The 57671-nt window shown below is 74.8% G+C and carries 33 protein-coding genes and 1 tRNA gene (2 of these 34 only partly in view); 15 read left to right on the top strand and 19 right to left on the bottom strand.

Annotated elements, in window-relative coordinates:
- Together ABGB06_RS00670 and ABGB06_RS00665 are read right to left on the bottom strand one after the other, a co-directional pair.
- Positions 1–1358, bottom strand: partial view of an amidohydrolase gene (locus ABGB06_RS00670; RefSeq protein WP_347584566.1) — the 5' portion only. 214 nt of this gene lie to the left of the window's left edge; 1358 of the gene's 1572 nt are visible here — the first part of the coding sequence; the start codon lies at positions 1356–1358; its stop codon lies off the left edge, out of view.
- Positions 1359–1475: 117 nt separating this feature from the next.
- On the bottom strand, positions 1476–2843 hold the full coding sequence (locus tag ABGB06_RS00665) for a SidA/IucD/PvdA family monooxygenase (protein WP_347584565.1): 1368 nt from the start codon (positions 2841–2843) through the stop codon (positions 1476–1478).
- A 135-nt stretch (positions 2844–2978) separates the two neighbouring features.
- Here ABGB06_RS00665 and ABGB06_RS00660 point away from each other — a divergent pair, with 135 nt between their 5' ends.
- Positions 2979–3941: a methionyl-tRNA formyltransferase gene (locus ABGB06_RS00660; protein ID WP_347584564.1), complete on the top strand. Its 963-nt coding sequence runs from the start codon at positions 2979–2981 to the stop codon at positions 3939–3941.
- Between the two features lie 113 nt (positions 3942–4054).
- A complete protein-coding gene (locus tag ABGB06_RS00655; protein WP_347584562.1) occupies positions 4055–4282 on the top strand; it encodes an MbtH family protein in 228 nt (75 codons plus the stop codon).
- Between the two features lie 62 nt (positions 4283–4344).
- Here the strand turns inward: ABGB06_RS00655 and ABGB06_RS00650 are convergent, their stop codons facing one another.
- The 3 genes from ABGB06_RS00650 to ABGB06_RS00640 are packed head-to-tail and all read right to left on the bottom strand — an operon-like array spanning position 4345 to position 7391.
- A complete protein-coding gene (locus ABGB06_RS00650) occupies positions 4345–5286 on the bottom strand; it encodes an ABC transporter ATP-binding protein (RefSeq protein ID WP_347584561.1) in 942 nt (313 codons plus the stop codon).
- Between the two features lie 7 nt (positions 5287–5293).
- Complete coding sequence (locus tag ABGB06_RS00645; protein ID WP_347584560.1) at positions 5294–6370, bottom strand: iron chelate uptake ABC transporter family permease subunit; 1077 nt, start codon at positions 6368–6370, stop codon at positions 5294–5296.
- A 1-nt stretch (position 6371) separates the two neighbouring features.
- Positions 6372–7391 (bottom strand): iron chelate uptake ABC transporter family permease subunit, encoded by a 1020-nt coding sequence (locus ABGB06_RS00640; protein WP_347584559.1) that lies wholly within the window; start codon positions 7389–7391, stop codon positions 6372–6374.
- A gap of 269 nt (positions 7392–7660) precedes the next feature.
- Between ABGB06_RS00640 and ABGB06_RS00635 the strand changes: the two genes are divergently transcribed.
- Positions 7661–28108, top strand: coding sequence for an amino acid adenylation domain-containing protein (locus ABGB06_RS00635; RefSeq protein WP_347584558.1), 20448 nt, complete (start codon positions 7661–7663; stop codon positions 28106–28108).
- 7 nt (positions 28109–28115) lie between these two features.
- Here the strand turns inward: ABGB06_RS00635 and ABGB06_RS00630 are convergent, their stop codons facing one another.
- Positions 28116–28733: a dihydrofolate reductase family protein gene (locus ABGB06_RS00630; RefSeq protein ID WP_347584557.1), complete on the bottom strand. Its 618-nt coding sequence runs from the start codon at positions 28731–28733 to the stop codon at positions 28116–28118.
- 128 nt (positions 28734–28861) lie between these two features.
- Between ABGB06_RS00630 and ABGB06_RS00625 the strand changes: the two genes are divergently transcribed.
- Positions 28862–29761, top strand: coding sequence for a LysR family transcriptional regulator (locus ABGB06_RS00625; protein WP_347584556.1), 900 nt, complete (start codon positions 28862–28864; stop codon positions 29759–29761).
- Positions 29762–30006: 245 nt separating this feature from the next.
- A complete protein-coding gene (locus ABGB06_RS00620) occupies positions 30007–32004 on the top strand; it encodes a DUF4157 domain-containing protein (protein WP_347585390.1) in 1998 nt (665 codons plus the stop codon).
- A 75-nt stretch (positions 32005–32079) separates the two neighbouring features.
- Here ABGB06_RS00620 and ABGB06_RS00615 read toward each other — a convergent pair whose 3' ends face one another.
- From ABGB06_RS00615 to ABGB06_RS00600, 4 genes are all read right to left on the bottom strand, one after another.
- On the bottom strand, positions 32080–33162 hold the full coding sequence (locus tag ABGB06_RS00615) for an ABC transporter substrate-binding protein (RefSeq protein WP_347584555.1): 1083 nt from the start codon (positions 33160–33162) through the stop codon (positions 32080–32082).
- Positions 33163–33233: 71 nt separating this feature from the next.
- The gene (locus tag ABGB06_RS00610; protein ID WP_347584554.1) at positions 33234–35042 is read right to left on the bottom strand and encodes an ABC transporter ATP-binding protein; all 1809 of its coding nucleotides are present in this window, start codon (positions 35040–35042) and stop codon (positions 33234–33236) included.
- On the bottom strand, positions 35039–37138 hold the full coding sequence (locus tag ABGB06_RS00605; RefSeq protein WP_347584553.1) for an ABC transporter ATP-binding protein: 2100 nt from the start codon (positions 37136–37138) through the stop codon (positions 35039–35041). Before ABGB06_RS00605 ends, ABGB06_RS00610 begins: the two co-directional genes overlap by 4 nt.
- A 72-nt stretch (positions 37139–37210) precedes the next feature.
- Positions 37211–38437, bottom strand: a complete 1227-nt coding sequence (locus ABGB06_RS00600; RefSeq protein WP_347584552.1) for a M6 family metalloprotease domain-containing protein — start codon at positions 38435–38437, stop codon at positions 37211–37213.
- 563 nt (positions 38438–39000) lie between these two features.
- Between ABGB06_RS00600 and ABGB06_RS00595 the strand changes: the two genes are divergently transcribed.
- Complete coding sequence (locus ABGB06_RS00595; RefSeq protein ID WP_347585388.1) at positions 39001–40680, top strand: EAL domain-containing protein; 1680 nt, start codon at positions 39001–39003, stop codon at positions 40678–40680.
- A gap of 81 nt (positions 40681–40761) precedes the next feature.
- Here the strand turns inward: ABGB06_RS00595 and ABGB06_RS00590 are convergent, their stop codons facing one another.
- Both ABGB06_RS00590 and ABGB06_RS00585 read right to left on the bottom strand, forming a co-directional pair.
- Positions 40762–41493 carry a decarboxylase gene (locus ABGB06_RS00590; protein WP_347584550.1) on the bottom strand — a complete coding sequence of 244 codons (732 nt, stop codon included), beginning with the start codon at positions 41491–41493 and terminating at the stop codon, positions 40762–40764.
- 75 nt (positions 41494–41568) lie between these two features.
- The gene (locus tag ABGB06_RS00585; protein ID WP_347584549.1) at positions 41569–42486 is read right to left on the bottom strand and encodes a decarboxylase; all 918 of its coding nucleotides are present in this window, start codon (positions 42484–42486) and stop codon (positions 41569–41571) included.
- Between the two features lie 195 nt (positions 42487–42681).
- Between ABGB06_RS00585 and ABGB06_RS00580 the strand changes: the two genes are divergently transcribed.
- On the top strand, positions 42682–43731 hold the full coding sequence (locus ABGB06_RS00580) for a D-2-hydroxyacid dehydrogenase (protein WP_347585386.1): 1050 nt from the start codon (positions 42682–42684) through the stop codon (positions 43729–43731).
- Positions 43728–45215, top strand: a complete 1488-nt coding sequence (locus tag ABGB06_RS00575) for an amidase (RefSeq protein ID WP_347584548.1) — start codon at positions 43728–43730, stop codon at positions 45213–45215. The genes ABGB06_RS00580 and ABGB06_RS00575 overlap by 4 nt, the downstream gene beginning before the upstream one ends.
- Here the strand turns inward: ABGB06_RS00575 and ABGB06_RS00570 are convergent.
- Positions 45196–45717 carry a DUF3830 family protein gene (locus ABGB06_RS00570; protein ID WP_347584547.1) on the bottom strand — a complete coding sequence of 174 codons (522 nt, stop codon included), beginning with the start codon at positions 45715–45717 and terminating at the stop codon, positions 45196–45198. The two genes, ABGB06_RS00575 and ABGB06_RS00570, sit on opposite strands and share 20 nt — an antisense overlap.
- Positions 45718–45840: 123 nt before the next feature.
- Here ABGB06_RS00570 and ehuB point away from each other — a divergent pair, with 123 nt between their 5' ends.
- The 5 genes from ehuB (at position 45841) to ABGB06_RS00545 (ending at position 49981) form a co-directional block, all read left to right on the top strand.
- Entirely contained in the window at positions 45841–46755 is a 915-nt protein-coding gene (gene ehuB / locus ABGB06_RS00565) for an ectoine/hydroxyectoine ABC transporter substrate-binding protein EhuB (protein WP_347584546.1), read from the top strand.
- Positions 46755–47519, top strand: coding sequence for an ectoine/hydroxyectoine ABC transporter permease subunit EhuC (gene ehuC / locus ABGB06_RS00560; RefSeq protein ID WP_347585384.1), 765 nt, complete (start codon positions 46755–46757; stop codon positions 47517–47519). Before ehuB ends, ehuC begins: the two co-directional genes overlap by 1 nt.
- A complete protein-coding gene (gene ehuD / locus ABGB06_RS00555; RefSeq protein WP_347584545.1) occupies positions 47519–48175 on the top strand; it encodes an ectoine/hydroxyectoine ABC transporter permease subunit EhuD in 657 nt (218 codons plus the stop codon). The genes ehuC and ehuD overlap by 1 nt, the downstream gene beginning before the upstream one ends.
- A 55-nt stretch (positions 48176–48230) precedes the next feature.
- Positions 48231–49049, top strand: coding sequence for an ectoine/hydroxyectoine ABC transporter ATP-binding protein EhuA (ehuA, locus tag ABGB06_RS00550; RefSeq protein WP_347584544.1), 819 nt, complete (start codon positions 48231–48233; stop codon positions 49047–49049).
- A 167-nt stretch (positions 49050–49216) separates the two neighbouring features.
- Positions 49217–49981 (top strand): IclR family transcriptional regulator C-terminal domain-containing protein, encoded by a 765-nt coding sequence (locus ABGB06_RS00545; protein ID WP_347584543.1) that lies wholly within the window; start codon positions 49217–49219, stop codon positions 49979–49981.
- Here ABGB06_RS00545 and ABGB06_RS00540 read toward each other — a convergent pair.
- The 3 genes from ABGB06_RS00540 to ABGB06_RS00530 all read right to left on the bottom strand — a co-directional run bounded on the left by ABGB06_RS00540 (position 49978) and on the right by ABGB06_RS00530 (position 52006).
- Positions 49978–50493, bottom strand: a complete 516-nt coding sequence (locus ABGB06_RS00540) for a MarR family winged helix-turn-helix transcriptional regulator (protein WP_347584542.1) — start codon at positions 50491–50493, stop codon at positions 49978–49980. The genes ABGB06_RS00545 and ABGB06_RS00540 overlap by 4 nt on opposite strands.
- A 39-nt stretch (positions 50494–50532) precedes the next feature.
- Positions 50533–51414: a nitroreductase/quinone reductase family protein gene (locus tag ABGB06_RS00535; protein WP_347584541.1), complete on the bottom strand. Its 882-nt coding sequence runs from the start codon at positions 51412–51414 to the stop codon at positions 50533–50535.
- A gap of 163 nt (positions 51415–51577) precedes the next feature.
- The gene (locus ABGB06_RS00530) at positions 51578–52006 is read right to left on the bottom strand and encodes an OsmC family protein (RefSeq protein WP_347584540.1); all 429 of its coding nucleotides are present in this window, start codon (positions 52004–52006) and stop codon (positions 51578–51580) included.
- Between the two features lie 134 nt (positions 52007–52140).
- Here ABGB06_RS00530 and ABGB06_RS00525 point away from each other — a divergent pair, with 134 nt between their 5' ends.
- Entirely contained in the window at positions 52141–53148 is a 1008-nt protein-coding gene (locus ABGB06_RS00525; RefSeq protein WP_347584539.1) for a phosphotransferase, read from the top strand.
- 56 nt (positions 53149–53204) lie between these two features.
- Here ABGB06_RS00525 and ABGB06_RS00520 read toward each other — a convergent pair.
- Positions 53205–53279: transfer RNA gene (locus ABGB06_RS00520), tRNA-Leu, on the bottom strand.
- Between the two features lie 88 nt (positions 53280–53367).
- Entirely contained in the window at positions 53368–54711 is a 1344-nt protein-coding gene (locus ABGB06_RS00515; RefSeq protein ID WP_347584538.1) for a DUF445 domain-containing protein, read from the bottom strand.
- Positions 54712–54934: 223 nt separating this feature from the next.
- Here ABGB06_RS00515 and ABGB06_RS00510 point away from each other — a divergent pair, with 223 nt between their 5' ends.
- A complete protein-coding gene (locus ABGB06_RS00510; RefSeq protein ID WP_347584537.1) occupies positions 54935–57388 on the top strand; it encodes a transglycosylase domain-containing protein in 2454 nt (817 codons plus the stop codon).
- A gap of 90 nt (positions 57389–57478) precedes the next feature.
- Here ABGB06_RS00510 and ABGB06_RS00505 read toward each other — a convergent pair whose 3' ends face one another.
- Positions 57479–57671, bottom strand: the 3' portion of a protein-coding gene (locus tag ABGB06_RS00505; protein ID WP_347585382.1) for a co-chaperone GroES. The gene runs 110 nt beyond the window's last position; only the last 193 of its 303 coding nucleotides appear in the window; its start codon lies beyond the right edge, outside the window; its stop codon occupies positions 57479–57481.

The raw sequence follows: 57671 nt of genomic DNA, 5'->3' as shown, positions 1-57671 counted from the left end.
TCGTCGGGGCCGACGCTCCGGCCGCCGGCGGAGCGGCGTTCCACCATCGTCTGGATCCCGCGCAGCGGGGCGCCCTCGGTGACCGGGCGGTCCGAGCTGGCCACCAGCGGCACCCCGTGATCCAGGAACGCCCGGCCCCGGTAGAGCCAGGGCGCGCGCTCCTCCCCCATCAGCGCGGCGTAGTCGTCGCCGAAGTGCCACAGGAAGCCGGGCTGCACGACGGCCGCCGCGCCGGTCGCCGCGAGCCGGGCGAGCTGGTCGGGGCGCACCAGCCCGGCGTGCTCGATCCGGTGCCGGGTGCCGGTGCGGGGGTGGGCGCGTTGGGCGGCGTCCAGCGCGTCCAGCGCGAGGTCCACGGCGCGGTCGCCGATGGCGTGGATGGCGAGCTGCCAGCCGGCCCGGTGGCCGGTCACGATCCGCCGCGTCAACGCGTCGGGGTCCGCGTACAGCTGTCCCGCGTGGTCGAGCCCCTCGTACGGGCGGGTCAGCGCGGCGGTGCGCGGCATCATGCCGCCGTCCGTGAAGACCTTCAACGCGCCGAGGGCCAGCAGGTCGTCGCCGAAGCCGCCGCGCAGGCCCAGATCGAGCCCGGCCGGCAGGTCGTCGTCGGGGTGCGCGGCGACCGGGTGCAGCGCGTCGGCGGCGACCATCAGGCGCACCCGGAGCGGCAGCCGGCCGGCGTCGCGCAGCCGTTGGTAGGCGGCGAGCTCGACGGCGCTGTGCGCGATCAGGCCGCCGCCGACGCCCGCCTCGGCGCAGGCGGTGACGCCCTGCGCGCGGCAGTCGAGGGCGGCCTCCTCGACGGCGTCGGCCAGGTCGGCGAGCGGGTAGGGCATGCGCAGGGCGCGGGCCGCGGCGGCGCCCTGCTCGTTGAGCACCCCGTCGGCGTGGGCGATGCCGCGGGGCAGCAGGTCGAGCACCGGGGTGCTGACCACACAGGAGTGGCCTGAGTCGTGCAGCAGCAGGATCCGGCGTCCCGGGGCCGTCGCGTCGAGTTCGGCGGCCGTCAGGTGCCGGCCGAGGGCGCGCTGGTCGTAGCCGGCGACGTCCACCCAGTCGCCCGGGCGCCGCCGGGCGGCGGCCTCGGCGATCCGGGCGAGCACCTCGGCCGGATCGGCGCAGGGCGCGACGCTGGGCGTGCGCCGCTTGAGCCCGGCCCAGGCGAGGTGCACGTGGGCGTCCACGAACCCGGGCAGCACCGTGGCGCCGCCCAGGTCGGTCACCTCGCCGGCCGGCAGCCGGTCGACGTCCTCGTCGAGCCCGACGACGCGGCCCCGCCACACCCCGATCCGGCCGGCCACCGGGCGCACCGGATCCATGGTGAGGATGGTGCCGTTGACCAGCTTCAGGTCGAGCATGGCGGATGCCTTCCCGGCGAGGTGGCGGAGGCGAGCGGGAAACCGGACGGGACGAGGGCAGGGCGGGCCGGACGGGAGCCGGACGAGGGCCGGACGAGGGCCGGACGGACGGGGCGGTCAGCCGCCGTCGGCGGCGAGGGCCAGGGCGGCGTTCGGGGTCGGGTCGCCGCCGGCGCCGTGGGTGCGCAGCGAGTCCAGGATCTCGCCGGCGCGGACGGCGGTGTGGGAGAGCAGGGTGGCGGTGATGCCGTGGGTGTGCTCGGTGCTGCCCTGGAGGTAGATCCCGGCGGCCACGTGGTCCGCCACGAGCACCCGGTGGTCCCGGGCCACCCGGAACGCGTCCTCCTCGTCGCGCAGGCACAGCTTGGCCGTCTCGCCGAGCAGCGCCGCCGGGTCCTGCGACGTGTATCCGGTGGCGCAGACCAGCAGGTCGGCGCGTAGCCGCTGGCGTTCGCCGGTGGGCAGGTACTCCACCTCGACGTCCAGTCCCTCGGGCGTCTCGCGGGCCTCGCGGAGGCGGGAGACGTTGAGCATCCGCAGCCGTTCGGAGCCGCGCACCTTCTCCTGGTACTGCCTGCGGTACAGGTCCTCGATCAGGTCGATGTCCACCGCCGAGTAGTTGGTCGACCGGTGGTAGTCCATCAGCGAGCGCTTCACCTCGGCGGGCGCCTGGAAGTAGACGTCCACGCCCTCGGGGTCGAAGACCCGGTTGGCGAACGGGCTGTCGTCGGCCGGCGTGTACCCGTACTTGCCGAACACCGCGCAGACCTCGGCCTCCGGGAACGCGCCGTGCAGGTAGGCGACGATCTCGGCGGCGCTCTGCCCGGCGCCCAACACCACGGCCCGGCGCGGCGGGTGGTCGGCGAGCGCGTCCATCCGGTGCAGCAGCTGGTGGCTGTGCCAGATGCGGTCCGAGGGCTCCAGGCCGACCGGCAGCCGCGGTTGCAGGCCGGTGGCCAGGCAGATGTTGCGGGCCCGGCGCACCGTCAGCGCGCCGTCCGGGCCGCCGTCCCGGCTCGTGACGTCGAACCACCGCACCCGGCCGTCCGCCGCCAGCACCGGCTCCACGCCGACCACCTGGCTGCCGTAGACGACCTGGTCGGCGACGCGTTCGGCGGCCCAGGTGAAGTAGTCGTGGAACTCGATGCGCAGCGGGAAGAGCGTCTTCTGGTTGAGGAAGTCGACCAGCCGGCCGCGCTGTTTGAGGAAGCACAGGAAGCTGAAGTCGCTGGCCGGATCGCGCATCGTCACCAGGTCCTTCAGGAACGACACCTGCATGGTGGCGTCGTCGATGAGCATGCCCCGGTGCCAGCCGAACGTCGGCTGGCGCTCCAGGAACCGGGCGGATATCCGCTCCGCGGCCGGGGCCCGGCCGTTGTGCTCCTGGATCGCGATGGCGAGGGCCAGGTTGGAAGGACCGAAGCCAACTCCCAGCAGGTCGTGGATGTCAGCCGTCTCGTGGCGCCGGTCGTTCCCCTGATTCACCGTGTTCCCCTGATTCACCGCAGCATCGCCTCCTAGCGTCACATGCTAGGTAAGGTTAGCCTTACCTTGCAATCCTGCGGTGACCGCGTTGCTACGGCGCGGGGCACCCACCACCCAACCCCGAGGAGTCGCCCGATGCGGGTCGCCTTGTTCGGTTACCAGACCTGGGGCCACCGCACCCTGCGCGCGCTGCTGGACGCGGGGCACGAGGTGACCCTGGCGGTGACCCATCCGCCCAGCGCGCACGCGTACGAGCGGATCTGGAACGACTCGGTGGCGGATCTGGCGCGCGAGCACGGCGTTCCCGTGCTGCTGCGCAACCGCCCTGACGATCCGGAGCTGCGCGCGACGCTGCGGGACGCCGACCCCGAGATCATCGTGGCCAACAACTGGCGCACCTGGTTGCCGCCGGAGATCTTCGACCTGCCGCCGCACGGCACGCTGAACGTGCACGACTCGCTGCTGCCCGCCTACGCCGGCTTCTCGCCGCTGATCTGGGCGCTGATCAACGGGGAGCCGGAGGTCGGCGTCACGGCGCATCTGATGAACGCCGAACTGGACGCGGGCGACATCGTGCTGCAGCGCGCCGTGCCGGTCGGGCCGACGGACACGGCGACCGACCTGTTCCACCGCACCGTGGACCTCATCGCGCCCCTCGTCACCGAGTCGCTGGAGCTGATCGCCGCGGGCAAGACCGGCTGGACGCCGCAGGACCGGTCGCGGGCGAGCTTCTTCCACAAGCGGTCGCTGGAGGACAGCCGGATCGACTGGACCTGGCCGGCCGAGGACCTGGAGCGACTGGTCCGCGCGCAGAGCGACCCGTACCCCAACGCCTTCACGCACTACCGCGGTCAGCGGATCCGGGTGCTGGAGGCCGCGGTGTCCCGCGCCCACTACGGCGGGACGCCGGGCCGGGTGTTCATCCCGGAGGGCGACGGCGTGGTGATCGTGGCCGGCCCCGAGGCGCGGCGCGGCCGGGGTCCGGGGCTGGTGCTGCGGCGGCTACGCACGGACGACGGCCGGGAGTGGGCGGCCACCGAGTTCTTCCGCTCCATGGGCGGCTATCTGACCCGCCATCCGGACCCGGCCCAGGGGTGACGAATCCGACACCGCTTCGGACGGATTTTCGGTGAAACCTCACGCCCGAGCGCCAGTAAGGTGAGCCTTACCCGATCGATCCGGGACCAGGAGAACGAACGGAGAGAGGCGGCATGGCCAACCCCTTCGAGGGCGCGAGCACAGCCTATCTGGTGCTCGTCAACGACGAGGGCCGGCACTCCCTGTGGCCGGCCTTCGCAGGCGTGCCGGAGGGCTGGAAGGTCGCGTACGGCAAGGACACGCGCGACGCGTGCCTCAGGTACGTCGAGAGGAACTGGACGGACATGCGACCGAACAGCCTGACCGGCCATGCCGAGCGCGCGGAGCCCGCCACCTCCTGAGGCCGCCGGGACCCGCCGGTCAGCACGCCGCAAGCGGAGCGCCGCCGGGGCCCGCCGCCACGTCAGGTGCGGGCCTCGGCGGCCGGGGCGTGGTGGCGGCCGACGGGGATGACCAGGGGGGTGCCGCTGATCGGGTCGGCGTCGATCCGGCAGCGGAGGTCGAACACGTCCGCGACGACGTCCTCGGTGATGACCCGCTCCGGCGGCCCCTCGGCGACGACGCGTCCCGACTTCATGGCGACCAGGTGGTCCGCGTACCGGCACGCCTGGTTCAGGTCGTGCAGCACCATGACGATGGTGCGCCCGTCCTGCCGGTTGAGGTCGGTGATCAGGTCGAGCACGTCGATCTGGTGGGCCAGGTCGAGGTAGGTGGTCGGCTCGTCCAGCAGCATCACCGGCGTGCCCTGGGCCACCGCCATGGCGAGCCAGGCGCGTTGCCGCTGGCCGCCGGAGAGCTCGTCCACCGCGCGGTCGGCCAGCTCCGCCATGCCGGTGGCGGCCAGCGCGCCGTGCACCGCCCGCTCGTCGGCCCGCGACCACTGGCGCCACCAGGTCTGGTGCGGGGAACGGCCCCGGCTGACGAGGTCGATGACGGTGAGGCCCTCGGGCGCCACCGGGCTCTGCGGCAGGATGCCGAGGCGCCTGGCCAGCTCCCGGGTGGGCAACGAGCGCAGCGCCTGACCGTCCAGCACCACCGCCCCGTCCCGCGGCGTGAGCAGCCGGGCGAGGGCCCGCAGCAGGGTGGACTTGCCGCAGGCGTTGGCGCCGACGATGGCGGTGATCCGGCCCGGCGGCACGACCAGGTCGAGCCGGTCGACCACCAGGCGCTCCCCGTACGCCAGCCGCAGCTGGTCGGCCCGCAGTTCGGGGCGCGGGGTCGTCGCGTCGTCGGGGGTCGGGGGCGCGGGGTCCGCCGGCCGGTCGTGGCCCTCCCCCAGGCCCCGGGGGCCTGGGAGGTGCCCCCCTGGCAGCGGAGGACCCGTCTTCCGCGTGCGACCTGTCATCGGACGATCAGCCTCCCGAGCCCGCGCGGTTGGTGCGGATCAACAGCCAGAGCAGAAACGGCGCGCCGAGCACGCCGGTGACGACGCCGACCGGCAGCTCCGTGCCGGCGAGCCCGAGCCGGGTCGCCAGGTCGGCGAGCAGCACCACCAGCGCCCCGGACAGGCCAGAGGCGACCAGCGGCGGCCAGGCCGAGCCCACCAGCCGTTGCGCGATCTGCGGCGCCGCCAGGGCGACGAACGCGACCGGCCCGGCGGCCCCGGTGCCGAACGCCACCAGCCCGACGCCGGTGAGCAGCAGCGCGAGCCGCACCTTCTGCACCGGCGTGCCGAGGGAGAGGGCGACGTCGTCGCCGAGTTGCAGCGACCGGGTCCAGCGGCTCAGCAGCAGGGCCGCGGGCACCAGCACCGCCGTCGCCCAGGCGAGCGGTGCGATCTGGTCCCAGGTGCGGCCGTTGAGGTTGCCCACCAGCCAGCCCAGGGCGGACTGCGCCTCGAACGAGCGGGCCCGGGCGATGAGGTAGTCGGTGGCGCTGGTGCAGATCCAGGAGACGCCGATGCCGACCAGGACGATCCGGTAGCCCGTGGTGCCGCGGCGCCAGGACAGCGCGTAGATCACCAGGGCGGCGGCCACGGCGCCGAACAGGCCGAGCGCCTGGGTGCCGAGGCCGGCGTCCCAGCCGAGCACCATGCCGGCGACCACCGCGGTGCCGGCGGCCTGGGTGATGCCGATCATGTCGGGGCTGGCCAGCGGGTTGCGCGTCATGGTCTGGAACACGGCGCCGGCCACCCCGAACGCGACGCCGACCAGCAGCCCGGCCAGCGCCCTGGGCATCCGGAACTCCTGCACCACCAGCAGCGTTCCGGCGTCGCCCGAGCCGACCAGGGCGCGCAGCACCTCGTCGAACGGGATGGTGACGTCGCCGACGGCGAGCGACCCGCAGAAGGCGAGCAGCACGGCGACGCCCAGCGCCGCGCACACCAGCAGCTCCCGCGGCCTGAGATAGCCGGAGACCGGCGGGACGGCGAGCCGGAAGGTGCGGCGCGCCGAGCCGGGTCCGCGCGGCGGGGAGTCCAGAACGGCCACGTCAGACCTCCGCCAGACGCTGCCGCCGGACCAGCGCGATGAAGAACGGGCCGCCGAGGAACGCCACCAGGACGCCGGCCTGGATCTCGACGGGCCGGGCGACGAGCCGCCCGGCGATGTCCGCGGCCAGCAGCAGGCAGGGGGCCAGCACCGCCGAGACCGGCAGCAGCCAGCGGTGGTCCGGGCCGATCCCGGCCCACCGGGCGCATATCCGGGCGAGGTGCGGGACCACCAGGCCGACGAAGACCACAGGGCCGATCAGGGCCACCGCAGCGCCCGTGAGCAACGTCACGGCGACGACGCCCTGGAGCCGGATCCGGGCGACCCGTTGGCCGAGCGCGGTGGCCACGTCCTCGCCCAGCGCCAGGCTGTTCAACGCCGGGGCGCAGGCCAGCGCCAGCACCACGCCCACGATCAGGAAGGGCAGCACCCGGAGCAGCATGTCGCCGTTGTCGTCGGCCAGCGAGCCCGCGTTCCAGAAGCGGTAACGGTTCAGCGCCTCGGGGTGGTTCAGCACCACCGCGCTGGTCAGCGAGGACAGCATCGCGGTGACGGCCACGCCGGCCAGCGCCAGCTTCACCGGGGTGAGCCCGGACCGCCCGGCGCCGCCCAGCAGGTACACCGCGACGCTGGCCAGCAGGGCGCCGGCGAAGGCGAACCAGATGTAGCCGTAGAGCGAGCCCAGGCCGAAGACCGAGACGGACAGCACGATGGCGAACGAGGCCCCCGCGCTCACCCCCAGGATGCCCGGGTCGGCCAGCGGATTCCTGGTCAGCGCCTGCATCAGGCCGCCGGCCACCCCCAACGCCGCGCCGGTGGCGAGGGCCAGCAGGGTGCGCGGCAGCCGCGCCGCCCACACGATGTCGGACACCCGCTCGTTCGGCGCGTCGCCCAGCAGCGTCCGGAGCACCTGGTCGGGCGGGATGTCCTGGGCACCGAGGGCGAGGGAGAGCAGGCAGAGCAGCAGCAGCGGGCCGCCGAGCAGGGGCAGCAGCACCAGCGGACGCGCACGCGTGCCCACGCCGCCGCGACCTTTCACCGTCTTCCGCCTCGTCCCCGCCCGCGCTGGGCCTTCGTGCCGCCGCCGACCCCGCCCCGTACGGGGTCAGGTAAGGCTGACCTTACCGCAGCAGTGCGGGCTACCAACTTAGGTAAAGCTAACCTTACTATGGCCTGCGGTCGAACCCGGCCGGTGCGGTCGATCCTCCCCCAGGCCCTGAGGGCCTGGGAGGTGCCCCCATCGTCGTCGGGACCGTGTGCAGCAATCCGTGTTGGGAGGTGCGGTCAGCCGTGGCCGATCGCCAGGAGTGCCCGGAAGACAGCGCGTTCGCCTACTGGCGGGCGCGGCTGGTGCCGCCGACCCGCGAGGCGGTGCTGCCCGCAGACCATCCCCATCCGCGGACCGGCGGCGGCGCGTTGCGCCTTGCCGGCGCGGAGCCCGCCGGCGGCGGCCCCGTTGGTGGCGGCCCTGTGGGTGAGAACCCCGACGGCGAGGACGGGGAGCTGGCCGCCTTCGTGGCGCTGCTGCACCGCTACGATCCCGCGTCCGCCGACGTCACCGTCGGCCACGCCGGACTGCCGCTGCGCGTGTCCGTCGACGGGACGGTCACGTTCCGCGAGCTGACCGCCCGGGTGGCCCGGGCCCGCGCCGAGGCGGCGGCCCATCGCGTCGATCCGGCCGAACTCGCGGCCCGGCTGGCCGCCGAGCCCACCCGCGGCGGCGGCCTGCTGTACAACGTCGCGTTCGAGGCGGACGCCGCGGAGACCGGATCGCCGGACCTGGTGCTGCGGGTGGCCGGCGGCGCGGCTCACCTCCGCTACCGCGCCGACCTGTTCACCCCGGAGACCGCCGGCCGGATCCTCGACCACCACGCCACGCTCCGCGCCGACGCGGCCGCCCGCCCGGACGCGCCCGTGGGCGACCTGGCGCTGCTGACCGACGCCGAACGGCACCGGCTGCTGGTCGAGTGGAACGCCACGGAACACGCGGAGCCGGCGCTCACCTGGCCCGAGTTCTTCGCCCGCCAGGTGGCCGCGCGGGGCGACGCCCCCGCGTTGGTGCACGGGCCGACCCGGCTCAGCTACGCCGAACTCGACGCGCGCGCCAACCGGCTGGCACACGCCCTGATCGCCCGCGGCGCCGGCCCGGACCGGATCGTGGCGGTGGCCGTGCCGCGTTCGGTCGAGCTGATCGTGGCCGAAGTCGCCGTGCTGAAGTCCGGCGCCGCCTATCTGCCGATCGACACGGACTATCCGGCCGACCGGGTGGGCTACATGCTGGCCGACGCCGCGCCCGTCTGCGTGCTCACCACCGCGGACCTGGCGGCGGAGCCGCCGGACCACGCGGCGCCGACCACCCTGGTGCTGGACGCGCCGGAGACCGTCCGCGAGCTGGCGGACCGGCCGTCCCATGACCCGACGGCGGCGGACCGCGGCCCGCTCACCGTGGCGGACGCCGCGTACGTGATCTACACCTCCGGCTCCACCGGCCGCCCCAAGGGCGTGGTGCTCACCCACGCCGGCGTGGCCAAGCTGGTCGCCACCCAGCGGGAACGCTGCGGCATCGGCCCCGACAGCCGGGTGCTGCAGTTCGCCTCCCCCAGCTTCGACGTCGCGTTCTGGGACCTGTGCCTCGGCCTGCTGTCCGGCGGCGTGCTGGTCCTCGTCCCGTCCGAGTACCGCTACCCGGGCGCGCCGCTGGCCGACTACGCCAGGGAACACGACGTCACGTTCATGATCCTGCCGCCGGCCCTGCTCGCCGCCCTGCCCGACGACGCGCGGCTGCCCGCCGGGGCCACGCTGCTCGCCGGCACCGAGCGGGTCTCCCCCGAGCTGACCGCCCGATACGCCGGCGGCCGGGCGATGTTCAACGCCTACGGGCCCACCGAGGCGACCACCAACTCCACGCTGGGCCGGTGCGCGGCCGACGCGCCCCCCGGTTCGAACGTGCCCATCGGCGTGCCCGACCCGGGCACCCGCGCCTACGTGCTCGACGCCCGGCTCCGGCCCGTCCCGGCCGGCGTCGGCGGCGAGCTCTACCTGGGCGGACAGGGCCTGGCCCGCTGCTATCTGGGCCGCCCTGGCCTGACCGCGGAACGCTTCGTCGCCGACCCGTTCGGCGCGCCCGGCGATGGGGGCACCTCCCAGGCCTCCAGGGCCTGGGGGAGGCTGTACCGCACCGGGGACCTCGCGCGCTGGACCGCGGACGGGAAGCTGGAGTTCCTGGGCCGGGCCGACGACCAGGTGAAGATCCGCGGTTTCCGCGTCGAGCCGGGCGAGATCGAGTCCGCGCTGCGCGGCCATCCGGCGGTGCACCAGGCGGCCGTCGTGGTCCGCGAGGACCATCCGGGCGACCGCCGTCTGGTGGCCTACGTGGTCCCATCCCTCGACGCGGACGCGGACGCGGCCGATGCCGCGGCCGCCGATGCCGCCGACGCGGCCGGGGTGGCGCGCTGGAAGGAGGTGCACGAGCTGCTCTACGACGCCGCCGGCGCGGACGGGGCGGCCGCCGACTTCGGCGAGAACTTCGCCGGCTGGAACAGCATGTACGACGGCCTGCCGCTGCCGCTGCCCGAGCTGCGCGCGTGGCGGGACGCCACCGTGGCCCGGATCCGGGAGCTGAACCCGCGCCGGGTGCTGGAGATCGGCGTCGGCTCCGGGCTGCTGCTGGCCGCCCTGGCGCCCGACTGCGAGAGCTACTGGGGCACCGACCTGTCCGAGCGGGCCGTCGCGGCGCTGCGCGCCCACCCGGCCGTGGCCGGCGCCGGCCACGTCGAGCTGCGGGCCCAGCCGGCGCACGACGTCACCGGGCTGCCCGAGGGCCACTTCGACACCATCGTGCTGAACTCCGTCGCCCAGTACTTCCCCGGCGTCGAGTACCTGACCGGGGTGCTGCGCGGCGCGGCCCGGCTGCTGGCCCCGGGCGGCCGGATCTTCGTCGGCGACGTGCGCAACCTGCGGTTGCTGCGCACCCTCCGGGCGGCGGTCGAGACCCGGCGCGCCGCGCGGCTCGCCGACCGGGACGCGCCGGACAAGCTCCAGCTGCGCGCGGCGGTGGACCAGTCGGAGCGCTGGGAGGGCGAACTCCTCCTGGACCCGGACTACTTCGCCACGCTGGACGGTTTCGCCGCCGACCTGAGGATCAAGCGCGGCGAGCACCACAACGAGCTGACCCGCTACCGCTACGACGTCGTCCTCACCCCCGGGGGCCCGACGACGACCGAGCCGGCGGCGGCGCGGGCGACGGAGGTGCCCTGGGCGGGAACGGCGGCGCTCGCCGACGCGCTGGCCCGACGGCCCGCGCTGCTCCGGGTCACCGGCGTGCCCAACGCCCGGCTGCTGCCCGACCTGGCCGCCCTGCGCGCCCTGGACGACAGCAGCCGCCCCGCCGCGGCGGCGGAGAGCGCCGACCCCGAGGCGTTGCACCGACTCGGCGAACGACTTGGCTACCGGGTCGCCATCACCTGGCACGGCCCCGCCGACGACGGCGCCCTCGACGCCGTGTTCGCGGCGCGAGTTGTGCCGGTCGGTGCGTCGCCGGCCGGCGACGGACCCGCCGATCGGACCCTCGGGGTCGCCCCCCGGGCCGAGGCTCCCCCGACCGGTGACCTGCCGGCCGACGACTTCCCGGCGCATGGCTCCGCTGACGCGGTGTTCCCTGCGGAGGCCCCGCCGCTCGATACGACCCCGGCCGGCGACCGGCCCGCCGACCGGCCCCCGGCGGGCGCCCCCCGGCCCGTGGGCCTCCCCACCCACGCCCTCCCAACGAGCGGCACCGCGGACGCGGACTCCCCCGCGCGAGCCCTGCCGACCGATACGACCCCGGCCGCCGACCGGCCCCGGGCGGGCGGCCCTCGGGCCGGAGACCTCCCGAGCCACGACCACCCGACGACTAACCCCGCCGACGCGGACCTCGCCGCGCGGGCCTTGCCAGCCAGTGACGGGGCCGCCGGGCGGGCGCCGGCGGCTCGGGCCGTGAGCCTCTCGGCCGGTGGCCCTCCGGCGGGTGGGTTCCCGGGCAGCGGGTTCTTCCCCGTCGCCGGATACCGGCCGGTGCGGGGTGGGTGGCCGTTGGCGAACCGGCCGGCGCCGTTCCGGGACGTCAGCGCGCTGATGCGGGCGCTACGCGGGCACGCCGCCGAATGGCTGCCCGAGTACATGGTGCCGTCCGCGTTCGTGCCGGTCGGGCAGCTGCCGGTGACGCCGAGCGGCAAGCTCGACGCCGCCGCGCTGCCGGCCCCGGACTACGCCGCGCTCAGCGCCGGCCGCGCGCCGCGCGATCCGCGCGAGGAACTGCTGTGCGCGCTCTGCGCCGACGTGCTCGGGCTGCCCGCGGTCACCATCGACGACGACTTCCTCGCGCTCGGCGGGGACAGCATCAGCGCGGTCCGGCTGCTCGTCCAGGCCCGCGCGCGGGGTCTCGCGCTGACCGTCAGGGACGTCTTCCAGCACCGCACCGTCGCCGCGCTCGCCACCGCGGTCCGCGCGCTGCCCGCCCGCGGCTCGGACGACCCCGTGGACGCCCCCGAGCCGGAGCTCGGCGCGGCGGAGCTGGCCCGGCTGACCGCCGACGACCGGCTCGACGTGGCGGAGGCCCTGCCGCTCACCCCGCTCCAGGCCGGCTTCTACTTCCGGTCGCAACTCGGCGACCTCGCCCGGGACGGCTACGTCGTCCAGCAGGTGATGGACCTGTCGGGCCCGGTCGACGCGGCGCGGCTGCGCCGGGCCGCGCAGGCGCTGCTGGACCGGCACGCCCCGCTGCGGGCCTGCTTCCGCCCGCATCCCGACTCGGGCCAGCCGGTGCAGCTGATCGCCCGGGGCCTGCCGGTGGAGTGGCGCGAGGTGGACCTCGCCGAACGGGACGGCTCCGCCGCGGACGCCACCGCCGTGGACGTCACCGCCGTGGCCGCCGAGGAGCGCGCCCGGCCGTTCGACCTGGCGCGCCCGCCGTTGCTGCGCTGGGCGCTGGTGCGGCTCGGCGCGGACCGGGCCCGGCTCGTGCTGACCTTCCACCACATCGTCGCCGACGGCTGGTCGCTGCCCGTCCTGCACCGGGAGCTGCTGGCCGGCTACGCGGACCCGGCCGCGCTGCCCGCCGTTCCCCCGTACCGGGAGCACCTGCGGCACCTCGCGGGGCAGGACCGGGAGGCGGCCCGCGAAGCCTGGCGTGCCGCGCTCGCCGGGCTCGACGAGCCCACCAGGCTGGCGCCCGCGCCGGAGGCCGGCACCGCGCCGCGCCCCGGTCAGGTGCGCGTCGAACTGTCCGAGGACGAGACCGCCCGGCTCGCCGCCCGGGTCCGCGAGCTGGGCGTGACCCTGGGCTCCGCGGTCCAGCTGGCCTGGGGCCTGCTGCTCGGCCGGCTGACGGGCCGCCAGGACGTGGTGTTCGGCACCACCGTCTCCGGGCGCGACGCCGAGGTCGCGGGCGTCGCGGACATGGTCGGCCTGCTGATCAACACCGTGCCCACCCGGGTGCGGTGGCGTCCCGCGGACACCCTCGGCGCGGCGCTGTCCCGTTTCCAGGCCGAACAGACCCGGCTCCTCGGCCACCACCACCTGGGGCTGGCGGAGGCGCAACGCATCGCCGGCCACGCCGACGGCCAGGACCTCTTCGACACCCTGGTGGTCATCGAGAACTACCCCGGCGGCGAGGAGTTCACCGACCCCACCGGCACCCTGCGGCTGTCCGGGCCCGAGTTCCACGACGCCGTGCACTATCCGTTGACGCTGCTGGTCAGGCCGGGACGACGGCTCGACCTGCGGCTCAAGCACCACGCGGAGCGGCTCGACGCCGCCGCGACCCGGCGCGTCGCGGACGCGCTCATCCGCCTGCTGCGCGCGCTGGCGGCCGACCCGGCGGGATCGGCCATCGTCGACCCGCTGGACCCGGCGGAGTCCGCCGGCGCCCACCTCGCCGGCGACCGCCGGGAGATACCGCCGACCACGCTGCCCCAGGCCATCGCCGCGCAGACGGCGCGCACCCCGGACGCCACGGCCGTGCTGGCCGGGGACGAACGGCTCAGCTACGCCGAACTGCACGCCCGCGCGGAGGCCCTCGCCGGGCGGCTGCGGGCGCTGGGCGCCGCGCCCGGCGCCGTCGTGGCCGTCGCCGTCCCGCGGTCCACGGAGCTGATGGTGGCCCTGCTCGGCGTGCTCCGCTCGGGCGCCGCCTACCTCCCCCTGGACCTCGACCACCCCGCCGACCGCGTGGCGTTCGCCCTGGCGGACTCCGGAGCCCGGGTCGTGGTGACGACGAGGCCGGACGCCGTGCCGGCGCCCCCGGGCGTGACGACGCTGCTGCTGGAACCCGGCACCCACACCGGCGGCGACCCTGCCGCGGGGCCCGCTCCGGGGCCGGCCTCGGAGCCGGATCCGGAGGACGCCGCGTACCTCATCCACACCTCGGGGTCCACCGGGCGGCCCAAGGGCGTGCTGGTCAGCCACCGGTCCGTGATCAACCGGCTGACCTGGATGCAGCACGCGTACCCGCTCGCCGCGGGCGACCGCGTGCTGCAGAAGACGCCGGCCTCGTTCGACGTCAGCGTCTGGGAGTTCTTCTGGCCGCTGCTCACCGGCGCCGCCGTGGTGTTCGCGCGGCCCGAGGGGCACCGCGACCCCGCCTACCTGGCGGGGCTGGTGCGCGACGCGCGCGTCACCACGCTGCACTTCGTGCCGTCCATGCTGGAGGCGTTCCTCGCCGTCGAGGAGGTCACCGAGGATCCGTCGTGGGCCGCGTCGCTGCGGCAGGTGTTCAGCAGCGGCGAGGCGCTCGGGGGCGCCACCGCCGCCCGGTGGCACGCGCTGACGGGCGTGCCACTGCACAACCTCTACGGCCCGACCGAGGCGGCCGTGGACGTGACGTTCCACGCCTTCGACGCGGCGGACGACGCCGGGGGGGCGCCCGTCCCGATCGGGCGGCCGGTGTGGAACACCGCGCTGCGCGTGCTCGACGCCGGCCTGCGGCCGGTGCCGGCGGGCGTGCCGGGCGAGTTGTACCTGGCCGGCGTCCAGTTGGCCCGTGGCTACCACGGCCGTCCCGCACTGACCGCGGAGCGCTTCGTCGCCGACCCGTTCGGCGCGCCCGGCGACCGGCTGTACCGCACCGGGGACCTGGTGCGGTACCGCCCCGACGGCACGATTGAGTACCTGGGCCGCACCGACCGGCAGCTGAAGATCCGCGGCAACCGCGTCGAGCCCGGCGAGATCGAGGCCGCGCTGGTGCGGCTGCCGACTGTGGCCCGGGCGGCGGTGACGCTGCGGGACGGCGAGTTGCTGGCGTACGTGGTGGCCGCCCCCGGGTGCCGGCCCGACGAGGACGCGCTGCGCGGCGCGTTGGCGGCCGAGCTGCCCGCGCCGCTGGTCCCGCGGGCCTGCGTGGTGCTGGACGCCCTGCCGCTCAGCCCCAACGGCAAGCTGGACCACGCCGCGCTGCCGGCGCCGCGGACCGTGCGCGCGCCGGCCCGCGCCCCGCGGACCGAGGCGGAACGCCGGTTCACGGAGATCTTCGCGGCGGTCCTGGGGCTGCCCGAGGTGTCCCCCGACGACGACTTCTTCCTGCTCGGCGGCGACAGCATCACCTCCATCGGGGTGGCCAGCCGGGCGCTGCGGGCCGGCCTGGCCGTCGGGCCGCCCGAGGTGTTCCGGCACCGCACGCCGGCCGCCCTGGCCGCCCTCACGGACGAGCCCGCCGCGTCCCCCGAATCCGCCGCGTCCCCCGAATCCGACGGCTCCGCCGAATCCGACGGCTCCGCCGAGCCCGCCGCGGCCGGCGAGTTCGCCTCGTTCGCCCTCACCGCCGAGGAGACGGAGCTGGTGCGCCGCGTCGCGGGCGCGCCCGTCGCGGACGTGTGGCCGCTGGCCCCGCTCCAGGAGGGGCTGTTCTTCCACGCCGCCTACGACGCGGGCGCGCTGGACGTCTACACCGTCTTCGAGTCGTTCGACTTCGCCACCCCGCTGGACGCCGACCGGCTGCGCGCCGCCCTGCGCGCCCTGCTGCGCCGCAACGCGGGGCTGCGGGCCGGGTTCACCAGCGAGGGCCTGCGCGAGCCCGTGCAGTTCATCCTCGCCGAGCCCGAACCGCCGCTGCGCGAGATCGACCTCTCCGCGCTGTCCCGCGACGACCAGGACGAGCGGCTGACCGCGCTGCTGGACGCCGAGCGGCGCGCGCGGTTCGACCTGGCCAGGCCGCCGTTGTTCCGGATGCTGCTGGTGCGGCTCGGCGCGGAACGGGGGGACCGGCTGATCACCGGCCGGCACCTCATCCTGTGGGACGGCTGGTCGGCCTGGGTCCTGCTGGACCAGCTGTTCGCGCTCTACGCGTCGGGCGGCGACGACGCCGCGCTGCCCGACCCCGGCTCCTACCGCGACTACCTCGTCCATCTCCAGGCACAGGACGCCGAACGGGCCACCGCGGCCTGGCGGTCGGCCCTGTCCGGGCTGGCGGAGCCGACCCTGGTGGCGCCCGCCGGGGCCGGCGCGGGAACGCCCGAGCCGGTGATCCCGGACAGCGTGGAGGCGCGGCTGCCGGCCGACCTCAGCGGCCGGCTGCGCGCGGTCGCGCGCGGCAACGGACTCACCCTCAACACCCTGGTCAGCAGCGCCTGGGGGATGACGCTGGCCGCCGTCACGGGGCGCGCCGACGTGGTCTTCGGCAGCACGGTCGCCGGGCGGCCCAGCGAGGTCCCGTGGGTGGAGCGGATCATCGGCATGTTCCTGAACACGGTGCCGGTCCGGATCGCCCTCGACCCCGCCGAGCCCGTCGGTGACCTGTTGCGCCGGGTGCAGGACGAGCGGCTGCGGCTGATGCCGCACGAGTACCTGAGCCTGGGCGTGCTGCAGGCGGAGACCGGCCACCGGCGGCTGTTCGACACGCTGTTCGTGCTCAGGGACGGCGACACCGAGGACCGGCTGCGCGGCCTCGCGGACCGGTACGGCGCCCGCGCGGTCGCCAACGTGGACGCCACCCACTACCCCGTCACCCTGGTGGTGACCCCGGGCGAGCGGATCCGGGTCACCCTGGCGCACCGACCCGACCAGATCGACGACCCCCACGCGCGGGCGCTGCTGGACCGTTTCGTGCTGCTGCTGACCCGGCTGACCGACGACCTCGCCGACCACCCGACCGCGCCCGTCGGCGCCGTGGACCCGCTGCTGCCGGCCGAACGCCGGGCGCTGGACCTGGTGTGGTCCGCCGGCCGGGTCCCGGTGCCGGACCGCACCATCGCCGACCTGCTGGCCGAACAGGTCGCCCGCACCCCGGACGTGACGGCCCTGGTCTGCGCCGGCGAACGGCTGAGCTACGCGGAGCTCGACGCCCGGATCAACCGGCTGGCCCGCCTGCTGCGGGCCCGCGGCGCCGGCCCCGAACGGGTGGTGGCGCTCGGCCTGCCGCGGTCCGTCGACACGGTGGTGGCGCTCTTCGCGGTGCTCCGCGCCGGCGCCGCGTACCTGCCGCTGGAGCTGGACCACCCCGACGAGCGGCTCGCGGTGATGCTCGCGGACGCCCGGCCGCTGCTGTTGCTGACCACGAACGCGGTCGCCGCCCGGCTCGCCGACGTCGTGCCCGGCCTGCCCCGGCTGTGCTGCGACGAGCCGGCGACCGCCGCGGACCTGGCCGGCCTGGACGCCGGCCCGCTGACCGGCGCGGAGCGGCCGGCGTTGACCCCCGAGCACCCCGCCTACGTCATCTACACCTCGGGCTCCACCGGCCGCCCCAAGGGCGTGGTCACCCCGCACCGCGGCCTGACGAACATGCAGCTCAACCACCGCCGGGAGATCTTCGACCCGGCCGTCGCCGCGGCCGGCGGGCCCGGCGGCCCCGGCGGCCGCCGGTTCCGGATCGCGCACACCGTCTCCTTCGCCTTCGACATGTCCTGGGAGGAGCTGCTGTGGCTGGTCGAGGGCCACGAGGTGCACGTCTGCGACGAGGAGCTGCGGCGGGACGCCGAGGCGCTGACCGCCTACTGTGACGCGCACCGGATCGACGTCGTCAACGTCACCCCGACCTACGCGCACCTGCTGATGGACCACGGGCTGCTGGACGGGCACCGGCCGCCGCTGGTGCTGCTGGGCGGCGAGGCGGTGTCGGAGGCCGTGTGGGACCGGCTCCGGGACACGGCGGGCACCGAGGGCTACAACCTCTACGGCCCCACCGAGTACACCATCAACGCCCTGGGCGCCGGCACCCGCGACAGCGCGACGCCCACCGTGGGCAGCCCGATCCGCGGCACCCGCGGCCATCTGCTGGACGGCTGGCTGCGGCCGGTGCCGGACGGCGTGCCGGGCGAGCTCTACCTCTCCGGCGTCGGCCTGGCCCGCGGCTACCTCGACCGGCCCGGGCTGACCGCGGAACGCTTCGTCGCCGACCCGTTCGGCGCGCCCGGCGACCGGATGTACCGCACCGGCGACCTGATGCGGCGCCGCCCCGACGGGTATCTGGACTTCCTGGGCCGCACCGACGACCAGGTCAAGATCCGCGGCCACCGGGTGGAGCTGGGCGAGGTGACGGCCGCCCTGCTGCGCCGGCCCGAGGTCGCCCAGGCCGCCGTGCTGGTCCGCGAGCAGAGGTTGGTGGGCTATCTGGTGCCGGCGGACCTGGCGGGCCGGGAGCGGGAGACCGCCCGGCGGGCCCAGGTCGCCGAGTGGCGGGAGGTGTACACCGACGAGTACGAGCGGATCCCGACCGCCGTGCGCGGTGAGGACTTCGCCGGCTGGGACAGCAGCTACGACGGGCGGCCCATCCCGCTGCCGCACATGCGGGAGTGGCGGGAGACCACCGTCGCCCGGATTCGGGAGCTGAACCCGCGCCGGGTGCTGGAGATCGGCGTCGGCTCGGGGCTGCTGCTGACCCGGCTCGCCCCGCACGTCGAGGAGTACTGGGCGACGGACTTCGCCGCGCCGGTGATCCGTTCCCTCGCCGAGGACCTGCGCCGCCACGACCCTGAGCTCGCCGCCCGCGTCGAGCTGCGTCACCGCGCCGCCCACGAACTGGCCGACCTGCCGGCCGGCGCGTTCGACACCGTCGTCGTCAACTCCGTGATCCAGTACTTCCCCGACGCCGACTACCTGACCGAGGTGCTGGACGGCGCGCTGCGGCTGCTCGCGCCCGGCGGCGCGCTGTTCGTCGGCGACGTGCGCGACCTGCGGCGGGCCGGCACCTTCCACGCCGCCCTGCAGCACGTCAGGACCGGCGCGGCCGATCCCGCGGCGGTCGACCGCGCCGTGCAGCAGGAGAAGGAACTCCTGGTCCACCCCGACTACTTCGCGGCCTACGCCGAGCGCGGCCTCGGCGTGGAGCTGCGCACCAGGCGCGGGCGGCACCACAACGAGCTGACCCGGTACCGCTACGACGCGGTGCTCCACCGCGACGCCTCGGCCCGCCACCGGCTCGACGACGCCGCCGAGGCGGCCTGGACCGACCTGGCCGCGGCCGCCCGGCTGCTGGCCGGGAGCGGGCAGGGCGACGGCCCGGAGTCGCTGCGGCTGACCGGCGTGCCGGACGCCCGGCTCGCCGACGAGCCGGGCGCCGGGGTGGCCGAGGGCGTCGAGCCGGAGGACCTGCACGCGCTGGGCGAGGCGCACGGCTACCGGACGCTGACCACCTGGTCCGCCGAACCGACCCGCTACGACGTGGTGTTCACCCGGGCGCCCGGGCTCACCCACGGGCTCTACCGGCCGACCGGCGACGGTACGCCCGGGACCAACGACCCCGCCGCCACCCGCGGCCGCCACGATCTGGTCCGCACGCTGCGCGCGGAACTCGGACGGGAGCTGCCCGACTACATGGTCCCGACCGCCCTGATGGTGCTGGACCGGCTGCCGATGAACGACAACGGCAAGCTCGACACGCGCGCCCTGCCGGCCGCCGATGGGGGTGCCTCCCAGGCCCCCAGGGCCTGGGGGACGGTCGCCGCGACCAGCGGCGGGCGCGGCCCGCGCACCCCGGAGGAGGAGGTGCTCTGCCGGCTGTTCGCCGAGGTGCTCGGGGTGTCCGAGGCCGGCGCCGAGGACGGCTTCTTCGAACTGGGCGGCCACTCGCTGCTCGCCACCCGGCTGGTCAGCCGGGCGCGCACCGAACTCGGCGCCGAACTGGCCATCCGCGATCTGTTCGAGGCGCCCACCCCGGCCCAGCTGGCCGAACGGGCGGTCGCCCGCCGCGCGGACGCGGGCCGGACCCGCCCGCCCGTGACCGCGGTCGCCGACCGCCCGGAGGAGATTCCGCTGTCCGCGGCCCAACGGCGGCTGTGGCTGGTGGAACGACTCGCCGGCGACGGCACCGCGTACCACTTCCCGCTGGTCGTCCGACTGACCGGCGACCTGGACCTGGTTGCGCTGCGCCAGGCCCTGGCCGACGTGGCCGCCCGGCACGAGGCGCTGCGCACCCTCGTCGTCGAGCACGACGGGGAGCCGTACCAGCGGATCCTGTCCCCCGACGAGGCCCACCCGGTACTCCGGGTCACGGACGCGACCACGCACGGCGAAGCGGCCGACGCCGTCACGCGGCCCGGCCACGGGGCGGGCCCCCAGGCCGGTGCCGAGGCCCGCAGGCCGGCCAGCACGCCGCCGGCCGAACGGGCCCACGGCGCCACGTCCGCCGGCGAAGCCGCGGACGGCGGCACGCGGCCCGGCCACGGGGCGGGCCCCCAGGCCGGTGACGAGGCCCGCAGGCCGGCCAGCACGCCGCCGGCCGAACGGGCCCACGGCGCCACGTCCGCCGGCGAAGCCGCGGACGGCGGCACGCGGTTCAGCCGCGGCGCCGGGCACCGCACCGCCCACGCCGAACCCGGTCACGAAGCCGGCAGCGTGGCCCGGGCCGGCGCGGGCGCGGCCGGCGAGATCGGCGATCGGACCAAGCGAGGCGCCGACCGCTCGGCCGCCACGACGCCGGGCGGAGCGGCCGGCGTCGCCACGTCCGGCACGCTGCCCGGCGGCGAAGCCGCCGAGGACGGCAGGCGAACCGGCCGCGACGCTCGCCGCCAGGCCGGCGGCGATGACGGGAGCTCAGCCAACACGACGCCGGGCGAAGCCGCCGACGGCGACACGCGGTCCGGCCGCGAGGCCGGTGCGGGCGTCGCCGGCGGGCCGGCGGGCGAGACCGGCGAACCGGCCGGCAAGGCCCTCGCGTTCGTTCAGGCCGCCGTGGCGCGGCCGTTCGACCTCACCGCGGAGCTCCCGCTCCGCGCGGACGTGCTCCGGCTGGGCCCCCGGGACCATGTGGTCGCGCTGCTGCTGCACCACATCGCCACCGACGAATGGTCCGACCGGCCGTTCCTGACCGATCTGGGCACCGCCTACGCGGCCCGCCGCGCCGGGCGGGCGCCGGCGTGGCGGCCGCTGCCCGTGCAGTACGCCGACCACACGCTGTGGCAGGAGGCGCTGCCCGCGCCGCTGGTGCGGCAGCAACTCGACCACTGGACCCGGACGCTGGCCGGGCTGCCGGAGGAGCTGGCGCTGCCGACCGACCGGCCCCGCCCGGCGACCCGCGACGGCCGCGGCTCCCGCGTCCGCGCCGAACTGCCGCCGGCGACCGTGCGCGCCCTGCGGGAGTTGGCCGCCGCCACCGGCACCAGCATGTTCATGCTCGGCCAGGCGGCCACCGCCACGCTGCTGCACCGGCTCGGCGCCGGCGACGACATCCCGCTCGGCGCGCCGATCGCCGGCCGCGCCGACAGCCGGCTGGACGATCTCGTCGGCTTCTTCGTCAACACCCTGGTGCTGCGCACCGACCTGTCGGGCGACCCGACGTTCCGGGAGCTGCTCGGCCGGGTGCGGTCCGCGTCGCTGGCCGCGTTCGACCACCAGGACCTGCCGTTCGGCCGGGTCGTGGAGGCCGTGAACCCGCCCCGGGTGGCGGGCCGCAACCCGCTGTTCCAGGTGATGTTCGGCTACCACCACCAGCCGGACGGCGATCCGGACGTGCTCGGCCTGCCGACCCGGTGGCTGGAGCCGGAGACCCGCAGCGTGAAGTTCGACCTGCACGTCACCGTCGTGGACGAGGCCGACCGCATGGTGCTGCGCGTCGAGTACGCCACCGACCTGTTCGACGCGGCGACCGCGGAACGGCTGACCGCGCGCCTGGTCGGCCTGCTGGAGCAGGTCGCCGCCGATCCCGACCGCCGGATCGCCGGGCTCGAAACGCTGCTCGCCGACGAACGCGCCGCCCTGGTCCGCGGCGCGGACGCCACCACGCGGGACCTGCCGGCGACGACGCTGCCCGGGCTTTTCGCGGCCCAGGCCGCGCGCACCCCCGACGCCACCGCGCTGGTCGCCGACCACGGCGCGGACGCGCCCGCGGAACGCCTCAGCTACGCCGACCTGGACGCGGCCGTGGAGCGGCTGGCCCGGGCGCTTGCGGTCCTGGGCGCCGGCCCGGACCGCACGGTGGCGGTGGCCCTGCCGCGTTCGGTCGACCTGGTGGTCGCGCTGTTCGCGGTGCACCGCGCGGGCGCGGCGTACCTGCCGGTGGATCCCGACCTGCCGGCGGACCGCGTCGCGTTCCTGCTGGCCGACGCCGCACCGGTGCTCGTGCTGGGCACCGGGGAGACCGTGCGGGCGCTGCCGGACGACGGCCCCCCGGTGCTGCGGCTCGACGAGCCGGTACCCCCGGGTGGCGCCCGCCCGGCGGGGCCGGTGCCGCGGGACCCGGCGTACGTCCTCTACACCTCGGGCTCCACCGGCCGCCCCAAGGGCGTCGTGGTGCCGCACTCGGGGATCGTGAACCGGCTGCTGTGGATGCAGGACACGTACCGGCTCGCCGCCGACGACCGGGTGGTGCAGAAGACGCCGGCCTCGTTCGACGTCAGCGTCTGGGAGTTCTTCTGGCCGCTGATCACCGGCGCCACCCTCGTGCTGGCCCGCCCGGACGGGCACCGCGAACCGCGCTACCTGGCCGGGCTGATCCACCGGCACCGGATCAGCACGGCGCATTTCGTGCCGTCGATGCTCCAGGCCTTCCTGGACGAGATCGCCCCGGACGGCGCCGCCGCCGGCGCCGCCGCGGACCTCGGGTCGCTGCGGCGGCTGGTGTGCAGCGGCGAGGCGTTGCCCGCGGAGCTGGCCGGGCGGGCGCTGCGTGCCCTGCCCGGCACCGAACTGCACAACCTGTACGGGCCCACCGAGGCGTCCGTGGACGTCACGAGCCACGCCGTCACCGCCGAAGACGCCGGCAGGGCGACCGCGTCCGTGCCGATCGGGCGCCCGGTGTGGAACACCCGGACGTACGTGCTCGACGCGACCCTGCGCCCGGTGCCGCCGGGCGTGACCGGGGAGCTGTACCTGGCCGGCGTCCAGCTCGCCCACGGCTACCTGGGTCGGCCGGCGCTGACCGCCGAGCGGTTCACCGCCGATCCGTTCGGCCCGCCCGGCGCCCGGATGTACCGCACGGGCGACCTCGCCCGTTGGACCGCGGACGGCGATCTGGAGTACCGCGGGCGGGTGGACCACCAGGTCAAGCTGCGCGGGTTCCGCGTCGAGCTGGGCGAGGTGGAGGCGGTGCTGGCCCGGCATCCGGCCGTGGCGCACGCCGTCGTGGCGGCGCACGAGCAGCGGCTCGTCGCGTACCTGCTGCCCGCCCCGGGGCACGACGTGGACCGGGAGGCGCTGCGCCGGCACGCCGCCGCCGCGCTCCCCGAGCACATGGTGCCGACCACCTGGATCGCCCTCGACGCCCTGCCGTTGACCCCCAACGGCAAGCTCGACCGGCGCGCGCTGCCCGCTCCGGAGCCGGCCGCCGAGGCCGGCCGCGGGCGCGGGCCGCGGGACGCCCGCGAGGAGATACTGTGCGGCCTGTTCGCCGCCCTCCTCGGCGCGGAACACGTGGCCGCCGACGACGACTTCTTCGCGCTCGGCGGGCATTCGCTGCTCGCCATGCGGCTGGTCAGCCGGATCCGCGGGGTGCTGGGCGTCGAGGTGCCGCTGCGGGTCGTCTTCGACGCCGGGACCGTGGCCGGGCTCGCCGCCTGGATCGCGGCGCAGCCGGGTCAGCAACGATCCGTGGATCCCCGGGGGGCCGGTGGCCCCGGCCAGGCCAACAGCCCTGCCAGCACCGGCAGCACCGGGGGACCGCGCCGCGTGGGCCCGGCGGCAAGCCGGCCGCGCCCCGCCGAACTGCCGCTGTCCGCGGCCCAGCGCCGGATGTGGGTGCTCTACCAGGTCGAGGGCGCCACCCCCACCTACAACATCCCGACCGCGTGGCGGCTGACCGGCCCGCTCGACCTGGCCGCGCTGCGCGCCGCCGTGCGGGATCTGGTGGCCCGGCACGAGACGCTCCGCACCGTCTTCCCGGAAACGGACGGCCGGCCCCGGCAGCGCGTCCTCGCCCCCGGCGACGCGGCCGTCCCGGTGGAGCTGACCGAGGTCACCGAGGCCGAACTGGCCGACGCGCTGGCCGACGCGGCCGGTCACGGCTTCGCCCTGGACCGGGAACCGCCACTGCGCGTCTCGGTGTTCCGGCTCGCCCCCGACGAGCACGTGGTGCTGGTGCTGCTGCACCACATCGCCGGCGACGAATGGTCGGAACGGCCGCTGGTCCGCGACCTGTCCGCCGCCTACGCCGCGCGGGCCGCGGGCCGGGCCCCCGCGCCGGCGCCGTTGCCGGTCGGCTACGCCGACTACGCGCTGTGGCAGCGGGAACTGCTCGGCGACGAACGGGACCCGGACAGCCTCGCCGCCCGGCAGCTCGACCACTGGCGCCGGGTGCTCGCCGGGCTGCCGCCGGAGCTGACGCTGCCGACGGACCGGCCGCGCCCGGCCGAGGGCACCCACCGCGGCGGCCAGGCCGACCTGTCGTTGTCCCCCGAACTGGCCCGCGGCCTCCGGGCGCTGGCTCGGGACGCCCACGTCAGCATGTTCATGGTGGTGCAGGCCGCGGTGGCCGCGCTGCTCACCCGGCTCGGCGCGGGCACCGACGTCCCGCTCGGCACCCCGATCTCCGGACGCACCGACGAGGCGCTGGAGGACCTGGTCGGCTTCTTCCTCAACACCCTGGTGCTGCGCACCGACACCTCGGGCGATCCCACCTTCCGCCAGTTGCTGGCCCGGGTCAGGGAGACCGATCTGGCGGCGTACGACCACCAGGACCTGCCGTTCGAGCGGCTGGTGGAAGCGGTCAACCCGCCGCGTTCGCTGGCCCGGCACCCGCTGTTCCAGGTGATGGTCGTCTACCTGACGGCGGCGGGCGGCGGCGCCCCCGACCTGCCGGGGCTGACCGCGCGCCACGAGCCCGTCGGCCAGTCCACCGCCAAGTTCGACCTGTCCTTCGACTTCGTCGAACGCCCGGGCCCGAGCGACGGCGGGGACGGCGGCGTGGACGGCGTGCTGGAGTACAGCGCCGACCTGTTCGACCCCGCGACGGCGACCCGTATCGCCGAACGGCTGCGCGCCGTGCTGCGCGCGGTGGTGGCCGCCCCGGACCGGCCGATCGGCGAGCTCGACGTGCTGGACGACGCCGAGCGGCGCCGGATCCTCGGCCCGTGGGCGCACGGTCCCGCTGTCCCCTGGGCCGACGAGCCGGGCGCCACGGTGCCGGCGCTCTTCGAGGCCCAGGCGCGCCGCTCCCCCGACGCGCCCGCCGTCGCCTCCGACGGCGTGGTCTGGGACTTCGCCGAGCTCAACGCGCGGGCCAACCGGCTGGCCCGGCTGCTGGTGCGGCGCGGCGCGGGCCCCGAACGGCTGGTGGCGCTCGCGGCGCCGCGCACCGTCACCGCGCTGCTGGCCATCCTGGCCGTGCACAAGGCCGGCGCCGGGTATCTGCCGCTGGACCCGGACGCGCCGCCCGCCCGCACCGCCGAACTGCTCGCCGACGCCCGGCCGATGCTGGTGCTGGCCGTCGCGGAGACCGCCGGCACCGTCCCGGCCGAGGCGCCGCCGGTGCTGTTCCTCGACGATCCGGACACGGCCGCGGCGCTCGCCGCCGAGGACCCCGGCGACCTGACGGACGCCGACCGGCTCGCGCCGCTGGCGCCGCGCCACCCGGCGTACCTCATCTACACCTCCGGCTCCACCGGCCGGCCCAAGGGCGTGCTGGTCACCCACCGGAGCGTGGCGGCGCTGTTCCACAGCCACCGGGCCGCCCTGCACGCCCGGGCCCGGGCCGCGACCGGCCGCCGGCACCTGCGGGTCGGGCACGCCTGGTCGTTCTCCTTCGACGCGTCCTGGCAGCCGCAGCTGTGGCTGCTGGACGGGCACTGCGTGCACGTGGTGTCGGACGAGACCCGCCGCGATCCGGAGCTGCTGGCCGCGGCCGTGGCCGAGCACGGCTTCGACTTCCTGGAGGTGACGCCGTCCCTGCTGGAACGGATGGCCGACGCCGGGCCGCTGGCCGGCGGGCCCTGCCCTCCCCCGGGCCCTGGCGGCCTGGGGGGTACCCCCATGGCCCTGGTCGGCGTGGGCGGCGAGCCGGTGCCCACGGCGCTGTGGCGCCGGCTGGCGGCGTTGCCCGGCACCGAGGTGGTCAACCTCTACGGGCCCACCGAGTCCACCGTGGACGCCCTGGTGGCGCGGGTCGGCGAGACCGACCGGCCGGTGATCGGCCGCCCGGTGGCCGGCACCCGGGCCTACGCGCTGGACGAGCGACTGCGTCCGGTGCCGGCCGGCGTCGTCGGCGAGCTGTACCTGGCCGGCGACGGGCTGGCCCGCGGCTATCTGGGGCAGCCCGCGCTCACCGCCGAACGCTTCGTCGCCGACCCGTTCGGCCCGCCGGGATCCCGCCTCTACCGCACCGGCGACCTGGTGCGCTGGACCGGCGACGGGAACGTCGAGTACCTGGGCCGGGCCGACGACCAGGTGAAGATCCGCGGTTTCCGGGTGGAACCGGCGGAGATCGCCGCGGCGCTGTCGGCCCACCCCGACGTGGCGCAGGCCGTGGTGACGGTCCACCAGGACGGGGCGGGGGTGCGCCGGCTCGTCGGCTACGCCGTGCCGGCCGCCGGGCGCACCGCCGACCCGGCGGAGCTGCGCGCCCACGCGGCCCGGTCGCTCCCCGACCATCTCGTGCCGGCGGCCGTGGTGGCGCTGCCCGCGCTGCCGACGCTGCCCACCGGCAAGTTGGACCGGGCGGCGCTGCCGGCGCCCGACTTCGCCGCCGCGGCGGTGGGCCGTCCCCCGGCCACGCCGCTGGAACGGACGCTGTGCGCGGTGGTCGCGGAGGCGTTGAGCCTGCCCCGGGTCGGCGCCGACGACGACTTCTTCGCCCTCGGCGGCGACAGCATCGTCGCCATGGCCCTGGTCAGCCGCGCCCGCGCGGCCGGCCTCCGGATCACCCCGCGCCAGCTCTTCCGGCACCGCACGGCCGCCGGGCTGGCCACCGTCGCCACCCCGCTGGCCCCGGCCGACGCCGGGACCGCCACCGACGACGGCGTGGGCCGCGTCCCGCTCACCCCGGTGATGCACTGGCTCCGCGAACTGGGCGGCCCCCTCGAGGGCTACCACCAGGCCGCGCTGGTCCGCACCCCGGCGGAGCTGGACCTGACCGGCCTCACCGCCGTGCTGGGCGCGCTCGCCGAACGGCACGCGATGCTCCGCGCCCGGCTGGTCCGGGCCGGGGACGACTGGGAACTGGAGGTTCCCGAGGCCGGCGCCCTGGACGCCGCCAGCTGGCTCACCCGAATCGACGCCGGCGACCTGGCCGCCGACGCGCTCCGGGACGCCGTGGCCGAACGGGCCCGCGCCGCCCGCGCCGAACTCGACCCGGAACGCGGCCGGATGGTGCGCGCCGTCTGGTTCGACGCCGGCGACCGGCCGGGGCGGCTGCTGCTGATGGCCCACCACCTGGTGGTGGACGGCGTCTCCTGGCGGGTGCTGCTGCCCGACCTGGCCGCCGCCTGGGCCGACGTCTCGGCCGGCCGCCGGCCCGAGCTGGCCCCGGTGCCCACGTCCTTCCGCCGCTGGGCGGAGACCCTGACCGAACGGGCGGGCGCACCGGCGACCCGGGCCGAACTCCCCCTGTGGCACGACGTTCTGGCGAACGCCGCGCCGCTCCCCCTGACCCGCCCGCTCGACCCGGACCGCGACCTGACCGGCACGGTGGAGGAGCTGGAGCTGCGGCTCCCGCCCGACCAGTCGGGACCGCTGCTGTCCAGCGTCCCGGCCGCGTTCGGCGCCACGGTCAACGACGTGCTGCTGACCGCGCTCGCCGTGGCCCTCGCGCACTGGCGCCGGGACGACGCCGGCGGCGGCACGCTCGTCGACCTGGAGGGCCACGGGCGGGCCGGCGAACTGGCCGGGGACGCCGACCTGTCCCGCACGGTGGGCTGGTTCACCAGCGTCTACCCGGTCCGCCTCGACCCCGGACCGGTCGACCTCGCCGACGCCCTGTCCGGCGGCCGGGCCCTGGACCGCGCCCTGGCGCACGTCCGGGACCACCTCGCCGCACTCCCCGACGACGGGATCGGCTACGGCCTGCTGCGCCACCTCGACCCGGGAACCCGCGCCGAGCTGGTCCGACACGAGGCGCCGCGCGTGGAGTTCAACTACCTGGGCCGCTTCGCGGTCCCCGAGGAGACCGACTGGTCCTACGCCCCCGAGGAGGAGGCCGCCGACGTCGGCCCCGAGCCCGCGATGCGCCAGGGCCACGCCCTCGGCATCAACGTGGCCGCCGAGGACCACCCCGCCGGCACGACCCTCTCGGCCCGCTGGTCCTGGCCGGCGGCCGTGCTCGACCGCCCCGACGTGACCGCGCTGGCCGAGACCTGGTTCACCGCCCTCCGCGCCCTGGTCACCCGGGCCGCCACCCGAAGGGAGTGACCACGGCTCAGGACAGCACGCGGTAGGTCACGTGCGTGACCAGGCTCGTCCCCCGCGCCCGCACCTGTTCGAGCTTCAGCGGCGGGACGCCGTCGAACAGCCGGGTGCCGGCGCCGAGCGTGAGCGGCACGATGTGCAGCCGCAGCTCGTCGATCAGGCCGGCGGCGAGGTACTGGTTGATGGTGGTCGCGCCGCCCTGGATCGCGACGTCCCCGTCGCCGGGGACCTCGCGCGCCAGGGCCAGCGCCGACTCGATCCCGTCGGTGACGAAGTGGTACGTGGTGCCGCCGTCCATCGGCTGCGGCTCGCGGGCGTGGTGGGTGAGCACGAAGACCGGGGCGTGGTACGGCGGGTTGTCGCCCCACCAGCCGTTCCACTTCCGGTCCCATTCGCCACGCACCGGGCCGAACATGTTGCGGCCCATGATGTACGCCTTGGCGTTGGTCATCTCGTCGAGCTCGGCCCGGTTCTCCTCGGCCTCGGCGTACCACGCGCTCAGCTGGTCGCCCCAGCCGTCGCCGCCGTCGTCGCCGAACGGGCGTTCCTCGGACTGGTTGAGCCCGGCCGAGTACCCGTCGGCCGAGATCGTGACGTGGCTGACCACCTTGCCCGTGCCTCTGGTCATCGGTCTCTTCTCCTCGTGCGATCCGGCGTCGCCCCCGTGGCGAGCCTCCTGTCAGGCGTCAGCATGAAAGAGACATAGCATGACGTCCAATGCCAATACCGTGATGATCACATTGATATTCTTGATCAATGCTCAGCCTGGTGCATCTCAAGGTTCTGGCCGCGGTGGCCCGACACGAGTCGGTGACCGAGGCGGCCAGGGAGCTGCACTACTCGCAGCCGTCGGTGAGCCACCACCTGTCCCGGCTGGAGGCAGCCACCGGCGCCAAGCTCGTGCAGCGGATCGGTCGGGGCATCCGACTGACGCCGGAGGGGCGGCTGCTGGCCAACCGGGCCGCCGAGATCGTGGGACGGGTCGACGCGGCGACCAACGAGCTCGCGGCGCAGGTCGGCCTCCAGGCGGGCCGGGTCCGGCTGGCCGCCAACGCGTCGGTACTGAGCACCCTCGTGCCCAGTGCGGCCGCCACGTTGGCGCGGACGTACCCGGGCGTCGAGCTGAGCCTGATCGAGCGTCATCCGGTCGAATCGCTGCGGATGCTGCGACACGGCGAGATCGACGTCGCGCTCGTCTTCCGGCATGCCGACGCCCCGGTCGAGGACGAGGGATACCGTCTCCGCCAGATCGGCGACGACCGGATCTACCTGGTCAGCCAGCGGCCCGACGACAGCGTCGCGCACCATCGCCACTCCCCCTGGATCGGCGGTTGCGACGCCTGCACGAACGAGCTGCTCACCGTGTGCCGGCGCGAGGGCTTCGCCCCCCGGATCGGCTCGCTCAGCGACGACATGGTGGTCGTGCAGTCCCTGGTCGCCGCCGGCATGGGCGTCGCCATCCTGCCGGGACTGGCGCTCCTGGCGCATCGCCGACCCGACGTGCACGCCACCGAGATCCCCGGCATCCAGCGGCAGATCCACGCCGCGACCTACGGCGACCCGCCCGACCCGCCCGCCGTCGCGGCCGTGCTGGCGGCGCTCGCCGAAGCACCCAGGCCGAGGGCGCCGGCGCCGAGGGCACCGACCGACGGGTGATCCACGAGCTGCCCCAAGGTGTGCCCGGGGATACCTTCCGGTGGCGGCGGCTCGGGCGGTAGACCTGTTGTTCTGGTGTGTCCCACGGAGGAGGAGCTGACGTGCGCGCGCAGCGACAACCGGCCGAGACCCGTCGCGACGAGCGCGACGACCGCCTCTCGCAGCGCCCGTCCGCGCCCAGATCCGCCGCCGGTGTGCTGCTCGCGTTGCAGCGGTCGGCCGGGAACGCCGCCGTGGTCCAGGCCATGGCGGAAGAGCACGAGCACGAGCACGACGAGGCGACGCGGCCGCCGCGGTCCACGGTGCACGACGTCCTCCGCTCCGCCGGCCGGCCCCTGGACGCGCCGGTGCGCACGGAGATGGAGACGCGGCTCGGCGCCGACTTCTCCGACGTGCGGGTGCACGACGACACCGCGGCGCAGCGCTCGGCCACGGAGGTCGGCGCCCGCGCCTACACGTCCGGCAGCCACGTCGTCCTCGGCCAGGGCGGCGGCGACCGGCACACGCTCGCGCACGAGCTGACCCACGTCATCCAGCAGCGCCATGGCCCGGTCAGCGGCACCGACAACGGCTCCGGGCTCAGCGTCTCCGACCCCTCGGACCGCTTCGAGCGCGCGGCCGAGGCGAACGCGACCCGGGCGCTGGCCGGGGACGTGGGGAGCGCGCCCGCCGTGCAACGTGCGGCCGAGGCCGAGGAGTCCGCTCCCCAGGCCGGGGCGCACGGTGTCGCGGTGCAGCGGGCCGTCCGGGTGGGCTTCGACGTGTTCAGCGATGAGCCGGCCAGGGCGATCAGCCCCACCAACCCGGTGCGGAGCGCCGCGGACCTCATGGCGGAGGTGGAGAAGGCCGTCGAGACGTCGGGGGACAGGACGCTCATCGAGCAGTTCCACGCCAACCGCGCGAAGGTGGAGGACCAGGCCAGGAAGTGGGTGGCGGACTCGCAGGTCGGGTCGCACGACACGAGCGAGCACGCGTTCGGCCGCAAGCGGCATCAGGACGCCTACCACGACTTCGTGCAGGTCGGGCGCGCCCTGGTGGGCTGGGTCCTGCAGAAGCCGGGACGACACGAGGAGAAGGTGTTCGCCAACCAGCTCGTCGCCGACCCCGACCTCGCGGCCGACCTCGACACGGTGCTCGGCAAGGTGCGGACCTGGATCGAGCACCTCGGTGACGATCCCTCCCGCCTGCCCGACCCGTCGCTCACCGTGGACGTGCCACGAATCATGGAGGAGCTGGCCTCGGGACAGGGTGAGGAGTCCGGGCTGAGCACCGAGCGCCACTTCGGCACGTACCAGCGCCACTTCGACCGGCTGGAGGACACGGACCTGCACACCGCGTTCGGCGGCGACTTCATGGCGGTGCTGAACCGGCCCGGCGACTACACCGTCCGGGACAAGATGGTCGTCCTGCACGACCTCTACGAGTACTTCAGGCCGCAGCGGGGACAGGAGCCGGAGACCGCCGGCCGGGGCCTGCTGCCCGCCGAGCCCGCCGAGGCGATGCGCCTGAGCAGCCAGGCGATGGGGGACGACGGCACGGCGGCGTCCCGGGGTCCGGATCGCGGCTCCCGGAGGACGACACGCGACGAGGACGCGCCCTCCACCCGGATGGCGCGCGAGCACCGCATTCCGGTGACGGCCGGCCAGTCGTTCACGGCCTCCCGGATGCTCCACCTCAGCAGCGAGGCCGGTGCGACGGGCCGGGAGCTCAACTCCGTGGCCCTGGGCCTCTTCGCCTTCTGGCGGATCGACTACGACCAGACGGTCGAGCTGGCCGCCCACACCCTGCACGAGGTGCTCGACATCGCCGCCAACTTCGGGGTCCCGTACAACATGAAGGTCCCGCAGCGGACCGCGCGCGACTACCCGGAGGTCATGGCGCGGCGCGCGAAGCGGACCAACGACAAGCTCGCCGAGCAGCTCGATCCGCTGCGCCACGCGGTCGAGGACCTCAAGCGCGGCAAGTCCCCGCTGGGGGCCGACCGGAGGAAGCGGGCCGACGACCTCTTCAAGGCGTACGCGCGGCAGATCGCCGACTGCGAGTTCAAGCGCGCGGCGGCGGAGCAGGCGCCACAGGACCAGGCGCAGGAGGCCAGCACCGCCTACGCCAACGCCCTGCGCCAGGCGTTGGGGCTCTACGCGGAGCTCTGCGAGCTGCTCAAGGCCAAGCGCGTCCAGGACGCCCTGACCGAGGACGACCGCGACGCCATCGGCGCGAGCGGCGTCCCGGAGGCCACCGTCTAGGCACGGCGCCCGCCCGTGCCGGTCTCCGGCACGGGCGGGCGGGGCACGGGCGGGGGCACGGGCGGGTGCGCCGGGTCAGTCCGCCGGGGTCTCGACCGCCGTGGCCGGGTCGCCGTCGACGGCGGCGGTGAGCTGCGGCACCAGCCGCTCCACCAGGTAGGGCACGCTGAGCGCGGTGGCGAACGAGAAGGCGGCGCCGTAGTCGGACGTCTCCTGGACGAAGACCTCACGGCCCTCGGTCACCACGTTCAGGTCGCCGTAGAGCTCGTCGGCGTGCAGGTCGTCGGGTGCGGCGTCCAGGTCCGGCACCAGCCAGACGGCGACCGACTGGTCCAGCAGTTCGGTGCGCTCGCGGCTGATGTTCGCGCCGAACTCGTCGCCGATCTCGTCGTCGAGCCCGTCCGGCAGGGCGAACCCGAGGTCGGCGAGCATCCGGGAGCGTATGTCCTGCGAGCCGTAGACGAAGAAGCCCTCGTACGGGGTGGCGGCGACGCCGGTGGCCTCGGCGAACTCGGGGTGCTCCCGGCGCTCCGCCGCGATGCCGGACTCCACCTCGTCGACCAGGTCGTTCGCCGCCTGCGGCCGGCCCAGGGCCTGGCCGACGATCCGGGTCTGCTCCTGCCAGGGAATGCCCCAGTCGTTGAACTCCTCGGGCGCGGCCACCACGGGCGCGATCTTGCTGAGGTTGTCGTACTGCTCCTCGGTGAGGCCGGCGTACAGGGCCAGGATCAGGTCGGGCGCCTGTTCGGCGATCGCCTCCACGCGCGGTCCGGTGCCCGGGTCGGTCAGCAGCTTCGGCCGCTCGGCGTCCCCGAGCAGGTCCGCCGCCCACGGGCCGATCGCCGCGTCGTGCAGGCCCAGCCATTCGGTGGTGGCGACGGGGACCCTGCCCAGCGCCAGCACCGCGTCCTGGTCGGTCAGGCCCACGGTGACGACGCGCTGCGGCTCCTCCTCCACCGTGGTGGAGCCGAACCGGTGCTCGATGGTGACGGGGAACGCACCGTCCTCGGGAGGCGCGTACGCCGTCGAACGGAGGTCGGCGTCGGCGTCCGCGTCGGCGTCGTCCGAGCCGCAGGCGGCGAGGCTGCCGACGAGGACCGCGGCCGCCGCGAGGGCGGCGGCCAGCCGGCGGTGTCTGGGGGCACGGTGCGTGTACATCGGTTCGTTTCCTTCGGATGGACTGCGGGGACTGTGGGGACTCGTGGGGACTCGTGGGCCGTGGAGGGGACTCAGTGGGGGTCGGGGGCGGCCAGCCGGGTGCGCGACCAGGTCTCCCACAGCTCGGCGTAGCGGCCGCCCAGGGCGCACAACTCGTCGTGGCTGCCGCTCTCCACCACCCGGCCGCCGTCCAACACCACGATCCGGTCGGCGGCCCTGGCCTGGGTGAGCCGGTGCGCGACGACCAGCGCGGTGCGCCCGTCGAGCGCGCGTTCCGCCGCGCGCTCCAGCTCCCGCGCCCCGGCGCTGCCCGCCTCGGCCGTGGCCTCGTCGAGCACGGCCACCGGCGGATCGGCCAGCACCAGCCGGGCCAGGGCCAGCTGCTGGGCCTGGGTGGCGGTGAGCCGGTGCCCGCCCTCGCCGACCACGGTGTCCAGGCCGTCGGGCAGCGCCTCGGCCCAGTCGAGCGCGCCGACGTGGCGCAGCGCCGCGCGCAGCCGCTCCGGGTCGGCGTCGGGCCGGGCCAGCAGCAGGTCCTCGGCGAGCGGCCCGGCGAAGACGTGCACCTCCTGGCTGACCAGGCCGACCGGGCCGGCGACGTTGATCTCGCCCGAGGTGGGCCGGTGGATGCCGGCGATGAGCCGGGCCAGCGTGGTCTTGCCGGCGCCGCTGGCCCCGACGAGCGCGACCCGCTCGCCCGGTTCGAGCGCGAGGTCGACCCCGCGCAGCACCGGCCGCCCCCGCTGGTAGGCGAAGTCGAGGCCGGTCACGGTGACGCCGCCGGCCGTCCCGGGGCCCTCGGCCGCACGATCCGGGTCCGGTTCGTCCGGGGGCAGGTCCGCGACGCCGACCAGTCGGGCGAGGCCGGCGCCGGCCGACTGGGCGTCGTCCATCAGCGCCAGCGCCGCGTTCACCGGGGTGAACAGGCTGTGGAAGTAGAGCGCCGCGGCGGTGGCCGTGCCGATCGTGACGGAGCCCTGCCGCACCAGCAGGAAGCCGGCCACCAGCACCGCGGCCAGGCCGACGTACTCGGCCAGGTGCAGGCGGGCGTAGAAGCGCAGCACCAGGCGCACCCCGCGGAGGGTCACCCGGACCGCCGCGCCCGACCGTTCGGCGACCCGTTCCAGATGTCGCTCGTCGAGCCGGAACGCGCGCACCGTGCCGGCGCCGCCGATGGTGTCGAGCATCTGCTGCTGTTGGGCGCCGACCGCGACGCGCTGTTCGGCGTAGAGCGGCACGGCTCGCCGCAGGTACCAGCGGGCGGTGTGCGCCTGGATCGGCACCGCGAGGAGCGCGGCCACCAGCAGCCGCCAGTCCAGCACCGCCAGCGCGGCCAGCGTGAGCACGATGGCCAGCAGCGAACGTGCCAGCTCCGGCAGGGCGTTGCGGACGGCCTGGGCCACGATGACGATGTCGCCGGTGACCCGGGAGGTGAGGTCGCCGGCGCCGGCCCGCTCGACCCGGCCCAGCGGCAGCCGCAGGGCGTGCGCCACGAACCGCTCGCGCAGCTCGGCCAGCAGGGTCTCGCCGAGCCGGGACACCAGGGAGAGCCCGAGCGCGGTGGCGAGGCCCTGGACCACGGCGACGACGGCGAGCAGCAGCACCGGCTGGGTCAGCGCGCCGGCGCCCCGGCCGTCGGCGACCAGGTCCACGATCCGGCCGAGCAGCGGCTGGGTCAGCAGGCCGACGGCGGTGGCGGCGGCCACGGTGCCGAAGCCGGCCAGCGCGAGGCCGCGGTGCCCGGCGAGCAGCTCCCGGACGGCGGCCCGGGTCCGGGCGGGGGTGGCCACCGGCAGCAGCGCGCGCTCGTCCCCGGTCGCGTCCCCGGTCACATCCCCCGTCACGCTCTCGGTCACGTTCTCGGTCGCGTCGCCGGTCATGACAGCACCACCGCCCGGTAGGAGGCGTGGCGTTCGACGAGCTCCTGGTGCGTGCCGGCGGCCTCCGGCCGGCCGCCGGCCACGAAGACCACCCGGTCGGTGACGGCCAACAGCGCGGGGCTCGTGGTGACCAGCACGGTGGTGCGGTCGGGGCGGGACGTCCGGAGCCGGCGCAGGCCGGTCGCCACCCGGGCCTCCGTCACCGCGTCCACGGCGGTCGTCGGATCGTGCAGCACCAGGATCGGCGGATCGGCGGCCAGCGCACGGGCCAGCGCGACGCGTTGCCGCTGGCCGCCGGAGAGCAGCCCGCCGCGCTCGCCGACCGGCTGGTCCGCGCCCCGGGGCAGCGAGCGGAGCATCTCGTCGGCGCCGGCGGCGGCCAGCGCGGGCGCCAGGTCCGCGCCCTCGGGCGCGCCGTCGGCGACGTTGCCGGCCACCGTGCCGGCGAACAGGTCCGCGTCGTGCGCGGCGACCAGCAGCGTGGCCCGCAGCGCCGCCGGGTCGAGGGTGGCCACCGGCACCCCGCCGAGCTCGACGGAGCCGGCGTCGGGCTCCACCTCCCGGCCCAGGCACCGCACCAGAACGGCGGCGTCCGCCGGTTCGGCCACGGCGACCCCCAGCACCTCCCCGGCCACGGTCACCAGGTCAAGACCACACAGCCCGTCGAGGCACACCCCGTCCAGCCGGAGCGCAGCCTCCCGCGGCGAGCCCTGCCCGTGCCGCGCGCCGCCGTCGCGTGGGCCCCCGGCCGGGGCACCACCACCCGGGGACCCGCCGGGCCACGGCCGCGCCGCACCGGCCCCCGGGGCCCTGCGCGCCGGAGCACCCGGCACGGCATCCCCGGCGACCGGCGACCCGTTGACCGTGGCGTCGCCAACCTGGACACCATCGCCCGGAGCGCCCCCGGCCGGGGAGCCGTTGACCAAGCCGCCGCGCGCCACGGCACCGCCGGCGGGTACGCCGTCCGCGCCGGCGGACACAGGGGCGCCGCCAGGCGCCGGGGCCCCGGTCACCGCGCCGGCCGAGCCCGTGGCCGCGCGTTGCTCCGGCACGCCGGCGGCCGCGCCGGGCGCGTCCGAGGTCGGGCGCCCGTCCGGGCCCGGCAGCGCGGTGCCGCCCGCCGACACCGCGAAGGGTGCGGCAAGCACCTCCGCGATGCGGGTCGCGGAGGCTCGGCCCTGGGCGAGCTCGGCGTTGACGTAGGCCAGGGTCTGCAACGGGCCGATCAGGAAGAGCGCGAGGCCCACGGCCGACACCAACTGGCCCAGGCTGATCGTCTCCTCCGCGGCGAGCCGCCCGCCCACCAGCGCCACCACGGCGATGAACAGCCCGGTCAACGCGGTCGTCATGCCGTGTTGCCACGCCTCCGCCCGGGCCGCCCGGAGCGTCGCGGCGAGCGAGGCGCGGCTGGTGTGCCGGTAGCGGGCCACCGCGGCCGGCACCGCGCCGAGGCCCTTGAGCGCGCGGAGCCCGGCCACCAGGTCGGCGGCGACGCCCGAGGCGTGCGCGGCGCGTTCCTGTTCCACCGCGCTGCGGCGCTCCAGCGGCTTGCTCAGCAGATGTCCCAGGGACAGCAGCACGGGCGTGCCGAGCAGCACCAGCAGCCCGAGGGCGGTGGAGATGCCCAGCAGCACGACGGCGCCGACCAGCAGCCCGGAGAGCGCGGCGAGGCCCAGCGGCAGCGCCATCGCGACGGCCCCGACGCGCCGGGTGTCCTCGGCCGCGACGCTGGTGAGCGCGCCGGGCAGCCGCCCGCGTTCGGCGCCGCCCGCCGGGTGCAGCACCCGGGCGACCAGCTCCATGCGCAGGGCGTGCGCGGCGCGTTCGGCGGCCCGCTCCGCCGCGCGGGCGCCGAACCGGAAGCCGAAGGAGAGCGCCAGGTAGACCACGGCGAGCACGACCAGCCAACGGGTCAGCGCGCCGGCGTCCCGCTCGGCCACCCCGCGGTCGATGACGACGCCGATGAGCACCGGAACGAGCGCCTCGCCGGCCTGGTGGCCGGCGCCGAGCACGGCGCCGACCGCCACGCCGCCGCGCTGTCCGGCGACGGCTCGCCCGAGCACCCTCCGGCCCGACGGGTTGACCTCTCGCACCACGCCTCCGGCTCCCCGAGTGTTTAGGTTAGGCAATCCTAACTACAGGATCCGGAGGAGCACACCGGGGTGGCGTCAGGGGAGGGCGGAGCCGTTGACGATCTTCACGTCCCAGCCGCCGGAGGCGGTGCGGCCGAGCACCTCGACCCGCACCCCGGACGCGGCGTCGTGGTAGCTCTCCCCGGAGCCGAGCGGGGCGTCGGCGAGTTCCGGGTTGACCGAGGTGCCGTGGCAGACGGCGCTGTCCGGATGGCCGTCGAACACCGTGACGGGCCCCTCGGCCGAGGCCACGTCGCTGCGCACCCGGTACACCAGCACGCCCTCGGCGCACGCCTCCGCGTCGTTGCCCGAGGCGGTGCGGGCCTCGACGACCAGCACCTCCGTGGGCCCGGTGCGCACCACCGCCATCCGGGTGTCGGCCGCCGGATGCGCGGGGTCGAGCGGCGCGGTCAGCGGCTGGAGGGTGTGCAGCGAGACGCCCTCGGCGGTGACGCATTCGACGCGCTCCTCGTCCAGCCAGCCCAGCTTCCACTTGTGCCAGCCCAGCGGCTCGGGCGCGAGGCCGAACTGGCTGCCCATCAGGTCCCAGTCCCCCACATGGGTGTCCCAGTCGCCGAAGTCGTTCTCCGGTCGGTGGTAGAGGTCCGGCAGGTCGAAGACGTGCCCGGTCTCGTGCGCCAGCACGTTCCGGTCGGGCGGGCGCCGCTCGAAGAGGGTCACCATCCGGTGGATCTCCGTGTCGCCCACCTGGATCGGCTGGTCGAAGTTGACGACCTTGGTGGCGTCCGAGTCCACGCCCGGCGCGTCCGGATCGGCCACCAGGTAGACGATGTCGTGGCCGCCGATGTCCACCCGCGGCTCCAGCGCGGCCAGGGCGTCGCCGAGATAGCGCGAGCGGAGCTCCGGCGCCCAGTCGCGCCGTATCCCGTACGCGACGGAGTCGGCCGGCATCTCCACCCACTCCTCGACCACCCGGACGTCCAGGTCGAGCCGCCCGTAGGAGGCGTCGCGGAAGAACTCGGCGGTGGCGGGGAAGTAGTCGCCGGCGATGGTGGCCGGGGAGAGCCGGGGGCGGGAGTCGGGGAAGGACAGGAAGACCATCACCGCCTCGACCTCGCCGACCGGGCGCGGGTAGTCGTCGTCCCAGCTGTCGAGGCCCTCCGAATGGTGCACGGCGGCGCGCGGCAGGCCGCAGGGGGCGTCGGCGAGCGCGTCGCCGACCGGGCCCGCCGTCATGGTGGCGCCGAGGACGGCGAGCAGCACGGTGAGCACCGTCGAGGTTCTGCTCGGGGCGCGGCGCACGGCGATCTCCCCTCTGACGAGCCGTCGAGTCCGCCGCAACCACCATGTTCAGATTTTCCGGACATTGCCCTGTTCCACTACGCCGGCCGGGGCACTGCCGCGTTCTTCCGCCCGCGACTACGGTCCGTAGTTATCGATCTCGAACGATCGAGAGCTCACAGGCGCCGAGCAGAAACGATCAGCTAGTCGAACGAGTGCCACCAGCAAATCGAATGACCGTCGAATACATGTCGCATGCACACATGTCAGAGACCCGACGGGGGCCCGCTGGCGCTGGCTCCGGCCACACCGCAGCCTCTATGATCGCCACATTTCCAGCGCGGATCGTGTGTCGGGCAGCCGGGGGAGCGAATGCCCGCGCCATCCGCGGGCTACCAGTCCCCTTTCCGGAGCGATCGGTGAACGGACCCCCCCAAGCACCGGGATGTGACCCGGGAGACTCGCTCGACACACCCCCACGCGACGATACGGAGAGTAACATCTCTGGAGTCGGCCGCGATCCGCACGCGCGCCGGCAGACGGAGCAGGCAGCGGACGCGAGCGACTACCGCGCGGCCTTCGCCATTGCCCAACTCCCCATGGCGCTGGTGAACCGGTCAGGACACATCCTCGCCGCCAACCCCGCGCTGGGCCTGCTGCTCGGGCACCGCCCCGAGGACCTCACCGGACTGCGCGCGGAGGCGGTGACCGGGCTCGGGCTCGACGGCCGCACCCGCGGCTCGTACCACGCGGTGCTGCGCGGCCACAGCGACCAACTCCGATGCACCCGCCGGCTGAAACACGCCGACGGGCACGCCCTGTGGGCCGAGGTCACGGTGCTGCCCACCGACCGCCGGGCCGACGCCCCCGGCTCCTCGGCGGCGCTGCTGACGGTCCTGGACGTCAGCGAACGCCGCGCGCTGCGCCAGGAGCTGCGCCACATCCAGATGCACGATCCGGTGACCCGGCTGCCGAACCGCACGCTGTTCTTCGAGCGGCTGGCCGCCGCGCTGGCCGACTCGGCGACCGGCCGGATCGGGCTGTGCTTCCTGAACCTCGACGGGTTCAAGGCGGTCAACGACACCCTCGGCCACCGGGTCGGCGACGAGCTGCTGCGCGCCGCCGGACAGCGGCTGGCCCAGTGCGCGACCGCGGCGGGCTCGGGCGAGCATCTGGTGGCCCGGCTCGGCGGGGACGAGTTCGCGGTGCTGGTGGAGGGCTCCACCAGCACCCGGCAGCTGACCGGGCTGGCGCAGTCGCTGCTCGACGCGCTGCAGCAGCCGTTCGAGCTTGGCGGGCAGCGGCTCGCGGTCTCCGCCAGCATCGGCGTCGTGGAACAGGAGACCGAAGGCACCAGCGCCACCCGGCTGATGCAGGCCGCGGACACGACGCTCTACTGGGCGAAGGCGGACGGCAAGGCGCGGTGGACCCTCTTCGACCCGGAGCGCAACGCGCACCGGCTGACCCGGCAGTCGCTGGCCGCGACGCTCCGGCCCGCGGTGGACCGCGGCGAGTTCACGCTGGAGTACCAGCCCATCGTGGGGCTCGCGGACGAGCTGCTGCACGGGGCGGAGGCCCTGGTGCGCTGGCGGCACCCCCGGTTCGGCACGCTCGGCCCCGACCGTTTCGTCGGGCTGGCGGAGGAGACCGGGGCCATCGTGCCGCTGGGCAGCTGGGTGCTGCGCGAGGCGTGCCGGCAGGCCCGGCACTGGCAGCAGACCGGCTCCGGTCACCCGCTCTTCGTCAGCGTGAACGTGGCGGTGCGGCAGCTGTGGGACTCCGACCTGGTCACCGAGGTGGCCCGGACGCTGGCGGAGACCGGGCTGCCGGCGGGGCTGCTCCAGCTGGAGCTGACCGAGTCGGCGGTGATGGGCTCGGCGGGGCGGCCGCTGCAGGTGTTGCAGGCGCTGTCCGACATGGGGGTGCGGATCGCCATCGACGACTTCGGCACCGGCTACTCGAACCTCGCCTACCTCAGCCGGCTGCCGGTGCGGGTGCTGAAGCTGGACGGCACCTTCGTGCGCGGCTTCCGCACCGCGCGGCATCTGAACCCGGCGGACGAGACGATCGTCACCTCGCTGGTGCAGCTGGCCCACAAGCTGGGCCTGACCGTGACCGCCGAGGGTGTGGAGGGCCCGGCGCAGGCGGAACGGCTGCGCCGCATCGGCTGCGACACGGGCCAGGGCTGGCACTACGCCCGACCGATGTCACCGGAACGCCTCACCACCCTGCTGGCCAGCCGCATGGGGCTTGCCGCCCGCTGACCCACGACAACGCCGCCCAGCCGACGGCTCGGACCCCAGGCCCAGCGCCCACGTGCCCCGCCGCACGTGCCCGGGCCCGGGCTACCGGTCGGTGAAGAGGGTGCCCAGGGCGGGGGCCGTCGCGGGGTGGCTGAGGAGGCGCAGGCCCTCCCAGGCGGTGACCTGGTTCGCGGTGAGCACGGGCTTGCCCAGCTCCGCCTCCAGCTCGGCCACCCAGGCCGCCGTGTGCAGCGCCGTGTCCGGCAGCAGCACCGCCTGGGCCGCCGGGTCGTCGCCCTCGCGGGCCAGCCGCAGCACCTCGTCGCGGCCCCAGGTGCCGACCTCGGCCGCCGTGATGATGCCGCTGCCGCGGGTCGCGGTGACCTCGACGCCCGCCCGCTTCAGGAAGTCCTCGAAGAGCGCGGCCACGTCCTCGGGGTACGTCGCCGCGATGGCGACCCGTTCCAGGCCCAGCTCGCGCACCGCGTGGGCGAAGGCGAAGGACGTGCTGGACGCCGGCAGCCCGGCGGCCTCGGACAGCCGCCGCACCTGCTCGGCCGCGCCGTCCCAGCCGAAGACGAAGCTGGCGCTGGTGCAGGCCCACACCACGGCCTGCGGCCGGTGGGTGAGCAGCTCGGCGAGGCTGGCGGTGAGCCGGTCGACCGAGCCCATCTCCAGCAACGCGTCCACCCGGTGGGCGTCCGTGCCGATGTCCGTGTGCACCAGTGGCAGCCCCGCTCGGACGCCCGCCTCGGACAGCATCGACTCCATGCGGGGGTAGTCGTCCTCCGCCGAATGCCCCGGGTACAGGAATCCGACCGTCGCCTTCGCCATCACGCAGCTCCCTTCGTGCCACTCATACCGCTCACACGCACGCCGCTCGTCCCGCGGCGCCACGTCTCACACCGGTCAGGGGATCTCCCCGCCCAGCTCGTCGCCCTCGACCACCGGGCCCTCGGCCACCGGGCCGTCCACGAGGCCGCTCTCCGCCACCGCCAGCTCCGGTTCGAGCGTCTCCGGCGGCGGCACGACGTGCGGCGCCTCCGGAACGACGGGCGACGGGGACACCGCCATGGACGCGGGACCGCGCCGGGCCGCCGGGTCCAGCAGCGCCTGGTACGGGCCGACGGCCTGTTTGCCGATCATGCGCAACGCGGACCACATGGTGACCTGGTTCGCGGAGAGCACCGGCATCCGCAGCTCGGCCTCGAGCTGCGGGATCACGTCGTAGGTGGGCAGGTTCGTGCAGCTGATGAACAGCGCGTCCGGCGTGTCGTCGACGGCCTGCCGCGCCATCTCCACCACCGCACGGTAGGGCACCCGCCAGATCTCCCGGGTCAGCCCGAGATAGCAGCGCCCCGACACCTCGATCCCGCCCTCCTGGAGGTACTCCTCCAGCGAGTCGGTGACCGACTTGGTGTACGGGGTGATGACCGCCACCCGGCGCACGTTCAGCTCCCGCAGGGCGACCAGCAGGGCGCCCGACGTGGTGAGCGCCGGCATCTCGCCGGCCCTCGCCATGGCCGCGGCCATGGACCGCTCGCCGGCCACGCCGCCGACGAAGCTGCCCGAGGTGCAGGCGTACGCGACCACTTCGGGGCTGACCGCGCACAGGGCGCGGACCGCCTCGCGCAGGGTCTCGTGCTCGCTCACCATCCGCGCCAGGTCGAGGCTGACCTCGACCGGCACGAACGGCGTGCGTGTCAGGTGGAGCGAGACGTCGTCCGGGACCCAGCGCCAGAGCTCCCGGTCGAGCGCGAAGTCGAACGGGGCGACGATGCCCACACCGCGCTGTGGGAGTGGTCCACCCAGGAACGAGACATCCATATTCGTACCCCGATTCACAAACGCAGGGCGGCAGGACGCGAGGGGTACGACGCCCGCCGGAACAGTGGATAAACGTCAGGATGATCAGATGGCTTCGTTGACGTTCGTTGACGAAGGTAGTTTCTCGTTCCTACCGTGGTCAATCCCCAGTGGCCTCATGCAAACAAGCCTTCGTTTCGAAACGGTTTCCGCCCAATGACTGAACCTCGTGTCCTGGTGCTCGACGCCGATCCGCTGCCCCGTCTCGACCGGCTGGCGGGCCGTGCCAGCATCCTCCATGCCGACGAGAACACACTGGCCAGCCGCCTGCCAGAGGCGAACGTCCTGCTCGTATGGGACTTCCTGTCCGACGCGGTCCGGGACGCCTGGCCCGGCCCCGGACCCCGCCCCGAGTGGGTGCACACCGCGAGCGCCGGTGTGGACCGGCTCCTGTTCCCCGAACTGGTCTCCTCACCCACGGTCATTACCAATGCCCGTGGGGTCTTCGACCGGCCCATCGCCGAATACGTTGCCGGGCTGGTACTGGTCTTCGCAAAGGATTTTCTCGGTAGCTGGGAATTGCAGCGGCAACGGCGTTGGCAGCACAGGGAGACCGCCAAGGTCCACGGGTCGCGGGCCGTGGTGGTCGGCTCGGGGCCCATCGGGCGGACCGTTGGGCGGACGTTGCGGGCGTTGGGCATCGAGGTGGCCCTGGTGGGCCGCCGCGCCCAGGAGTCGGACGAGGACTTTGGTCGGGTGCACGCGAGCGAATCGCTACCGGAGCTGTTGCCGCGCGCCGACTGGGTGGTGTGTGCTGCGCCACTCACCGACGCGACCCGCGGCATGTTCGACCGGGCGGTGTTCGACCTGATGCGACCCGGTGCGCACTTCGTGAACATCGGCCGCGGCCAGCACGTGGTGGAGGAGGATCTGGCCGCCGCGCTCCACGAGGGCCGGTTGGCCGGCGCCGCGCTGGACGTGTTCGCCACCGAGCCGCTGCCGGCCGACAGCCCGCTGTGGGACGCGCCGGGGCTGCTGGTGTCGCCGCACATGAGCGGCGACACCTTCGGCTGGCGCGACGACCTGGCCGAGCAGTTCCTCGACAACTTCGACCGCTGGGAGTCCGGCCGGCCGCTCTTCAACGTGGTCGACAAGGGGCTCGGGTACGTACCGAACGTCCAGCCGGCCGAGCCGGCGCCCCGGACTCAGCAGACGCAGCAGACGCAGCAGACAGAGCAGCCGAACGAGGAAGGCGGGACCCGATGACCGAACTCACCGCGCTCACGGCGGGCGAGCTGACGGCCGGCTACGCCGCCGGGGAGTTCTCCCCGGTGGAGGTGACCGAGGCCACACTGGCGCGAGCCGAGGCCGTGCAGCCGGCGGTGAACGCCTTCGTGCTGCTGGACCGGGACGGGGCGCTGGCCCAGGCGCGGGCCGCCGGCGAACGGTGGCGGCGCGGGGAGCCGGCCGGCCCGGTGGACGGCGTGCCGGTGACCGTCAAGGACATCCTGCTGCTCCGCGACCACCCCACGCTGCGCGGTTCGGCGGCCATCGACCCGGCGGGCCCGTGGCCGGAGGACGCGCCCGCGGTGGCGCGGCTGCGCGAGGGCGGCGCGGTGTTCGTCGGCAAGACCACCACCCCCGAGTTCGGCTGGAAGGGGGTCACGGACAGCCCGCCGCACGGCGCGACGGGCAACCCGTACGACCCGGCGCGCACCGCCGGCGGGTCCAGCGGCGGCAGCGCGGCGGCGGTGGCGCTCGGCGCGGGGCCGCTGAGCCTGGGCACGGACGGCGGCGGCTCGGTGCGGATCCCGGCGTCGTTCTGCGGGATCTTCGCGCTGAAGCCGACCTACGGCCGGGTGCCGCTGTACCCGGCGAGCGCCTTCGGGACGCTGGCCCATGTGGGCCCGATGACCAGGGACGCGGCGGACGCGGCGCTGCTGCTGGACGCCATCGGCCGCCCCGACCCGCGCGACTGGTCCCATCTGGGCCCGCCGCCCGGCGGGTTCCGGGAGGCGCTGCCGGACGGCCCGGAGGCGGTGGAGGCGGTGCGCGAGCTGCGGATCGCCTACTCCCCCACCCTGGGCTTCGGGGACGCGGTGGCGGTGGCGCCCGAGGTGGCCTCGGCGGTGCGCGGCGCGGTGGAGCTGCTGGAGCGGCTGGGCGCCCGGGTCGTCGAGACCGACCCGCCGCTGCCGCCGCTGGACGAGCTGCGCGAGGCGTTCCACGTGCTGTGGTTCGCGGGCGCGGCGCGGGTCACGCAGCACTTCGACGCGGCGCAGCGGGCCGGCATGGACCCGGGGCTCGCGGAGATCTGCGCGGAGGGCGCCGGGTACTCCGCGCTGGACTACCTGGCGGCGGTGGACGTGCGGATGGCGGCCGGGCGGGCGATGGGGGTGTTCCACCAGGAGTACGACCTGCTGGTCACGCCGACGATGCCGCTCACCGCGTTCGAGCTGGGGGTGGAGGTGCCGGCCGGCTCCGGCCAGCGGCGGTGGACCGAGTGGACCCCGTTCACCTACCCGTTCAACATGACCCAGCAGCCGGCCGCGTCGCTGCCCTGCGGGGTGGACGCGGCCGGGCTGCCGATCGGTCTGCAGCTGGTCGCCGAGCGGCACGCGGACGCCGCGGTGCTGCGCGCCGCGCACGCGCTGTACGCGGCGGGCGCGGCCGGGGTCCCGGAGCCGGCGCTGACCAGCTCCGGAGCCCCGAGTGCCGCGGTGGGTCCGGCTACGCCCGGCGGAAGCTGAGGGTCTCGCCCAGGGCGCCGGCGCGCCAGAGGTCCTGGCAGGCGTCGGCCATCCGGTCGAGCCCGTCGATGATCGAGCCCCAGACGATGCCGGGCACCCAGCCGGCGTCGCCGTTGATCAGCAGGTTGTTCCGCTCGTAGAAGAGCGCGAGGTCGACCACCGTGGCCCGGCCCTGGTGTGCCGCGTCCTGCTCGTAGCCGTAGGACGCGGTCGCCAGCTGGGTGCTGGTGAAGGTGAAGTAACACAGGTCGCCGGGGATCGGGGTGATGGTGGGGTTCTCCAGCGGCGGCTCGACGGCGGCGAAGGGCTCCACCAGCGCGTAGATCTCGTTCCGCGCGTACTTCGCGTGGTAGACGTCGCCGCCGAGCGGCAGCGCGTTCCAGATCGCGTCGCAGGTGATCGGCGCGCGGTCGCCGAGCAGTCTCGCCGTGCAGCTCACCCCCCGCTTCTCCAGGGAGACGGTGATGAACCGCTCGGGCGCGGTCTCTTCGGCCTGTGACATGACAGCCTGCCCTCCTCGTGCGTTCTGTGCTCATGGCATGGTCGCATCTCCCTGAGGTCACAGGTGTGAGTGTCATCCGAATTGGCTCGCATACAATCCGCGCGGCTGGGTAGAGGCGGCGCCATGACTCCACCAGAGAGAAATTTCGCGGCTACGAAGGGAAGGGGGATCAGTCGTCGGTCGTTGCTGACCGGAGTGGCGGCGTTGGGCGCCCTGGGCGCGGCCGGGTGCAGCCGAGTCGCCGCCGAGGGTGAGGTGGAAGGCGGTGATCTGCTGGAACGCCTGCGGGACAGCGGCACCGTCAAGGTGGGAATCGCCAACGAACCGCCCTTCGGCTACATCAACGACGAGGGTGAGGCCACCGGCGAGGCGCCGGAGATCGCCAAGGTGATCTTCCGGAGACTCGGCGTCGAGAACGTCGAGCCGGTGACCGTCGATTTCAGCGCCCTGATTCCCGGACTCAAGGCCCAGCAGTTCGACGTGGTGTCGGCGGGAATGTTCATCAATCCGACCCGCTGCGCTCAGGTGCTTTTCTCCGATCCGGACTACCTGATGCTCGACGCCTTCATCGTTCCCAAGGGAAATCCGAAGAACATCAGGAACTACGACGACGTCGCCCAGAAGGGCCTCACCCTGGCCACCGGCCAGGCGTACGCGGAGATCGACTACGCGCTGGGCAACGGGGTGCCCAGCGGGAAGCTGTTGATCCTGCCCGACCAGGTGGCCGGCCTGGAGGCGGTCGCCACCGGACGGGTCGACGCCTTCGCCGGGACGAACGTCACGGTCACGACGGTCGCGGAGGGCAGGGACCGGGTGGAGGCCACCGAACCGTTCCAACCGTATCTGGACGGGGAGCCCGCGCTCGGCGCCGGCGGCTTCGCGTTCCGGCCGACGGAGCAGAATCTTCGTGACGCCTTCAACGAGGAACTCCTGAAGCTCAAGGAGAACAACTACGAGGGCCTTCTGGAGATCGTGGGACCCTTCGGCTTCACGCAGGCGGAGATGACCGATCTCACGGCCGAGGAGCTTTGCGCATGATGACCTCGGGGATGTTCGAGAACTGGTTCCTGCCGGGCATCTGGGTCACGATCCAGGTCACCCTCTACAGCGCGCTGCTCGGCGCGGGCGTGGCGTTCGTCATCGGCACCGCGCGCACCTCCAGGTTCTGGATCGTGCGCTTCCTCTCCGGTATCTATTTCGAGTTCTTCCGGGGCATGTCGGCACTCGTCCTGATGATCTGGCTGTTCTTCTCGGTGCCGATCATCTTCCGCTTGCAGTTCGTGCCGATGTGGGCCGGCGTGCTCGCGCTCGGCCTGACCTACGGCGCCTACGGGTCCGAGATCGTGCGCGGCGCCCTGGCGGCCGTGCCGGTGGCTCAGCGCGAGGCGGGGATCGCGTTGGGCTTCACCCGGTTCCAGCGGCTGCGCAGGATCGAGATCCCGCAGGCCTGGCCCGAGATGATTCCACCGTTCAACAACCTGCTGATCGAGCTGATGAAGGGCACCGCGCTGGTGTCCGTCATCACGGTGGCCGACATGACCTACGCGGGGAACCTGGTCCGCCAGGGTGAGGGCGAGTCGGCGCCCATCTACACGCTGCTCCTGGTGCTGTACTTCGCCTTCGCGTTCCTGCTCACCCGCGGCATGCGGGTGCTGGAACGGCAGGCGAAGAAGGGCATCGGCCAGGCGCCGCCGGCCGGCGGCGGCTTCTGGAGCAAGTTCTCGCTGAGCCGGGACACGGACCAGACCGCCACCGGCATGCCGACGCGGAAGCCCGTCGGCGGCGGGATCGGAGGCGCCTGATGGATACCTGGAACTGGCAGAACGTCGAGGACTTCATGCCCACCTTCTGGGACGGGCTGTGGGTGACCCTGCAGGCCCTGGTCCTGGGCAGCCTCATCGCCTTCGCGCTCGGCCTGGTGTGGGCGCTGGCACAGCGCTCGCGGTTCGTCTGGGTCCGCTGGCCGGTGAACCTGATCACCGAGTTCATCCGGAACACACCGCTGCTGGTGCAGCTCTTCTTCCTGTTCTACGTGTTGCCCGAGTGGGGACCCCAGTGGTCGCCGCTCACCACGGGCATCATCGGCCTCGGCCTGCACTACTCGACGTACACCTCCGAGGTGTACCGGGCCGGCATCGGCGGCGTGCCGGTGGGCCAGTGGGAGGCCGCCAAGGCGCTCAGCCTGCCCGCCTCCCGCACCTGGATCGGCGTCATCCTGCCGCAGGCCATCCGCCGCGTGGTGCCGGCGCTCGGCAACTACGTGATCGCGATGCTGAAGGACTCCCCGATGATCGCCATCATCGGGGCGCTGGACATGCTGGGCGAGGCCCAGACCTTCAGTGACACCACCTTCACCTCCGAGGCGTACACCGTCGTCGGTGTGGCGTTCATCGCGATCGCCTATCCGGCATCCCTGTTGATCCGAGCCCTGGAGCGTCGCCTTGCCCGCAGCATCTGAGAACGACCGGGGAAGCAGACCACGCAGCAACGAGAGCGAGACAACGGAGCCACCGATGGACAAGACCCAGGACTCGACGAACGACGGGGGGAACGGCTCCCGGGCGAGCGGCACCGAGCTGGTGCGGTTCGACAAGGTCACCAAGCGGTTCGGGGACCACGTCGTCCTCGACCAGCTCGACTTTCGTGTCGACACCGGAAAGCACGTCACGCTGATCGGCCCCTCGGGCTCCGGCAAGACGACGATTCTCCGGCTGCTGATGACGCTGCTGACGCCCGAAGAGGGCACCATCCAGGTGGACGGGGACTACCTCACCCACGAGGAGCGGAACGGCAAGCTGGTCAAGGCCGGCGAACGGCACACCCGTGAGGTGCGCAAGAAGATCGGCATGGTCTTCCAGCAGTTCAACCTCTTCCCCAACATGAAGGTGCTGCGCAACGTCACCGAGGCCCCGGTGCACGTGCTGGGCCTGTCCAAGGACGAGGCGACGCAGCGCGCCAAGGAGCTGATCGAGCTGGTCGGCCTGACCGAGCACCTCGACAAGTACCCGAGCCAGCTCTCCGGCGGGCAGCAGCAGCGGGTGGCGATCGCGCGAGCCCTGGCGATGCGCCCGCAGGTGCTGCTGCTCGACGAGGTGACGTCGGCGCTCGACCCGGAGCTGGTGGCCGGCGTGCTCGACGTGCTCCGCGACATCGCGCACACCACGGACATCACCATGCTGGTGGTGACCCACGAGATGACGTTCGCCCGGGACATCTCGGACGCGGTGCTGATGTTCGACCAGGGCAAGATCGTCGAGTCGGGGCCGCCGGACAAGATGTTCAGCGACCCCGAGCACGAGCGCACCCGGGAGTTCCTCAGCACCGTGCTCTGACCGGCCCACCGGCGCCGGGTTACGGCCGGTGGTCCGGCGCGCGTCGGCCGGGTCAACGCCCTGGCGGTCCGTCAGAAACGACGGACCGCCAGGGCGTTCGTCGCTACGCTGGAAAGGTCAGGACCCCCGTGGCGGGGACAACAGGAGGTACTGCCCAGGAGGACGCAGTGGCGATCACGTCCGGGCTGAGCGCCCCATCCCAGTCGGTGCGACACGCGCTCCGGCTGCTCGAGGCCGTGGCGGGACACCCCGAGGGGATCACCGAGGAGCGGCTCTGCCGGGTCACCGGGCTGCCGCGGGCCCTGGTCGCGCGGCTGCTGCCGATGCTGCGCCGCGAGGGGTACGTCAGCCGACTGCCGGACGGCGCGCACGTCGCCGGCGAGGCGCTGATGCTGCTCGGCGCCGGCGGCGAGCGGCACCGGGAGCGGTTCCGGCAGGGCCGGATACAGCGCGCCCTGGACGGCCTGCGGGAGATACTCGGCGCCCCGGTCTACCTGGCGCGCTATCTGGAGGGCGAGCTGAGGGTGGAGCGGGTCTCGGCCACCACCGAGATGCCCTCGGTCCACGAGTGGGTGGACTTCCGCGCCTCCGCCCACGCCACCGCGATCGGCAAGTGCCTGCTCGCCCAGCTCGACCACGAGGGCCGGCAGGACCACCTCTCGCGCCACAAGGCGGCCCGGCTGACCTCCCGCACCATCACCGACCGCCGGGTGCTGCTCAGCGCGCTGGACCGGCAGCCGGCCACGATGCCGGTGCTGGACCTCCAGGAGTACGCGGTGGGCACGCTCTGCGCCGCCGTGCCGCTCACCGCGGGCGCGGCCGTCGGCTGCCTCGCCCTGTCGCTGCCGGTGTCCGAGGCGCACCGGCTGCGCCGCACCGCCGAGGCGCTCAACGAGCGGGCCGCGCCCACGCTGCTGACCCTGGCGTTCTAGGCCCGGTCCGCCGCGGTCGGCTCGGTCGGCTCGGGGTCGTCCTGGCCGGCGACCTCGGCCTCGTACAGCTGGATGGCGCGCACGAACGTCGCGCGCTCCGTCGGGCTGAGCCCGTCGAAGACCTTCTGCCAGGCGCGGGCGCCGTGCGCCAGCCAGGCGTCCACGGCGACGCGGGTCGCCGGGTCCTCGGTCAGCGTCACGATGGTGCGGCGGCGGTCCTTCGGGTCGGCGCGACGCTCGACCACACCGTGCCGACCCAGGTCGCTGACCATCAGGCTGACCGTGGTCGGCGCGACCTCCAGCCGCGCCGCGAGGTCCTTCACCGGAGTGGGCCCGTCGAACATCAGGTGCAGCAGCAACGACATGTGTCGGGGCGCCAGGTTGGCGGACCGCAGCGGCTCGGGCACCGGGGTGCGCTTGATCCGGCCGACCAGTCGGGGCAGCGTCAGCAGCATCGCCCGGACCGCCTGCTCCGTGCTCAGCCGCCCCGTCGTGCCCGGTTCCGTTGACATCGCTCGCGCCCTCCGAGCTGTCCACGGTACCGGAGCGGCTCACCCCGGGCGGGACATGACCAGCGCGGGGAGCAGTTCGGCCTCCTCCCGGGCGAAGTGCTCCTCCAGGCCCGCGACGGTGCGTTCCAGCTGCGCGCGCAGCCGCTCGCGCGCCGCGTTGGGCCCCTGGTCGAGCAGCGCGGCGAGCTCGGTCAGCGACTCCTCCACCGCGCGGTGCTCCTCGCGCAGCCGGCCGATGACCTGCGCCAGGTGGGGGAAGGCGTCCTCCAGGGCCGTGAACGCACCGTTCTCCGAGATGTGGTGCATCCGCAGCCCGTGGCAGTAGGCCAGGCAGTGCTGCCGGAGCTGCTCCCCCAGCGTCGCGCGGGTCTCCGGCACCCCGTCGGGGCCGGGGCCGTCCAGGACGGCGCGCACCTCGGCGAGTTGGTCGCGCAGCTGCGCGTGCGCGGCCAGCAGGTGCGCGCCGCCCGCCCGAGCGAGGGCCGGGTCGCCCGCCAGGTCGATCGGGTGCAGGGCGACCACCGGGATCACCCGCGACGTGGCCTCCCGGTAGGCACGGAACCGCGGCACGGCGCGCTCCTGCACCCCGTACCAGTGGTCGCGCTCCTCCCCGGCCAGCGGGACGGCCCGGGCCGCGTAGGTACGCAGCCCCTCCGCGGCTCCCGAGGCGCCGATCTCGAACGTCACCTGAGGGTGGGCGAGCAGGTTGTGGTACCAGTCCGGGTGGTGCGACGCGCCCGCGTTGGTGGCGAAGACCAGATAGCGCGCGCCGTCGCGGAGATGGACGGCCGGGGTGGTGTGGGGCCACCCCGAGTTCCTCCCCCTGGTGGTCAGCAGCAGCAGCGACGCGCCCTCGAAGGGACCGCCCACCCTGCCGCCGTTCGCCCGGAACTCGTCGATGATCGGTTGGTTGCCGTCCATGCCCGTGCCTCCACTCCCGATAGATTTGCTTTGAAAGCAAAAGTATCAACCCGAGGCGCGACGCGCCACCGCCCGGCTCACGGCTCCCGGCGACCACGGAACGCGACGCGGCCCCGGCGCCCGACTCGCGGGGCGCCAGGGCCGCGGGCCCGGTGGCTGAGGCTCAGGAGAGCAGCTCGGCCTCCAGGGTGATCGGCGCACCGGCCAGCGCCTTGCTGACCGGGCAGTTCTCCTTGGCGGTGGTGGCCGCCGCCTGGAAGTCCTCGGCCGAGATGCCCGGCACCCGCGCCTTCACGCTCAGCACGATGCCGGTGATGCCCTCACCCGGCTGGAAGGTGACGGAGGCCTGGGTCTGCACCGACTCCGGCGGGGTGCCGGCGCCGGCGAGACCGTGCGAGAGCGCCATCGAGAAGCAGGACGAGTGCGCGGCGGCGATCAGCTCCTCGGGGCTGGTCCGCCCGCCCGGGTCCTCCGCCCGGGAGGCCCAGGTCACGTCGAACTTCCCGACCCCGGACGAGTTCAGCTCGACGGTGCCCGCGCCCTGCATGAGAGGGCCTTCCCAGTTGGTGGTCGCGATGCGGGTGGTTGCCATGGTCGATCCTCCGAGGCATCGAAGAAGGAGGGCGTGTACGCGTACACGCTATCCCCGCACGACCCCGGTTCGCCGCGCGGCTCCGGTCCTCGGCACGAGGTCGGCCGCCGCGCCGGAGGGCGCAGAATGCTCGGGTGACTACCGAATCCGACAAGCTTTCCGAGAAGCTTTCCGGCAAACGCTCCCTGGCCAGGGCCGCCCTGGACGCCCTGCTGGCCACCGCGGGGGCCGACCCGGCGCGGATACGCGGCTACGAACCGCTGCCGGGCGGCACGTACAACACGATCTACCGCGCGGGGCTCGACGACGGCACGGCGCTGCTGCTCAAGCTGCCACCCGAGCGCGGCACCCCCGCCATGAGCTACGAACACGGGCTGCTGCACGGCGAGGCCGTGTTCTACGCGGCGGCCCGTGACGTCGGCGTGCCGGTGCCCGAACTGGTGCACGCCGATCCGGACGGCGACTTCCTGGTGATGACCGAATGCCCGGGCACCACGTGGGACCAGCTGACGCCGGCCGAGCAGGGACGGCTGCGCCGCGACCTCGGGGGCCTCGTCGGCCGCCTGCACCAGGTCACCGGGCCGCGCTTCGGCTATCCGGCGCTGCCCCCGCCGGACGGCGGGCGGGGCGGCTGGCGGGGCGCGTTCCTCGCGATGCTGGACACGGTGCTGGCCGACGCCCGGCGCTTCGACGCGTGGCTGCCCGAGCCGCCGGAGCGGGTGGCGGCGCTGGTCGGGGCCGCCGCGCCGGCACTGGACGAGGTGCGCGAGCCGGTACTGGTGCACTTCGATCTCTGGCCGGGCAACATCCTGCTCCACGCGGACCGGATCAGCGCGCTGATCGACGGCGAGCGGATGTTCTGGGGCGACCCGCTGGCCGAGTTGACCTCGCTCAACCTCTTCGGCGGGTCTGACGACGACGCCGAACTGCTGGCCGGCTACCGGTCCGCCGGCGGCCGCGCCGACTTCGACGAGGCCGCCCGGCTGCGGATGGCGCTCTACAACTGCTACCTGTACCTGATCATGCTGGTCGAGGTGTACCCCCGCGGCTACCCGGCGGAGCAGGTCGCCCGGCACCGGAAGCTCGCCGGCCCCGCGCTCACCGCCGCCCTCGACGTCATCGCCACGACGACCGGAACCTGAGCGGGACGGGAACTCGGGACGGGAACTTGGGACGGGGCGGGGAGAGGAGTGAGAGGTGGGTCCGGTGGGATTCGAACCCACGACACACCGGACCTAAACCGGCGCCCTCTGGCCAGCTGGGGTACGGACCCGACCAGCTCACTCTACCGGGCGGCGTCGGACGCCAGGCACGCGCTACCGCCGGCGGTGCCCGCTTTCGGTCACTCGCTCCCGTGCCCGTCAACCGCCCAGGATCCGGGTCACCGTGTGGATGGCCAGGCCGGCGAGGGCGCCGATGACGGTGCCGTTGAGCCGGATGAACTGCAGGTCCCGGCCGATGTGGAGCTCGATCTTGCGGGAGGTGGTGGGGGCGTCCCAGGCGGCGACCGTGTCGGTGATCAGCGAGGTGATCTGGGCGCGGTAGCCGGACACGACGTGGATCGTGGCGTCGGTCACCCAGCCGTCCAGCTTCGCGCTCAGCCGGTCGTCGGAGACCAGCCGGCCGCCGAGGGTCAGCAGCGAGGCGCGGGCCCGCAGCCGCAGCGCGCTGCGGTCGTCCTCGGCCGCGGCGAGGATCATCGCGCGAACGCTGGACCAGGTGGAGGCGATCAGTTCCTGCACCTCCGGACGGCCGAGCAGTTCGGCCTTCGCGTTCTCCACCCGGGCCCGCGTCTCCGGATCGTGCTGCAGCCGCCGCGCGAAGTCGGCGAGCAGCCGGTCCAGCGCGGCGCGCGCCGGATGGCCCGGCGCGTCGCGCATCTCGGTGACGAAGCGCAGCAGCTCGCGGTAGACGCGGTCGCCGACCCGGCGGTCCACGAAGCGCGGGGTCCAGCCGGGCGCGCCGCCCTCGATGGCCTCCAGCACCGACTCGCGGTGCTGCGTCAGCCATCCGTGGGCGTGCGCCAGGAGCAGCTCGACCAGCCGCCGGTGCCCGTCGTCGGCCACCGTCTTCTCCAGCAGCCGGCCGAGCCCCGGGGAGACCTCCTGGGCGAGCGCCCTGCGGGTGATCGCCTCGCCCATCACCGCCTGCACGTCGGCGTCGCGGAGCACCGCGAGACCGCCGCGCACGGCCGTGGCCAGCTCCTGGGTGACCCGGTCGGCGTTCTCCGGGCGGCTCAGCCAGCCGCCGAGCCGGCGGGCGAGCGCGGCGGACCGCAGCTTCTCCCTGACCACCGGGGCGGCCAGGAAGTTCTCGCCCACGAAGTCGCCCAGGGACTGGCCCAGCTGGTCCTTCTTGGTGGGGATGATCGCGGTGTGCGGGATCGGCAGGCCCAGCGGGTGCCGGAAGAGCGCGGTGACGGCGAACCAGTCGGCGAGCGCGCCGACCATGCCGGCCTCGAACGCCGCCGCCAGATAGCCGGCCCAGGCCCCGGCGCCGCTGTGCTCGGCCCACGTGGCCAGCGCGTAGCCGACGGTGACCGCCGCCAGCAGGCCGGTGGCGACGGCCTTCATCCGGCGCAGCCCGCGCTGTTTCGCGGCGTCGCTCTCGTTGAACACGCCCCCGGGCACGCCGCCGGCGGGCGCGGCCCGTCGCGGCTCGTCCGGTGGTGTCGTCTGAGGTGCCTTGGGTGCCGTCCGTTCCATCCGCTCCATCCCCACGCCACCCGGTACGCCGGTCCGTCCCGGCTCAGCCCGGTCCCGACCGATTCTGCCCGACCCGGCCCGGGACCGGTCGGCGCCGCCCGCACCGCGGCCGTTCGGGGGACTGGCGGGCGTCGACGGTGTGGCCGGCGCGGGCCGGCCGCCGGCCGTCCGGCAAGGTCGTGTCGTTGGGGACGGACCACCGCGCGGACGAACCCGGAGACCCATGACCGAGACTCCCCCTCCCGGCACGTCCGGCACACCCGGCACTCCCGCCGAACCCGACCCGGTGCCGGGCCCTCCGACCGGCGGCGGCCGCTGGCCCGGCTGGCCGTCGAAGAGCGCCGGGCGGCCCGCCGTCCGCCGCACCGGGCTGCGCCGCCTGCTGCCCACCTGGCGGATGCTGCTGGCCGCGTCGCTGGTGGCGGTCACGGCGTCGTTCGTGGCGCTGCTGGCCGGCTACCTGCTGGTCGACATCCCCGAGCCCAAGGCCGCCGCCGTCGCACAGAACAACGTCTACCTGTACGCCGACGGCTCCCAACTGGCCCGGGTCGGCGAGGTGAACCGGGAGATCATCGATCTCGACCAGGTGCCGGCGGCGGTGCGCCACGCCGTGCTGGCCGCCGAGGACCGGGACTTCTACAGCTCCTCCGCGGTGGACATCGCCGCGATGGTCCGCGCCGGCTGGAACATGCTGCACGGCGAGGGCCGGCAGTCCGGATCCACCATCACCCAGCAGTACGTCAAGAACTACTACCTCGACCAGGAGCAGACCCTCACCCGCAAGCTCAACGAGCTGTTCATCGCCGTGAAGCTGGGTCGCGAGGTGAGCAAGGACGAGATCCTCGCCGGCTACCTCAACACCAGCTACTTCGGCCGCAACGCCTACGGCATCCAGGCAGCGGCCCAGGCGTACTACGGCAAGGACACGCACCAGCTGACCGTCGCCGAGGGCGCCTACCTGGCCGCCCTGCTGGCCGCCCCGAGCGCCTACGACGTGCGTGCCAACCCCGACGAGCGCGGCGCCGCGATGTCCCGCTGGAACTACGTGCTGGACGGCATGGTCACCGAGGGCTGGCTGGCCGAGGAGCGCAGGGACACCATGCGCTTCCCCGAGCCGCTCCCCGTCCGGCCCGCCAACGACCTGTCCGGGCAGACCGGCTACCTCGTCGAGGCGGCCCAGGACTACCTGCTGGAGGCCGGCGTCGTCGACGAGGCGGCGCTGGCCGAGGGCGGTCTGAAGATCACCACGACGTTCGACCCGGACCGGCAGCAGGCGCTGAGCGACGCGATGCGGGAGCAGCTGATGTCCGCGCTCGACCCGGAGCTGCGCCCCGAGGACGTCTACGCCCGGGCCGGCGCCGCCTCCGTGGAGGTCGGGACCGGACGGGTGGTGGCGCTGTACGGCGGCCGGGACTTCACGGAGATGTTCCTCAACAACGCCACCCGGCGCGACTACCAGGCGGCCTCCACCTTCAAGCCGTTCGTCTACGCCGCGGCCCTGGAGCACGCCGCGCGCACCGGCGACGGCGAGCTGATCGGCCCGGACACGAAGTACAACGGCGACAGCGGCCGCGAGGTGGTCGGCACCGACGGCGAGGGCACGGGCTGGTCGCCGGAGAACGAGGGCGAGAAGGACTACGGCGAGGTCACCGTCGCCGAGGCCATGGACCTGTCGATCAACGCGGTGTTCGCCCAGGTCGGCGCGGACGTCGGCACCGAGCGGGTGCGGGAGGTGGCGGTGGCGCTGGGCATCCCGGCCGACACCCCGGGCCTGGACGGCGCGCACGGCTCGATCGCGCTCGGCACCGCCACGCCGAGCCCGCTGGATTTGGCCCAGGCCTACGCGACGCTGGCCGATCACGGCGTCCGGCATCCGGCGGTGCTGGTCGAGCGGATCACCCGCGACGGCGAGAAGCTGCCGCTGCCGTCGGACGACACCGAGCGGGTGCTGTCCCGGGAGGCGGCCGACGCCACCACGGCGGTGCTGCGCGGCGTGGTGGACCAGGGCACCGGCATGGCCGCGCTCTCGGCGGGCCGCCCGGCGGCCGGGAAGACCGGCACCGCCGAGGAGGACCGGGCCGCCTGGTTCGCCGGCTACACCCCGGAACTGTCCACCGTGGTCGCGGTCTTCGGACAGGACCCGGTCACCGGCGTGCACCGGCCGCTGTACGGGGTGGCGGGTCTGGAACGGATCAACGGCGGCGGCTTCCCCGCGATGGTCTGGGGGCAGTACACGGCGGACGCGATGGCCGGCGCGCCGCCGACGGAGTTCGTGCTGACCGAACCGGAGCCCGACATCAGCCCCGAGCCGCCCGAGCCCTCGGGCGAGCCCACGACCCCGGCCTCTCCCCCGCCGGCCTCGCCGGCTCCCACGACGCCGTCGCCCACCGCCCCGGAACCCACGGCCCCGCAGCCCACGGACGAGGCGCCCTCGCCGGCCGCGGCCGGGATCCCCGCGCCCTCGACTCCCGCCGCGTCCGCCACGGGCTCCGCGTCCCCCACGGGTTCGGCGGGCCCGGCGGAACCGCGGCTGCCGGAGCGGGCGCCGGGACGGCCGCCGGAGTCGGCAGGAGGTGGCGGCGCCACCGGCCTGCCGTCGCCGCCGTACACGGCGGAGCCGTTCCCCCTGAACGCGATCATCGAGGACGCCAACGCCCCCTCCCGGCCCAGCGGCTGACGAGACGGCCGGCCGGGGCCGCCCTCGCTGGCCCTCCCCGGGCGCCCGAGGACGCGGCCTGACGAGGACGGGGTTCGTGAGCCGGGAAGGCTAGAGGTACAGGCCGGTCGAGTCGTCGGTGCCCTGGAGCCGTTCGGCGGCCACCGCGTGCAGGTCGCGCTCCCGCATCAGCACGTAGGACACCCCGCGCACCTCGACCTCGGCGCGGTCCTCCGGGTCGTACAGCACCCGGTCCCCGGCCTCGACGGTGCGCACGTTCTGGCCGACGGCCACCACCTCGGCC

Source organism: Streptomyces sp. B6B3 (assembly GCF_039871525.1).
Taxonomy (GTDB): domain Bacteria; phylum Actinomycetota; class Actinomycetes; order Streptomycetales; family Streptomycetaceae; genus Streptomyces.
This window is presented reverse-complemented; position numbering and strand designations above follow the sequence as displayed.

Bases quoted from the DNA above. Each gene is read 5' to 3' on its own strand.
- ABGB06_RS00660 (WP_347584564.1), top strand. From the start codon at position 2,979: ATGCGGGTCGCCTTGTTCGGTTACCAGACCTGGGGCCACCGCACCCTG.
- ehuB (WP_347584546.1), top strand. From the start codon at position 45,841: ATGACTCCACCAGAGAGAAATTTCGCGGCTACGAAGGGAAGGGGGATC.
- ABGB06_RS00570 (WP_347584547.1), bottom strand. From the start codon at position 45,717: ATGTCACAGGCCGAAGAGACCGCGCCCGAGCGGTTCATCACCGTCTCC.
- ABGB06_RS00515 (WP_347584538.1), bottom strand. From the start codon at position 54,711: ATGGAACGGACGGCACCCAAGGCACCTCAGACGACACCACCGGACGAG.
- ehuD (WP_347584545.1), top strand. From the start codon at position 47,519: ATGGATACCTGGAACTGGCAGAACGTCGAGGACTTCATGCCCACCTTC.
- ABGB06_RS00650 (WP_347584561.1), bottom strand. From the start codon at position 5,286: ATGACAGGTCGCACGCGGAAGACGGGTCCTCCGCTGCCAGGGGGGCAC.
- ABGB06_RS00620 (WP_347585390.1), top strand. From the start codon at position 30,007: ATGGCGGAAGAGCACGAGCACGAGCACGACGAGGCGACGCGGCCGCCG.
- ABGB06_RS00630 (WP_347584557.1), bottom strand. From the start codon at position 28,733: ATGACCAGAGGCACGGGCAAGGTGGTCAGCCACGTCACGATCTCGGCC.
- ABGB06_RS00590 (WP_347584550.1), bottom strand. From the start codon at position 41,493: ATGGCGAAGGCGACGGTCGGATTCCTGTACCCGGGGCATTCGGCGGAG.
- ABGB06_RS00580 (WP_347585386.1), top strand. From the start codon at position 42,682: ATGACTGAACCTCGTGTCCTGGTGCTCGACGCCGATCCGCTGCCCCGT.
- ABGB06_RS00530 (WP_347584540.1), bottom strand. From the start codon at position 52,006: ATGGCAACCACCCGCATCGCGACCACCAACTGGGAAGGCCCTCTCATG.
- ABGB06_RS00535 (WP_347584541.1), bottom strand. From the start codon at position 51,414: ATGGACGGCAACCAACCGATCATCGACGAGTTCCGGGCGAACGGCGGC.
- ehuC (WP_347585384.1), top strand. From the start codon at position 46,755: ATGACCTCGGGGATGTTCGAGAACTGGTTCCTGCCGGGCATCTGGGTC.
- ABGB06_RS00585 (WP_347584549.1), bottom strand. From the start codon at position 42,486: ATGGATGTCTCGTTCCTGGGTGGACCACTCCCACAGCGCGGTGTGGGC.
- ehuA (WP_347584544.1), top strand. From the start codon at position 48,231: ATGGACAAGACCCAGGACTCGACGAACGACGGGGGGAACGGCTCCCGG.
- ABGB06_RS00540 (WP_347584542.1), bottom strand. From the start codon at position 50,493: ATGTCAACGGAACCGGGCACGACGGGGCGGCTGAGCACGGAGCAGGCG.
- ABGB06_RS00610 (WP_347584554.1), bottom strand. From the start codon at position 35,042: ATGACCGGCGACGCGACCGAGAACGTGACCGAGAGCGTGACGGGGGAT.
- ABGB06_RS00655 (WP_347584562.1), top strand. From the start codon at position 4,055: ATGGCCAACCCCTTCGAGGGCGCGAGCACAGCCTATCTGGTGCTCGTC.
- ABGB06_RS00575 (WP_347584548.1), top strand. From the start codon at position 43,728: ATGACCGAACTCACCGCGCTCACGGCGGGCGAGCTGACGGCCGGCTAC.
- ABGB06_RS00510 (WP_347584537.1), top strand. From the start codon at position 54,935: ATGACCGAGACTCCCCCTCCCGGCACGTCCGGCACACCCGGCACTCCC.
- ABGB06_RS00615 (WP_347584555.1), bottom strand. From the start codon at position 33,162: ATGTACACGCACCGTGCCCCCAGACACCGCCGGCTGGCCGCCGCCCTC.
- ABGB06_RS00625 (WP_347584556.1), top strand. From the start codon at position 28,862: ATGCTCAGCCTGGTGCATCTCAAGGTTCTGGCCGCGGTGGCCCGACAC.